Source organism: Novacetimonas cocois (genome assembly GCF_003311635.1).
In the GTDB taxonomy this organism is placed as follows: Bacteria; Pseudomonadota; Alphaproteobacteria; order Acetobacterales; family Acetobacteraceae; genus Novacetimonas; species Novacetimonas cocois.
This window is the reverse complement of record NZ_QEXL01000001.1, coordinates 282,909-340,450: the sequence shown is the minus strand read 5'-3', so window position 1 is coordinate 340,450 and position 57,542 is coordinate 282,909. Positions and strand designations below refer to the sequence as shown.

52 protein-coding genes and 5 tRNA genes (2 of these 57 cut by a window edge) are annotated in these 57,542 nt (G+C 62.5%); 12 read left to right on the top strand and 45 right to left on the bottom strand.

The window, feature by feature from the left end:
- The 5 genes from NJLHNGOC_RS01620 to NJLHNGOC_RS01605 all read left to right on the top strand — a co-directional run.
- Window positions 1-184, top strand: partial view of a PAS domain S-box protein gene (locus NJLHNGOC_RS01620; protein WP_113594767.1) — the end only. The gene continues 1,496 nt to the left of window position 1, outside the view; 184 of the gene's 1,680 nt are visible here — the last part of the coding sequence; its start codon lies off the left edge, out of view; its stop codon occupies window positions 182-184.
- Complete coding sequence (locus tag NJLHNGOC_RS01615; RefSeq protein WP_275399373.1) at window positions 181-921, top strand: EAL domain-containing protein; 741 nt, start codon at window positions 181-183, stop codon at window positions 919-921. Before NJLHNGOC_RS01620 ends, NJLHNGOC_RS01615 begins: the two co-directional genes overlap by 4 nt.
- Window positions 922-923: 2 nt before the next feature.
- Window positions 924-1,097: an EAL domain-containing protein gene (locus NJLHNGOC_RS16555; RefSeq protein ID WP_275399372.1), complete on the top strand. Its 174-nt coding sequence runs from the start codon at window positions 924-926 to the stop codon at window positions 1,095-1,097.
- A gap of 94 nt (window positions 1,098-1,191) precedes the next feature.
- Window positions 1,192-1,386, top strand: coding sequence for a hypothetical protein (locus NJLHNGOC_RS01610; RefSeq protein ID WP_113594766.1), 195 nt, complete (start codon window positions 1,192-1,194; stop codon window positions 1,384-1,386).
- A 141-nt stretch (window positions 1,387-1,527) separates the two neighbouring features.
- A complete protein-coding gene (locus NJLHNGOC_RS01605; protein ID WP_113594765.1) occupies window positions 1,528-1,779 on the top strand; it encodes a hypothetical protein in 252 nt (83 codons plus the stop codon).
- Between the two features lie 29 nt (window positions 1,780-1,808).
- Here NJLHNGOC_RS01605 and NJLHNGOC_RS01600 read toward each other — a convergent pair whose 3' ends face one another.
- The gene (locus NJLHNGOC_RS01600; RefSeq protein ID WP_113594764.1) at window positions 1,809-3,128 is read right to left on the bottom strand and encodes an FAD/NAD(P)-binding protein; all 1,320 of its coding nucleotides are present in this window, start codon (window positions 3,126-3,128) and stop codon (window positions 1,809-1,811) included.
- 856 nt (window positions 3,129-3,984) lie between these two features.
- Here NJLHNGOC_RS01600 and NJLHNGOC_RS01590 point away from each other — a divergent pair.
- Entirely contained in the window at window positions 3,985-4,998 is a 1,014-nt protein-coding gene (locus NJLHNGOC_RS01590; protein WP_165837815.1) for a sugar-transfer associated ATP-grasp domain-containing protein, read from the top strand.
- 795 nt (window positions 4,999-5,793) lie between these two features.
- Here NJLHNGOC_RS01590 and NJLHNGOC_RS01580 read toward each other — a convergent pair.
- The 5 genes from NJLHNGOC_RS01580 to NJLHNGOC_RS01560 form a co-directional block, all read right to left on the bottom strand.
- Window positions 5,794-5,870: transfer RNA gene (locus tag NJLHNGOC_RS01580), tRNA-Arg, on the bottom strand.
- Between the two features lie 27 nt (window positions 5,871-5,897).
- The gene (locus NJLHNGOC_RS01575) at window positions 5,898-6,203 is read right to left on the bottom strand and encodes an ETC complex I subunit (protein WP_113594761.1); all 306 of its coding nucleotides are present in this window, start codon (window positions 6,201-6,203) and stop codon (window positions 5,898-5,900) included.
- Window positions 6,204-6,224: 21 nt separating this feature from the next.
- Window positions 6,225-6,301, bottom strand: a tRNA-Pro gene (locus NJLHNGOC_RS01570).
- A gap of 167 nt (window positions 6,302-6,468) precedes the next feature.
- Window positions 6,469-6,954 (bottom strand): xanthine phosphoribosyltransferase, encoded by a 486-nt coding sequence (gene gpt / locus NJLHNGOC_RS01565; RefSeq protein WP_113594760.1) that lies wholly within the window; start codon window positions 6,952-6,954, stop codon window positions 6,469-6,471.
- Window positions 6,954-7,319: a tRNA-binding protein gene (locus tag NJLHNGOC_RS01560; RefSeq protein WP_110526612.1), complete on the bottom strand. Its 366-nt coding sequence runs from the start codon at window positions 7,317-7,319 to the stop codon at window positions 6,954-6,956. Before NJLHNGOC_RS01560 ends, gpt begins: the two co-directional genes overlap by 1 nt.
- A gap of 123 nt (window positions 7,320-7,442) precedes the next feature.
- On the opposite strand from NJLHNGOC_RS01560, the gene NJLHNGOC_RS01555 reads away from it, so the two are divergent.
- Window positions 7,443-8,723 (top strand): MFS transporter, encoded by a 1,281-nt coding sequence (locus NJLHNGOC_RS01555; RefSeq protein WP_113594759.1) that lies wholly within the window; start codon window positions 7,443-7,445, stop codon window positions 8,721-8,723.
- Between the two features lie 127 nt (window positions 8,724-8,850).
- Window positions 8,851-9,090: a CsbD family protein gene (locus tag NJLHNGOC_RS01550; protein WP_206059679.1), complete on the top strand. Its 240-nt coding sequence runs from the start codon at window positions 8,851-8,853 to the stop codon at window positions 9,088-9,090.
- A 57-nt stretch (window positions 9,091-9,147) separates the two neighbouring features.
- Here NJLHNGOC_RS01550 and NJLHNGOC_RS01545 read toward each other — a convergent pair whose 3' ends face one another.
- From NJLHNGOC_RS01545 to NJLHNGOC_RS01400, 30 genes are all read right to left on the bottom strand, one after another.
- On the bottom strand, window positions 9,148-9,936 hold the full coding sequence (locus tag NJLHNGOC_RS01545) for an MgtC/SapB family protein (protein ID WP_113594758.1): 789 nt from the start codon (window positions 9,934-9,936) through the stop codon (window positions 9,148-9,150).
- Window positions 9,937-10,201: 265 nt separating this feature from the next.
- Complete coding sequence (locus NJLHNGOC_RS01540; RefSeq protein ID WP_113594757.1) at window positions 10,202-10,576, bottom strand: hypothetical protein; 375 nt, start codon at window positions 10,574-10,576, stop codon at window positions 10,202-10,204.
- A 352-nt stretch (window positions 10,577-10,928) separates the two neighbouring features.
- A complete protein-coding gene (gene dnaE / locus NJLHNGOC_RS01535) occupies window positions 10,929-14,357 on the bottom strand; it encodes a DNA polymerase III subunit alpha (protein ID WP_113594756.1) in 3,429 nt (1,142 codons plus the stop codon).
- A 170-nt stretch (window positions 14,358-14,527) separates the two neighbouring features.
- Window positions 14,528-15,241: an ABC transporter ATP-binding protein gene (locus NJLHNGOC_RS01530; RefSeq protein ID WP_113594755.1), complete on the bottom strand. Its 714-nt coding sequence runs from the start codon at window positions 15,239-15,241 to the stop codon at window positions 14,528-14,530.
- Complete coding sequence (locus tag NJLHNGOC_RS01525; RefSeq protein WP_110560169.1) at window positions 15,234-16,481, bottom strand: lipoprotein-releasing ABC transporter permease subunit; 1,248 nt, start codon at window positions 16,479-16,481, stop codon at window positions 15,234-15,236. The genes NJLHNGOC_RS01530 and NJLHNGOC_RS01525 overlap by 8 nt, the downstream gene beginning before the upstream one ends.
- A gap of 5 nt (window positions 16,482-16,486) precedes the next feature.
- Entirely contained in the window at window positions 16,487-17,806 is a 1,320-nt protein-coding gene (proS, locus tag NJLHNGOC_RS01520) for a proline--tRNA ligase (RefSeq protein WP_113594754.1), read from the bottom strand.
- A 350-nt stretch (window positions 17,807-18,156) separates the two neighbouring features.
- Window positions 18,157-19,800, bottom strand: a complete 1,644-nt coding sequence (locus tag NJLHNGOC_RS01515) for a ribonuclease J (protein ID WP_113594753.1) — start codon at window positions 19,798-19,800, stop codon at window positions 18,157-18,159.
- Window positions 19,801-20,141: 341 nt separating this feature from the next.
- Window positions 20,142-20,915 carry a biotin--[acetyl-CoA-carboxylase] ligase gene (locus NJLHNGOC_RS01510; protein ID WP_113594752.1) on the bottom strand — a complete coding sequence of 258 codons (774 nt, stop codon included), beginning with the start codon at window positions 20,913-20,915 and terminating at the stop codon, window positions 20,142-20,144.
- Entirely contained in the window at window positions 20,915-22,339 is a 1,425-nt protein-coding gene (gene nuoN / locus NJLHNGOC_RS01505) for an NADH-quinone oxidoreductase subunit NuoN (RefSeq protein ID WP_113594751.1), read from the bottom strand. Before nuoN ends, NJLHNGOC_RS01510 begins: the two co-directional genes overlap by 1 nt.
- 24 nt (window positions 22,340-22,363) lie before the next feature.
- Window positions 22,364-24,304: an NADH-quinone oxidoreductase subunit L gene (gene nuoL / locus NJLHNGOC_RS01500; RefSeq protein WP_113594750.1), complete on the bottom strand. Its 1,941-nt coding sequence runs from the start codon at window positions 24,302-24,304 to the stop codon at window positions 22,364-22,366.
- Window positions 24,305-24,311: 7 nt separating this feature from the next.
- Window positions 24,312-24,635 (bottom strand): NADH-quinone oxidoreductase subunit NuoK, encoded by a 324-nt coding sequence (gene nuoK, locus NJLHNGOC_RS01495; RefSeq protein WP_110094251.1) that lies wholly within the window; start codon window positions 24,633-24,635, stop codon window positions 24,312-24,314.
- Window positions 24,628-25,401 (bottom strand): NADH-quinone oxidoreductase subunit J, encoded by a 774-nt coding sequence (locus NJLHNGOC_RS01490; protein WP_113594749.1) that lies wholly within the window; start codon window positions 25,399-25,401, stop codon window positions 24,628-24,630. The genes nuoK and NJLHNGOC_RS01490 overlap by 8 nt, the downstream gene beginning before the upstream one ends.
- Window positions 25,402-25,494: 93 nt before the next feature.
- Complete coding sequence (gene nuoI / locus NJLHNGOC_RS01485) at window positions 25,495-25,983, bottom strand: NADH-quinone oxidoreductase subunit NuoI (protein ID WP_110094249.1); 489 nt, start codon at window positions 25,981-25,983, stop codon at window positions 25,495-25,497.
- Window positions 25,983-27,005 carry an NADH-quinone oxidoreductase subunit NuoH gene (nuoH, locus tag NJLHNGOC_RS01480; protein ID WP_110526138.1) on the bottom strand — a complete coding sequence of 341 codons (1,023 nt, stop codon included), beginning with the start codon at window positions 27,003-27,005 and terminating at the stop codon, window positions 25,983-25,985. Before nuoH ends, nuoI begins: the two co-directional genes overlap by 1 nt.
- Window positions 27,006-27,011: 6 nt before the next feature.
- Window positions 27,012-29,078, bottom strand: coding sequence for an NADH-quinone oxidoreductase subunit NuoG (gene nuoG, locus NJLHNGOC_RS01475; RefSeq protein WP_113594817.1), 2,067 nt, complete (start codon window positions 29,076-29,078; stop codon window positions 27,012-27,014).
- Between the two features lie 5 nt (window positions 29,079-29,083).
- The gene (gene nuoF / locus NJLHNGOC_RS01470) at window positions 29,084-30,409 is read right to left on the bottom strand and encodes an NADH-quinone oxidoreductase subunit NuoF (RefSeq protein WP_110560174.1); all 1,326 of its coding nucleotides are present in this window, start codon (window positions 30,407-30,409) and stop codon (window positions 29,084-29,086) included.
- Window positions 30,410-30,421: 12 nt separating this feature from the next.
- A complete protein-coding gene (locus tag NJLHNGOC_RS01465) occupies window positions 30,422-31,081 on the bottom strand; it encodes a complex I 24 kDa subunit family protein (protein WP_113594748.1) in 660 nt (219 codons plus the stop codon).
- A 5-nt stretch (window positions 31,082-31,086) separates the two neighbouring features.
- Window positions 31,087-32,337: an NADH-quinone oxidoreductase subunit D gene (locus NJLHNGOC_RS01460; protein WP_113594747.1), complete on the bottom strand. Its 1,251-nt coding sequence runs from the start codon at window positions 32,335-32,337 to the stop codon at window positions 31,087-31,089.
- Window positions 32,338-32,349: 12 nt separating this feature from the next.
- Window positions 32,350-32,961, bottom strand: coding sequence for an NADH-quinone oxidoreductase subunit C (locus NJLHNGOC_RS01455; protein WP_408890405.1), 612 nt, complete (start codon window positions 32,959-32,961; stop codon window positions 32,350-32,352).
- Window positions 32,962-33,007: 46 nt separating this feature from the next.
- Window positions 33,008-33,586, bottom strand: coding sequence for a NuoB/complex I 20 kDa subunit family protein (locus NJLHNGOC_RS01450; RefSeq protein WP_110526124.1), 579 nt, complete (start codon window positions 33,584-33,586; stop codon window positions 33,008-33,010).
- A gap of 26 nt (window positions 33,587-33,612) precedes the next feature.
- The gene (locus NJLHNGOC_RS01445; protein WP_110094242.1) at window positions 33,613-33,978 is read right to left on the bottom strand and encodes an NADH-quinone oxidoreductase subunit A; all 366 of its coding nucleotides are present in this window, start codon (window positions 33,976-33,978) and stop codon (window positions 33,613-33,615) included.
- A 326-nt stretch (window positions 33,979-34,304) separates the two neighbouring features.
- Window positions 34,305-34,381: transfer RNA gene (locus NJLHNGOC_RS01440), tRNA-Asp, on the bottom strand.
- Between the two features lie 148 nt (window positions 34,382-34,529).
- Window positions 34,530-34,604 (bottom strand) — tRNA-Val (locus NJLHNGOC_RS01435).
- 70 nt (window positions 34,605-34,674) lie between these two features.
- Window positions 34,675-34,962 carry an HU family DNA-binding protein gene (locus NJLHNGOC_RS01430; protein WP_003620741.1) on the bottom strand — a complete coding sequence of 96 codons (288 nt, stop codon included), beginning with the start codon at window positions 34,960-34,962 and terminating at the stop codon, window positions 34,675-34,677.
- A gap of 181 nt (window positions 34,963-35,143) precedes the next feature.
- Window positions 35,144-37,639, bottom strand: a complete 2,496-nt coding sequence (lon, locus tag NJLHNGOC_RS01425) for an endopeptidase La (protein WP_110526118.1) — start codon at window positions 37,637-37,639, stop codon at window positions 35,144-35,146.
- A 192-nt stretch (window positions 37,640-37,831) separates the two neighbouring features.
- Window positions 37,832-39,091, bottom strand: a complete 1,260-nt coding sequence (clpX, locus tag NJLHNGOC_RS01420) for an ATP-dependent Clp protease ATP-binding subunit ClpX (protein ID WP_110526114.1) — start codon at window positions 39,089-39,091, stop codon at window positions 37,832-37,834.
- Window positions 39,092-39,355: 264 nt separating this feature from the next.
- Window positions 39,356-39,991 carry an ATP-dependent Clp protease proteolytic subunit gene (locus tag NJLHNGOC_RS01415; RefSeq protein ID WP_110526111.1) on the bottom strand — a complete coding sequence of 212 codons (636 nt, stop codon included), beginning with the start codon at window positions 39,989-39,991 and terminating at the stop codon, window positions 39,356-39,358.
- A gap of 275 nt (window positions 39,992-40,266) precedes the next feature.
- Window positions 40,267-41,604, bottom strand: coding sequence for a trigger factor (gene tig / locus NJLHNGOC_RS01410; protein WP_113594815.1), 1,338 nt, complete (start codon window positions 41,602-41,604; stop codon window positions 40,267-40,269).
- A gap of 96 nt (window positions 41,605-41,700) precedes the next feature.
- A tRNA-Leu gene (locus NJLHNGOC_RS01405) sits at window positions 41,701-41,785 on the bottom strand.
- A 78-nt stretch (window positions 41,786-41,863) separates the two neighbouring features.
- Window positions 41,864-43,336 carry an NAD(P)H-hydrate dehydratase gene (locus tag NJLHNGOC_RS01400; protein WP_113594746.1) on the bottom strand — a complete coding sequence of 491 codons (1,473 nt, stop codon included), beginning with the start codon at window positions 43,334-43,336 and terminating at the stop codon, window positions 41,864-41,866.
- Window positions 43,337-43,490: 154 nt separating this feature from the next.
- Here NJLHNGOC_RS01400 and NJLHNGOC_RS01395 point away from each other — a divergent pair, with 154 nt between their 5' ends.
- The 3 genes from NJLHNGOC_RS01395 to NJLHNGOC_RS01385 all read left to right on the top strand — a co-directional run bounded on the left by NJLHNGOC_RS01395 (window position 43,491) and on the right by NJLHNGOC_RS01385 (window position 47,042).
- Window positions 43,491-43,943 carry a CopD family protein gene (locus NJLHNGOC_RS01395; RefSeq protein WP_113594745.1) on the top strand — a complete coding sequence of 151 codons (453 nt, stop codon included), beginning with the start codon at window positions 43,491-43,493 and terminating at the stop codon, window positions 43,941-43,943.
- A gap of 211 nt (window positions 43,944-44,154) precedes the next feature.
- Window positions 44,155-45,735, top strand: a complete 1,581-nt coding sequence (locus NJLHNGOC_RS01390; RefSeq protein WP_113594744.1) for a DEAD/DEAH box helicase — start codon at window positions 44,155-44,157, stop codon at window positions 45,733-45,735.
- A 41-nt stretch (window positions 45,736-45,776) separates the two neighbouring features.
- Window positions 45,777-47,042, top strand: a complete 1,266-nt coding sequence (locus tag NJLHNGOC_RS01385) for a class I SAM-dependent RNA methyltransferase (protein ID WP_113594743.1) — start codon at window positions 45,777-45,779, stop codon at window positions 47,040-47,042.
- A 194-nt stretch (window positions 47,043-47,236) separates the two neighbouring features.
- Here the strand turns inward: NJLHNGOC_RS01385 and NJLHNGOC_RS01380 are convergent, their stop codons facing one another.
- The 9 genes from NJLHNGOC_RS01380 to NJLHNGOC_RS01340 all read right to left on the bottom strand — a co-directional run bounded on the left by NJLHNGOC_RS01380 (window position 47,237) and on the right by NJLHNGOC_RS01340 (window position 55,259).
- Window positions 47,237-47,638 carry a HesB/IscA family protein gene (locus NJLHNGOC_RS01380; protein ID WP_113594742.1) on the bottom strand — a complete coding sequence of 134 codons (402 nt, stop codon included), beginning with the start codon at window positions 47,636-47,638 and terminating at the stop codon, window positions 47,237-47,239.
- A 17-nt stretch (window positions 47,639-47,655) separates the two neighbouring features.
- Window positions 47,656-48,123: an SUF system Fe-S cluster assembly protein gene (locus NJLHNGOC_RS01375; RefSeq protein WP_113594741.1), complete on the bottom strand. Its 468-nt coding sequence runs from the start codon at window positions 48,121-48,123 to the stop codon at window positions 47,656-47,658.
- Window positions 48,124-48,129: 6 nt separating this feature from the next.
- A complete protein-coding gene (sufU, locus tag NJLHNGOC_RS01370) occupies window positions 48,130-48,558 on the bottom strand; it encodes a Fe-S cluster assembly sulfur transfer protein SufU (protein WP_113594740.1) in 429 nt (142 codons plus the stop codon).
- Between the two features lie 7 nt (window positions 48,559-48,565).
- Window positions 48,566-49,822: an aminotransferase class V-fold PLP-dependent enzyme gene (locus NJLHNGOC_RS01365; RefSeq protein WP_113594739.1), complete on the bottom strand. Its 1,257-nt coding sequence runs from the start codon at window positions 49,820-49,822 to the stop codon at window positions 48,566-48,568.
- Window positions 49,822-51,093: a Fe-S cluster assembly protein SufD gene (gene sufD / locus NJLHNGOC_RS01360; RefSeq protein WP_113594738.1), complete on the bottom strand. Its 1,272-nt coding sequence runs from the start codon at window positions 51,091-51,093 to the stop codon at window positions 49,822-49,824. The genes NJLHNGOC_RS01365 and sufD overlap by 1 nt, the downstream gene beginning before the upstream one ends.
- A complete protein-coding gene (gene sufC / locus NJLHNGOC_RS01355) occupies window positions 51,090-51,863 on the bottom strand; it encodes a Fe-S cluster assembly ATPase SufC (RefSeq protein WP_110094230.1) in 774 nt (257 codons plus the stop codon). The genes sufD and sufC overlap by 4 nt, the downstream gene beginning before the upstream one ends.
- A 15-nt stretch (window positions 51,864-51,878) precedes the next feature.
- Complete coding sequence (gene sufB, locus NJLHNGOC_RS01350; protein ID WP_113594737.1) at window positions 51,879-53,369, bottom strand: Fe-S cluster assembly protein SufB; 1,491 nt, start codon at window positions 53,367-53,369, stop codon at window positions 51,879-51,881.
- Window positions 53,370-53,385: 16 nt separating this feature from the next.
- Window positions 53,386-53,844: an SUF system Fe-S cluster assembly regulator gene (locus NJLHNGOC_RS01345; protein WP_113594736.1), complete on the bottom strand. Its 459-nt coding sequence runs from the start codon at window positions 53,842-53,844 to the stop codon at window positions 53,386-53,388.
- Between the two features lie 119 nt (window positions 53,845-53,963).
- Entirely contained in the window at window positions 53,964-55,259 is a 1,296-nt protein-coding gene (locus tag NJLHNGOC_RS01340; RefSeq protein ID WP_113594735.1) for a DUF445 domain-containing protein, read from the bottom strand.
- A 151-nt stretch (window positions 55,260-55,410) separates the two neighbouring features.
- Between NJLHNGOC_RS01340 and NJLHNGOC_RS01335 the strand changes: the two genes are divergently transcribed.
- Window positions 55,411-57,542: the 5' portion of a phosphoenolpyruvate carboxylase gene (locus NJLHNGOC_RS01335; RefSeq protein ID WP_113594814.1), read on the top strand. The gene runs 673 nt beyond the window's last position; 2,132 of the gene's 2,805 nt are visible here — the first part of the coding sequence; the start codon lies at window positions 55,411-55,413; its stop codon lies beyond the right edge, outside the window.

Genomic DNA, 57,542 nt, shown 5'->3' with positions numbered 1-57,542 from the left:
CCGGACGGATGGCGATGAATTCGTGATCGTGACGGAAGACACGCCGGAACAGGCCGCCATCCTGGCCGAACGCCTGCTGCGGCGGCTGGATGNAACCTGTCATGATCGAACAGGTGGAAATCCGGCCCAACGCCAGCATCGNGCATCGGCATCAATGACGCCTCCACCCCGGACGAGGATATGAAGGCGACCCTGAAGAACGCCTATTCCGCCCTGCTGCAGGCCAAGGATGCAGGGCGCAACTGCTATCGTTTCTTCAGTCCGGAAATGAACCGCGCGGCGGATGACCGCATCATGCTGGCGGCCGCGTTGCGTCGTGCCATTGCCGATGACCGGCTGAGCCTTGTCTATCAGCCGCAGATCACGGCCGACAGCGAAAGCCTGCATGGGGTGGAGGCACTGGCGCGATGGAATGATCCGGAACTGGGCTTCATCTCGCCGGGGCGCTTCATCCCGCTGGCCGAGGAAACCGGACAGATCGAGGCGCTGGGCGAATGGTCGCTCCGCACGGCATGCAGCCAGATGACGTCATGGATGGCGCAGGGCATCAACGTGCCGATCGTATCGGTCAACCTGTCCGCCATCCATTTCCGCGACCGCGCCCTGCCGGACACCATCGCGCGTATCCTCAAGAGCACCGGCATGCCCCCCGAGCGGCTGATGATCGAGCTGACCGAAAGCACGATGATCGAGAATTTCGAACAGACGGTCGAAATTGTCACCGCGATCCGCGCGCTGGGCTGCGGGGTGTCGATGGACGATTTCGGCACCGGATTTTCCAGCCTGTCGAATCTCGCCAGCCTTCCGGTCAGCGAGGTCAANGATCGACCAGAGCTTCATGAAAGGCTTCGAGGAAGCGTCGGGCAAGATCTATNNNNTATTCCGTCGTGCGCGCCATCGTGCGGATCGGGCAGAGCCTAGGCATGAACGTCGTGGCCGAAGGGGTGGAAACCCAGACGCAGTACAAACTGCTGAAGGACATGCAGTGCGATGTCATTCAGGGCTATCTGTTCTCGCGCCCCCTGCCGCCGGCGGAACTGGCGCAGTGGTGTCATCTTCGGAAAACTTCCAAATCCGAAGCGCCCGTGCATGCCTGATGGGATGGGGTGGCATGATTGACATGCCGTCCCCATTATCATGACAGGATGGTCGCCATCCTGTTCCCGTTTCCATTCAGGCAGATATCCAGACATGAAACAGCATAAGGTCATGATGGGGGAGTGTGTCCTGTATCAGGCCGCGCAGCTTTCCCACGCCCGCCGCTTTGCCGCAGCCCGACGCGCGGAAGGGGTGGACTGCCATGTTGTACCCGATACCACGACACGGAACCGGCGGGTCCGCATCAATGCGCTGACCGGCAAACCCTATGGCAGACGCACCCCGTAGCAATCGGCGGACACGACCCTCCCTTTCCCGACATAACTGAATAAGACAGAATTGGATATCGAATATAACCAGACCAATATGGTACGCGTTCTGATCCAACCTGCACTCAGGACATGAGCAGGAGCAAAAAAGAGCGCGATTATGTCAGACGAGTTCGCCAGACCAGTTACCTTCCCCATCATGCAATCCGGCATTCCGGAATGGGTTCACACGACACTGAGCCGCCAGTATGCCGGCATAATCGACGAACCCATCCCGATGACGCTGATCAACCTGTTATTATCGGACACGGAACAGGCTTTTCCTGACAGGGCAACAGTGGACATGCCACCATCCCTGTACCCGGACCTGCAGGCCGTGATGGAAGGCGTCACGCTGACGCCATCATCATGACCGTCCATTCACAGGCGGACATCACAGGATCAGGATGGAAACAGAAAGGCGGCCAGCGCGTGCGCCTGCTGGCGGATTTCAGGAATGGCCGTCGTTTCAAACAGGTTTCCCGCACGCAGTGGCCCAATTGCATATAGTCGGGTTGACGGTTTCCCATCCGCTCCAACAAGCGCGCCATTCGCATCCGTTGCAAAAGTGACATCAAGGTCGCCGGGAACGGCCATGCCCGTGTCAAACAGGCAATGGAGCAGCGGACTGCCCACACGGCGGAAATTCGTGTCCGGCGCCGTACAGTTCATGACCATATCGGCCGCCAGTTTCTCCTCCCCGTCTCGTGTCCTTACATGGACCGTCAGGTCATGGGCATTTCCCGAAAGGGCCGCCACGTGTCCCCGTCGCACGACAAGACGGCCCATGGCGATTTCTTCGGTGATACGCCGCGCGACGGGGGGCGCCATGCGGTGACGCGCCGTATGCCAGCGGTGGAAGAGATGTCGCCGGAACCGCCGTCGTTCCGCATCCGGCAGACGTGCCCACAGGGCATTGCTGCATGGTCGCAATGAATCCACCGCCGCACGCCAGGACACGCCGTTTTTCAGGGCCATGCGCACATGACGCAGATACTGCCGCGCCGTGGGTGGCGTGTCCGCGGGAATGACGGGCGATGGCACGGGTTCGACCGGTCCGTGCGCGCGGGGCAGCAGACCATGACGCGATATCATCGTAATGACGCCGCCATATCCCCCGCTTCGCAGACGCAGCAGGACATCAATGGCCGTCAGGCCGGAACCGACAAGGACAACCGGAGTATCTCTCCTGGGCCAGCGCGACCATGTGCCCCATACGGAACGAACGTAGCGTCCTGAATCCCGCGCGATGCTGTCAACGCCCGGAATATCCACCGGCAGCGCATGTCCCGTGGCCAGAACCGCTATCTCGGCCTCTACGGTGCTGCCATCATCCAGATGGAGGATGGTCGTCCCGCCATGCGCCTCCAGCTGCGTCACGTGCCGCCCATGGAGGACCGGAATACCGGTCGCGGCAAAACGTTCGGCCAGATAGTCGCCCCATACCATGCGTGGCATGAAGCGCGTGCCATCAGCGGCGTCCGGCCCGCGCTGCGCAAGCCACGAAACAAAATCCCCCGGCCCGTCGGCCAGGGCGCCCATGTTGCTGGCCCTGACATTCAGCAGATGGACGGGCTCAGACGTTGAATAGGCAACGCCGCGCGCGATACGCACGCGAGGTTCGATCACCATTATCCCTTTGGGATCGGTTCTTTGCGCCAGATGAATGGCGGCCAGAACACCACCAGCCCCGCCCCCGACAATCGCGATCCGGGTTTTCATGTGATCCCTTTCCGAAAGAGTCGTTCCTTATGACGAACGATCCATCATTCGACATGCCTTCATCCACCGCAGTCAATCTGTTGGAAAGAAACGAAGTTTTTCAGTGATATCAGCCGGGTTGATGCTGGCGACGGCCCTGTGCCGGCCGATGATGACATGCCTGCCTCCAGATGGTTTCGAGATCGAAAATATTCCGGCCATTCGCCATCATGCGCCGCCTTCATGTCGTGCGATCGGCAAAGGACGCGGCCATCGTGACCCGACCCCGTGCCCCGATCGGAAGGGTGTGGTTGCAGGTCATCAGGATAATTACAAAATATTACTCATGTAACAAAAACCTTCTCCCGGACATCTCGTTACGAGGCAGATTCATCTGAAATGGATTTGCGGCATGAAAAGCATAATCGACAATCCTGTCCCGGTTTCAGAAATTCCAGTCATCCCCGGATCTTTTCTGAACATACGCAGGCAGATTGCCGCACGGTGCAGGGTCGTTGATGCACTGCTGCTTGATTTTCTAAAAAAACATGGGGAAGCCACCCTGTACCGGACATCCGGCCTGGGGATCATGTCCGGATTTTTAATAAATGGCATCAGGAAGACTCTGTTCCGGTCCATGGCGGAAGATTGGAAAAATCCTCGATCATCGCTCGATATTATCCGGCGCGCCTATGTCCGGCATTACTGGCGGCCGGAGGAACGAAGTGAGTGGCTGGATATCGCTGTTGCCTTCATGCTCTGGATACCAGGCATTATCGTGCTTTCGATAATATCCACGCATCGCAACGCATCATATGCACGCAGGAATTTCGGAAAAACGATACCGCATCAGTTCCTGGACCAGATAATCATTGGGATGACGACGGGAATACTTCCACCATGGTATTACATATTTGATCTTTATAAAAAAGATCACAGAAGCTCCTACCTGTCCTATATCGGACGTGGCGAGACCAAGGCCGGCGCATATGTGGTGCTGAGCGATGTTTCAAGAAAATATTGCATACTGGGGAACAAGGATATCTTCGCCGCGCACTGCCGCAAGTTCAACCTTCGTGCTGTTGAGCCGGTTGCCATCGTGGATGATGGACACATCATGTTTTCGGATACATCCCTGACACGCCTGCCCGCGTGCGACCTGTTTATCAAACCCGCGCGGGGCAGCGGCGGACGTGGCGCGGAACGCTGGCGCTGGCAGGGAAAAGATACACAGGGGCAGGACATATATACTGACGCCACCGGACATCTTGCCGAAGAGGAACTTCGCCAGCGGCTTGTGCTCCGTTCGAATGGCCGCAGGACAATCATACAGCGCTGCCTCAGCAATCACCCGGATATCGAGCAGCTGGCGGGCCAAGCCGTTGCAACCGTCCGCATGGTAACCTGCCTGAACGAGGAAGGAATGCCGGAAATTACGGACGCCATTTTCCGCATGGCGACCCGCCTTGACTGCGTCGTGGACAATATTCATGCAGGCGGGATCGGGGCCCCGATCGACATTTCATGCGGCCAACTGGGGTGCGCAAGCAATCTGGGCATGGATGCAAGCTATGGCCGCCTGCGTCACCATCCCGACACCAATCGCGTCATAGAGGGCGTCAGGCTCCCCTTCTGGGGCGAGGTCTGTGCATTGGCATGCGCGGCCCATGCCACACTGACATCCTACGTCATTGTGGGGTGGGACATCGCCCTGACCGGGACCGGTCCCGTTCTGGTCGAGGGGAATAGCGGCCCCTGCCTGGACATCATGCAACGCATGGCGGACCGCCCGCTGGGCGATGGTCGTCTTGCCCACCTTCTGGCCCATCACCTGCAACAGGGACGACAGTCGATGCCGGACGTTCGGCAGGACAGCGCCATGTCCGCATGATGACAGGCTGAAACCTGGCCGGTCCTGCGGCCCTGCGGCGCGTTATGCACGTCATCCTTGCCGGCTGCCGTTGCGCGCGTGGAAGAGGAACCGCCCTGCCCATGTATTCGTTGATCTCAGGCCGACGCAATGCATGACGGATGGTGCAAGGCGTCCCCGTGCATCAGGAGGCTTTCATGGCTAACCACGGAAACATAAGGCTGGCGTGCATGGCCATGCTGGTCTGTGGCGTTCCCCTGACGGCACATGCGCAGTTTGCGGCACCGCGCTCTTCACCGGGAAAGCCGGTGGCCCCGACGCCCCCCATACACGATAAGACCGATCCGGACTCGATGCCCGGACCATCAGCCCATCGACACCGCAAACCCCATGGACAGGCCGACCATGAACAGGCCGGGCAGTCTCCGTCAGGTCAGCCATCAGCAGGACAGGAACCGGCCATGCCCCCGCAGTAACGACGGGCACTGCATCCGTCAGGACCTTCTCCGCAACCCGGCCTGCCAGCAATATGACAGACCACTCCTGATCGCAGCCCGCGACCTTCCCTCCGGCCATGCCCGCACGGGAACTGTTTCGGCAAGAAAAGCCACCAACAGCACCACGACCCTCATCAACAGAGACCGTGCGTCAGGCGCTTACCGACATGCAGATATAAAAAACAGCACCGGGACCGAGAGATCTGCAGGTCCCCCCCGATCACAGCCATGCCATGGGCGCCGTGGATGGGCCAATTTTGCAATGAGCCATGCCGCACGGCAAACCGTGTGCATTTTTGACGGCTAAATCATTGAAAAATGGCGCGCCCTGTTGGATTCGAACCAACGACCCACAGCTTAGAAGGCTGTTGCTCTATCCAACTGAGCTAAGGGCGCGGAACACCGCGTTGTGCCAGATGGAAGCTAGTGCGTCCAGTTCTGGATACGGTCACAGCGAAAATTATCGGCATAGGCCTTTGGCTTGCGGATGCGCGGAACAGGCAGTTCCAGATCATATCCGATGCCATTATGCGTGGCATAGGCAACGGCGGCTTCCTGGGAGGGGAACAGCAGGCGCACCTGCGACAGCGTGTCGCGGCTTCCGGTCCAGCCCATCAGCGTGTCGACATGCCGGGGCTGTGTCTGGCCATATTCCAGAACCCACGTATGCGTGTTCACCTGGCCTGACTGGGTTGCTGTTTTTGATTCCTGATAAACGCGGGCACGCATGAAAACGATCTCCCATTATGGTGGTCGGGGCGCCCGGACTCGAACCGGGGGCCTCGTGTACCCAAAACACGCGCGCTACCAGGCTGCGCCACGCCCCGTCACCATGGAGGGGGAAGCTATGTGTCATTGGCCGCTCTGGCAAGCACCTTGTTGAAAAAAAATATCGCCCCCGCACACCACCTGACAAGTCGGCCTGCCATCAAAAGCCGCTGGCATGACAACGCATTCACGTGAACATCGCCGCCATGCCGACAGTACGGCGACTTCAGGAACGTGACGTATCGTCCCTGCGCGCCAGCGGCGGAATGAACAGCGGCGCGGTGTCCCACGGGAACAGCACCCAGGTTTCCTGCGGTACCTCCACCACGAACATGTCCGTCAGGGGACGGCCCGTCGGCTTTGCATACAGGCATGCGAACAGCGCCTTGGGCAGCATCCTGCGCACCAGTTCCGCCGTGACGCCCGAATCCACCAGATCGTCGATGATCAGGAACCCTTCGCCATCGCCCGCGGCTTCCGGCCGCTTGATGACCGTGGCCTCGCCCTGCTTTTCCTCGTCATAGGTCACGACGGAAACCGTCTCGATCAGGCGGCAGTCCAGTTCCCGCGCGATGATGGCGGCGGGGATCAGGCCGCCACGTGTGATCGCCACGATTCCCTTAAAGGGGCCACGCGGCATGAGCTCCGCCGCCAGCTGACGGGCATCGCGATGAAGCTGGTCCCACGTCACGGTCGCATAACTGGTTGCCATCAGAACAGTTTTCCTCCGTCGGGGACGCGGCTGTCCGGACGGATCAGCACGGCCTCCCCCTTGTTGTCGCGCATGCTCAGGGTCAGGACCTCGCTGCGGAAGGGCCCGATCTGGCGTGGCGGCACATTCACGATTGCACAGACCTGCCGCCCCGCCAGCCGCGACGGGGTATAGCGGTGATTGACCCGCACGGCGGACGTGCGCGTTCCAAGATGGGAACCGAAATCGATTCGCAGTCGATAGGTATCGCGGTACGTATCCGGAAGCGGGCTGGCCTCCAGGATCGTGCCGACCCGGATATCCAGATACCCGGTGCCGCCATCGCTGGCTGGCATGTCCGATACAGGCGGCGCAAGGTCTGTCATGGAAATGTTTCTGCCCATGTTCGCGTCATATTGTAAACCTGCGATCAATCCTTTTCGACATGGAATTTTCACCGGGGATTTCATGCCGGATTCAATCGCGCGCCTGCTATAGCTTGGAACATCATGACACGACCGAAGAATTTTTCCCCCACGGCGGAGGAAACATCCAGACCGGATCCGCAGGCCGGCGGCCTTCTGCGTCATCCCGGCCTCATGGCGTTCCTGATGGCGCGGACCTCCTCCTCCTTCTCCTCATGCGTGCAGGCGGTGGCCGTGGGGTGGCAGATCTATGCCCTGACCCACAGTACCCGTTCCCTCGCGCTGGTGGGGCTGGCGCAGTTCTTTCCCATGATCTGCCTGACGATGCTGGCGGGACACGCAGCCGATCACATGAACCGTCGCCGGATCGCCATGACCTGCCAGGGGATCGAGGCCGGCTCGGCACTGCTCATGGCGATGGCGGCGTTCGGGGGATGGACCACGCCGGGCATGATCTATGCCATGGTCATGGTCTTCGGCACGGCGCGGGCCTTTGAAATGCCGTGCCAGCAGACCTTCCTTCCCTCCATCGTGCCGCCCCACATGTTCCCCCGCGCCGCGGCCGTCTCCTCCTCGCTGTTCCAGGCGGCGGCGGTGACGGGGCCATCGGTGGGCGGCCTGCTGTACGGCGCGGGCGCGGGCCTGTGCTACATGATCTGCGCGCTTGGCTTCGCGCTTGCCATGCTGGGCACCTTCCTGCTGCCGCTGCGCAATATCGCGCGCCCGCGCCAGCCGATGTCGCTGTCGCTGTCGATGTTCATGGATGTCTGGCACTTCATGCGGAAACGGCCGGATATGCTCGGGGCGATTTCGCTGGACCTGTTCGCCGTGCTGCTGGGGGGTGCTACGGCCATGCTGCCGGTCTATGCCAGCGACATCCTGCATGCCGGTCCCATGGGGCTGGGCCTGCTGCGGGCCGCGCCAGCCATGGGGGCGGTCGCCTGCGCGGTGTTTTTCGTGTGGAAGCCCCTCAACCATCGCGCCGGGCCGTCCATGTTCGCCGCCGTCGCGACATTTGGCGTGGCGACGATCGTCTTTGCCCTTTCCACATCCATGCCGTTATCCATCGTCGCCCTGGCGGTGCTCGGGGCTGCCGATGTCGTCAGCGTGGTGGTGCGCGGGGCGCTGGTGCAGCTGCGCACGCCGGATTCGATGCGGGGACGGGTGTCTGCCGTCAACATGCTGTTCATCGGATCGTCCAACCAGCTGGGGGAATTCGAAAGCGGCATGCTCGCCAGCGCGATTGGCCCGGTGGAGGCCGTGGCTCTGGGCGGGGTCGGAACGATTGCGGTCACGCTGCTGTGGATGGCCATGTTCCCCAGCCTGCGGCGCCTCGACCGGCTGGATGACATCCGCGCGGAATAGGTGTGCGGGGCGTCATCGAAAGTTCATTCGGAACCGATGTGCGTTTTTTATTGCATATCAGGCATGCAATATGTTCCCCTTGTCATGGGCGCCCGTTAAGTGCGGCCACCATCAAGGAGAAAGTGACATGTATCAGTTCACGGACATGCTCTTCGCCAAGACAAACATTCTGCTGGGGCAGCTTAAACACGAAATTGGACGTGCTGCCGGCAGCAGAAACCTCCAGGCACGGGGCATCGCGCAGAAACGTCGCGGACGCCGTCATTCCGAACGGGTGGACCGCATCCATCAGGCCATCCTTGAACAGGGTGGCGCCTATGACCTGGGCCGCGACCGGCGGCACAGCCACCAGATCCATTTCCAGTAACCCGATATCGGGCGGTCCCGGCGGCACATGCGGCCGGGACCAGCCGTGCCGGGCGGTTCAGTCCAGATGCCGCTCGTCAGTCGTGCCCACCTCCATGATGCCCGGCATGTCGGACAATGTGGCGATCAGCCGCGCAATGGGCGTGGGGCCATTCACCTGCATCGATAAACGCACCTGACGCCTTGCCGCCCCCGACATCGGGGGAATCCGCATCTCCGTCCCCTCGTAATCCGCCTGATCCTCCAGGGCTTCGCGCGCCGTTTCATACAGGCCCTCGCGCTCGATACGCACATGGTCCACCCTGAAACGCAGGCGGGTGCATTCCACCAATATGTGTCTCAGCACGCCTTTGCCGTCGGCATAGGTGATGCCGATATTCGTGACGGCCTGCCGTTCATGCGGGATATGACGCAACAGGCGTGGAAAGATGAACATGATGACGAAGTGGCCAAGCGTCGTGGCGATCGCCAGCGCCAGCAGCCCCGCCCCGCATGCCATTCCCAGCGCCGCCGTCAACCACACCGACGCCGCCGTCGTCAGGCCGCGCACCACGTTGCGGCGCATGAAAATCACGCCGCCACCGATAAAACCGATCCCCGATACGATCTGGGCCGCGACCCGCGACGGGTCGAGGATGACCCGTTCCTTTTCCAGAACGTCGTTGAATCCGTATTTGGACACCAGCATGAACAGTGCCGCCGCCACACCGACCAGTGTATAGGTACGCAGTCCCGCGCTTTTCTGGCGGATCTCCCGCTCCAGCCCCACCAGCCCCGAAAGCAGGAACGCCAGGCCGAGTTCACCCAGCTGGACCCAGCCTTCGCCGGGCGCATGCGTCATGACCATGCGTCAGATATTACCTTGTCCCAGCCATTGTCATTCATGTTCCGATGCCGGGATTTGTCGTCCCCTGCGGTACCTGCCGTCACCGACAGGTACCGATCATGGAAATCCCCTGCCCTGTTTCAGGACTTTACACCCCACCGGAACAGGCATGACCCATACATGGGAACATGCTGTATATGTAAGGAGTTTTCACGTTTCCGGCTTCCGTCACATCCCACCACCACAGGCAGCACGACATTACGGAAATACCCGACCTGCAAAAAGCTCAGGTCGCCTCATCAGGAACGCGCAACTGCCTTCTTTTCCGGTCCCGCGCGCAGAGCGGCACGATAACCTTGAGTATTTCCATCGCGGCAGGCGCCGACAGCCCCGTTTCGTCGGAAAATCTCCTGATTTCCGCATCGGAAAACAGTGTGCGGATCATGCTTTCCGTGGTGGCAGGGGGCTTGTCCTGCTGCTGCCATTGCGACACGGTATCAAACACCTCCGGCGTTTTTGACCGTGCCTCCAGCCGGGTGGGCTGGTCCTTTCGGGTAATCGGCCCCAGTATTTCGTTCAATACTGTAATCAGCCCGGAATGATCGCCTGTCGCGCCTGTCAGGAAATCACCGGCACGGGTAAAGAAATTCGATTCAGTCATTGAGTGTCTCCCCTTTCTGGGAATTACTTCGGATGACCTCAGCCCAACGCAGGCGCTTTTGCCTGAGTTCCCCTCCCTGCCTTCACACTCCCGCGTGGGCGATCTCCGCTCGGCATATCTGAAACCGGCCTGAAGACAGTTTGAAAACAACCTGCTGATAAAAAACAATAAACGTTTTTGGGTATCGGCTTTTTTCAAACGGGCGACGTTATCTGAAGCTTTTTGAAAAAAGCTTCACCAAAAACTTTCGGATGATCCACCGGTGCCGCATGAACGGCATTGCGCTCCCCTGATCCGGGGGGCGCAATGATCGGTCCAAGCAACTGTCAATCCGGATTGCCGTAGGCGGAGCCTAGAACTGTTCCACGCGCCCGACGCCATCAATCGACTTGATCATCTGCGCGATGCGCGGGGTCACGCGGTAACGTTCGCTCAGCGTCACTTCCACATCACGGGTTTCCGCGACGGAGGGATGGAGGATGATGCGACCACGTCCCCCGCCATGCCCATCGAGGATCTCGCGGATGGGCGCGATGGCATCGGCACGATCGAACCAGATCCGTAGTTCCGCCGCCGCATCGGCCGCCGCCTGCTCAAGCTCCATGACGTCAGACGCGGTAATGCGCAGTGCCTCGCCATCAAGGCGCAGGTCCGCCGTCACGACCACCGCATTCCCGGCGGTCAGGATCTCGCGCGAACGCAGCAGGACTTCGGAGAAAAACGTCACCTCGCATCCACCGCTGGCATCCGACAGCCTGACCCACGCCATCTTGCTGCCGGTGCGGGTCGGGCGTTCCTTGCGGTCGACCACGCATCCGGCAATTTTCACGCGGGTGATCCCCGCCTGTGCCGCCGCTTCCAGTCCCGTGGATTTCACCACGCCCAGACGCCGCATCAACGGGCCATAGGAATCCAGCGGGTGCGCCGTCAGGTGGAACCCGATGGCGTCGGCCTCCATGCTCAGCCGGTCGAATTCGGGCCAGTCCGGCACCGATGGCAGACGCAGCGTCTCGCGCGCCGGGCCTGCCCCGCCGCCGCCAAACAGGCCGATCTGCCCGCTCGCCGCTTCCTGCGCGTGCGACTGCGCCCGGCGCAGGATCATTTCAGCCGACGCGCAGGCCTGGGCGCGGTTGGGAAGAAGGGTATCGAACGCACCGGCGCGCGCCAGATTTTCCAGCTGCATCTTGTTGATATTGCGCGGGTCGATACGCGCGGCGATATCCGCCATGTCGGCAAAGGGACGATCGCCGCGCGACGCGACCAGTGACTGCATCGCAGCCAGCCCCACCTTCTTGACCGCCGCAAGGGCATAGCGGATCCCGTACTGCCCGTCCGGCAGCTTTTCCACCGTGAAATCCGCGTCGGAGGCATTGATGTCCGGCGGCAGGACACTGATGCCCAGCCGTTCGGCCTCCTGCCGCAGGGCCGCCAGCTTTTCGGTCTTTTCACGCGCCAGCGACATGCACGCCGCAAGAAACGCCACCGGATGGTTGGCCTTCATCCATGCCGTCTGGTACGACACAAGGGCATAGGCCGCGGCATGGGATTTGTTGAAGCCGTAATCAGCGAACTTCGCCATCAGGTCGAAGACCTCGACCGCCTTTTCATGGTCGATGCCCCGCTTGACCGCGCCTTCGGTAAAGATCACGCGCTGCTTATCCATTTCCGCGCGGATCTTCTTGCCCATCGCGCGGCGCAGCAGGTCCGCCCCGCCAAGGCTGTAGCCCGCCATCTTCTGCGCGATCTGCATCACCTGTTCCTGATAGACCATGATGCCATAGGTCTCTGACAGGATATCGCGGATTTCCTCGTGCGGGGGTTCCCACGGCTCCCCGTGCTTGCGACGGCAGTAATCGGGAATGTTGGCCATCGGACCCGGTCGGTACAACGCAACCGCCGCAATCAGGTCCTCCAGCCGGGTCGGGCGCATCTGCTTAAGGACATCGCGCATCCCCGCGCCTTCAAACTGGAACACGCCCCCCGTATCCCCCCGGGCGAGCATGTCATAGGTCAGCTTGTCATCCAGCGGCAGCGCGGCAAGGTCCACCTGCACTCCGAGCCTGTCAAGGAACTGCACCGCACGCTGGAGGATCGTAAGCGTGGTCAGGCCGAGGAAGTCGAACTTCACCAGTCCGGCCTGCTCCACGAATTTCATGTTATACTGCGTGACCAGCATGTCGCTTTTGGGATCGCGATACAGCGGCACCAGTTCCACCAGTTCGCGATCGCCGATCACCACGCCCGCAGCATGCGTGCTGGCATGCCGGAACAGCCCCTCCAGCTGGAGGGCGATTTCCATCAGCCTGCGCAGCGCCTCGTCATTGTCGCGCATTTCCTGAAGGCGCGGTTCCCCGTCGATCGCCTGTTTCAGGGTGACGGGCTTGGCCGGGTTGTTGGGGATCAGTTCGGCAACCCTGTTGACCATGCCGAACGACAGGCCCAGCACGCGCCCCACGTCGCGCACCGCCGCGCGGGCCTGCAACTTTCCGAACGTGATGATCTGCGCCACGCGGTCGGGGCCATATTCCTGCCGGACGTAACGGATGACCTCATCACGCCGGTCCTGGCAGAAATCGATGTCGAAGTCGGGCATCGACACGCGTTCGGGATTGAGGAAACGTTCGAACAGCAGATTGAACGGAATGGGGTCGATGTCCGTGATCGTCAGCGCCCATGCCGCCAGCGACCCCGCGCCCGACCCACGCCCCGGCCCCACGGGGATGTCATGCGCCTTTGCCCACTGGATGAAGTCGGCAACGATCATGAAATAGCCGGGAAAGCCCATGCGCGCGATGATGTCGAGTTCGAAGGCCAGCCGCTCCTCATAGGTCCGGCGGGTCTGTTCATCGACATTCATGCGCGAAAGGCGACGTTCCAGCCCGTCACGCGCCATGCCGCGCAGGGTTTCCTCCTCCGTCGCGCCGGGCGCCACCTTGGGACAGACCGGCAGCAGCGGCTTGCGCGTCTCCACCTTGATGGCGCACAGGCGCGCGATCTCCAGCGTGTTGTCGCACGCCTCCGGCAGGTCCTTGAACAGTTCGCGCATCATGTGCGGCGGCTTGAACCAGTGTTCGGGCGTCACCCGCCAGCGATCCTGTTCGGCCATGGTGCGTCCCTGCGCGATGCACAGCAGCGCGTCGTGCGCCTCGTACATGTCCGGGCGGGGAAAGAAACATTCGTTTGTCGCCACCAGCGGGATTCCCGCCCCGTCGGCCAGGGCGATCAGGCCCGGCTCCACCGCCTGTTCCGCAGGCAGGCCATGACGATGCAGTTCCACCGCCATATTGCGGCCAAAGGCCTCATGCAGGCGCGACAGCAGGCGTCGCGCATCGGCCTCCAGACCTTCGGCAAGCATGCGGAACAGCGGCCCGCGCGTGCCGCCCGTCATCAGGAACAGTCCTTCGGCACGTTCGCACAGCAGGTCGAGGGAGACTGTCGGTTCATCCGTCTCATGCTGCAGGAACCCGGCAGAGGACAGGTACTGCAGGTTCATCAGGCCGGTTTCATCACGCGCCAGCAGGGCCATCGGCTCCGCCGGGCTGCCGGGCTTGTCGCATCGCGCGGGCAGCGCGACCTGGCAGCCAATGATCGGCTGGATGCCCTTTTTCGAACAGTACTGGGAAAATTCCAGTGCCCCGAACATGTTGCCGGTGTCGGTTATGGCAACGCCGGGCATGCGCATTTCATGCGCCAGGCTGACAATCTCGGGCACGCGGATCGCGCCCTGGCTGAGGGAATAGGCGGAGTGGACACGCAGGTGAATGAAATCGGCATGTGACATGGCCTGATCCTACCGCACCATGCCGATTCTGCGCCAATGCTCTGTCAGAATCTGTCTAACCTGAAATTGTAAAAGTTTTTGGTGAAGCTTTTTTCAAAAAGCCTTGAAAGACGTCACCTTTTAAAAAAAGGCGACACCCGGAAACTTTTGTTTTTTATCACAGGCTGTTTTCAAATAGTCTCTGCACGCGGGGGCGCGACCTCATGCAGCTTCCCGTCACGCAGCGTCACGATGCGGTCCATGCGCACCGCAAGGTCCATGTTGTGCGTGGCGATCAGGGCGGCGACCCCATGGTCGCGCACCATCGCGATCAGGGCGTCGAACACCGTATCCGATGTCTGCACATCCAGATTGCCCGTCGGCTCGTCCGCCAGCAGGATGCGCGGACGGTTTGCCAGCGCGCGCGCGATGGCCACGCGCTGTTTTTCCCCGCCCGACAGCTTGCCCGGCAGGTGATCCAGACGGTGTTCCAGCCCGAATGCACACAGCAGTTCATCCGCGCGTGTCTTTGCCTTGCGACGCGACACCCCCGCGATCATCTGGGGCAGGATGACATTTTCCCGCGCCGTGAATTCCGCCAAAAGGTGATGGAACTGATAGACGAAGCCGATGCGGTCGCGCCTGATTTCGGTGCGCTGCGTATCATTCAGCCGCCCGGCATCCACGCCATCGATCACCACCCGCCCGCCATCGGGATATTCCAGCAGCCCCGCCAGATGCAGCAACGTGGACTTGCCCGTGCCCGACGGTGCGACAAGGGCCACGATTTCGCCCGGACGCAGCACAAGGTCCGCCCCTTTGAGGACGTGAAGCGTTTCCTCGCCACTGCGATAGGAACGGCAGACGCCCTCCAGATGCAGCGGGAGGGAATGATGCTCATTCATGGCGCAGGGCCTCCACCGGGTCGGTCCGCGCCGCCCGCCATGACGGATACAGCGTCGCCAGCAGCGACAGGACCAGCGCCATGATGATCACCTCCAGCACCTGCGACCAGACCAGTTTCGCGGGCAGGTGTTCAAGGTAATACACCTCAGCATTGAACAGGTCCGTGCCGGTGATTTTCTGCAGGCCCTGGCGGATACGCTCGATATTGAGGCAGAAGACGATGCCCAGCAGCGTTCCCGCGATGGTTCCCGTCACCCCGACGGATGCCCCGCACATCAGGAAGATGCGCATGATCGCCCCACGCGTCGCCCCGATGGTGCGCAGGACCGCGATATCGGCGGTCTTGTCCTTGACCATCATGATCAGCGACGAAATCACGTTGAAGGCCGCGACAAGGATAATCAGCGTCAGGATCAGGAACATGACGTTCTGTTCCACCTGCACCGCGCCGAAAAAGGCGTTGTTGCTCTGCGTCCAGTCCATGACACGCACCTGCGTCTCGCCCAGCGCCTGTTCGATGCGGTTCCTGACCGGGCCGACATTTTCCGCGTCATGGGTCATGACCTGGATCTGCGTCACCTGCCCCGGCATCTGGAAATAGATCTGCGCGGCATGAAGCGGCAGGAACACATAGCTTGCGTTGTAATCGTTCACGCCCGCGTCGAAAATCGCCACCACATGATAGGCCCGCACCCGTGGCATGGTGCCAAAGGCCGTCGCCGCCCCGTTTGGCGAGACAAGCGTCAGGCGCGCGCCCACCGTCAGGCCCGCGCGTTCCGCCAGCGTCGTGCCGACCACGATGCTGTCGTCCGATCCGAAATCATCCAGCGATCCGGCCACCAGCGACCCGCTGATTTCCTTCAGCCCCAGCAGGTCGTCACGCGTCATCCCGCGCACCAGCCCCCCGGCATTGTATCCCCCGGAATTGAGCAGGACCTGCGCCTCGATCAGGGGGCTGGCGCTGTCCACGCCCGGCACCCGGCGCACCCGTCCCGCCAGCGCGTCGTAATCGGAAATGGTGCGCGAAATGCCATAGACGCTGAGATCGCCATTCAGCCCGAGGATACGCCCCAGCAGATCGGCCTTGAACCCGTTCATGACCGACATGACGATAATCAGCGTCGCGACACCCAGCGCGATCCCGACGAGGGAGAAGATCGCGATGACGGACACGAACCGCTCCCCCCGCCGGGCATGCAGGTAACGCCCGGCGACGGCACGTTCAAACGGACCGAACATTCCGCTCAGGCACCCGCGCCGATACGCGCCAGCGCGACGTCAATATCCAGTTCGCTGCGTTCGCCGGTGTGGCGGTTCTTCAGTTCGACAATCCCCGCCTTCGCGCCACGGGGGCCGACGATGACCTGCCACGGATGGCCCATCAGGTCCGCATCGGCGAACTTGACGCCCGCGCGTTCCGGACGGTCGTCATACAGCAGGCGATCCGGGGCCGCCGCATACAGCCGTTCGCAGATTTCATCACACTGCGCGTCGCCATTTTTCAGGTTGATGATGACCGCGGCAAACGGCGCGACCGTTTCGGGCCAGATGATGCCCTGATCGTCATGGCTCGCCTCGATGATCGCGGCGACAAGGCGCGAGACCCCGATCCCATAGGACCCCATTTCGGGGAACAGCGGCGCCCCGTCCGGCCCGCTGACGGAAATATCCATCGATTCCGTATATTTACGGCCAAAATGGAAGATGTGCCCGACCTCGATCCCGCGCCCTTCCCTGCGACGTTCGACCGGCACCTTCGCCCATTGCGCCTCGTCATGCTTCTCATCCGTCGCGGCATAGAACGAGGTCATGCGCCGGAAGAATTTCTCAAGCGACGTCCGGTCCGAAATATCCACCGGTTCCGACAGCCAGTCCTGTTCCTCAAGCGCGCCATCAAAGAACACGCCGCTTTCGCCCGTGGGGGCAAGGACAAGGAATTCGTGGCTGAGTTCGCCGCCGATCGGCCCCGTATCGGCCACCATGGGGATCGCCTTGACCCCAAGGCGCTGGAACGTGCGCAGATAGGCCAGCATCATGCGGCGATAGCTGTCGACCGCCGCGTCGTAATCGGCATCGAAGCTGTAGGCGTCCTTCATATAGAACTCGCGCCCACGCATCACGCCAAAGCGAGGACGTACCTCGTCGCGGAATTTCCACTGCACGTGATACAGAACCTGCGGCAGCTCGCGATAGGACTTGACCACCTGTCCGAACAGGTCCGTCACCATTTCCTCGTTGGTCGGTCCATACAGCAGGTCGCGTTCGTGGCGGTCACGGATACGCAGCATTTCGGGACCATAGGCGTCATAGCGGCCCGAACGCTTCCACAGTTCGGACGACTGCAGCGTGGGCATCAGCATTTCCTGCGCGCCGATGGCGTTCTGTTCCGCGCGCACGATGTCGGCAATGTTGCGCAGGACCCGCAGGCCCGCCGGCAGCCATGCATAAATCCCCGCCGATGTCTGGCGGATCAGGCCAGCCCGCAGCATGAGACGGTGCGAGGTGATCTGCGCCTCGGCGGGATTTTCCTTGAGGGTGGGAAGAAAGCTGCGGGACAGACGCATGTGCGTATCAACCTTATATTCAGAACCGATCCAGACGGCGCGAACCGTAACCCAATAATATCACCCGTGGAATGGGGCATATGCACGCCCGGCGACGACAGGTTCCCCCACCACACCCAAGCGTGATCGAAAACCCGGCCGCCAGCCGTTCAACATCCCCGTGAGGCAGGTGACACGCCCGGTCGGTCATGTCTAGATTACCCCCACGATCCGAGTGTCGAAAACGCCGCCGGGTTTAGGGAAAAAACGTCCTGTAATAAAAAACGTCCTGTAATAAAAGAATGGCAGGAGACGGAACACCGTCTCCTGCCATAATCATTTCCATCTTCCGCCAGCGGACGGAACGGATCTCACACTCGCAGCAGGTGGACATCCACCAGCGGACGCTTCTGCAGCTTGCGCCCCAGCGCGCGGCGCAGCGCCGTCTTGGCCGCGTCGCGGAAGGTCACGTCATTTTCGCGCAGCTCATCAGGAATTTCATCCAGCGCATTGCCGAATTCCTCGGTCACGCGGGCGGTTTCGGGATCTTCGGCATCCAGCAGTCCGGGCGCGCTGACCTTGGGGTCGCCGATCAGGTAGCCTTCCTCATCCACCGCAAAACTGCCAAGCACGATGCCGTTGAACAGCATGCGCCGACGCGCCGAAAGCACGCCGCCATTCATCTGCAGCAGGCGCCCGCCATCCAGCACGAGACGGCCGGTCGGCGCGGTATCGACGACCTCGAACGCTGATTCCTTCATGCTCAGGATATCGCCATCCTCCAGCAGGACCGGCGCGATATCGAGTTCCTGCGCGATGGCGGCATTGGCGGTCAGGTGGCGCCATTCGCCATGAACCGGAACGAGGTATTTCGGACGCACCATTTCATACAGGCGCCGCACGTCCCCACCCGTCGCATGTCCCGACACATGGACCAGATGATCGCGGTCGGTAATCACGTTGATGCCGCGCCGCGTCAGGTTGTCCTGCACCTGGATGACCGCCTGTTCGTTACCGGGGATCATGCGGCTGCTATAGATGACGTTATCCCCCTCGCCCAGCGAGATGTTGGGATGGGTATCCACCGCAATGCGCGACAGGGCCGAACGGGGTTCCCCCTGGCTGCCGGTCACGATCAGCAGAAGCTGGTTGTCCGGAACGGAATTGGCCTCCTGTTCCGAAAGGAAGGGCGGAATATCGGCCAGATAGCCACATTCGCGCGCCGCGACCTCCAGATTGCGCAGGGAACGGCCCACGACGGCCACGACGCGGTTGGCGGCCCGCGCCGCCTTGGCGATCGTTTCCACGCGCGCGACGTTACTGGCGAAACAGGTCACCGCGACCCGTCCCTCCAGCGTCGCGATCAGCTTCGTGATCTCGCGACGGACATCGGCTTCGGATGCGGAGGGACCCTCGGTGCGGACGTTGGTGCTGTCGCATACCATCGCCAGCACGCCCTCGCGGCCCAGCGCCTCGAACGCCGCGATGTCGGTCGGCGGGCCGACCTGCGGTTCGGGGTCGAACTTCCAGTCACCGGTATGGACCACGATCCCCTGCGGGGTACGCAGGACCAGCGCCTGCGCCTCCGGCACGGAATGGGTGACGGGGATGAAGCTCAGGTCGAAATCGCCAACGCGGAACGCGCCGCCGGGGGGAATGGTGTGGATCGGCACCTGCTGGAGCAGCTGCGCCTCCCCCAGCTTGCGGCGCAGCACGGCGGCAGCGAACGGCGTGGCATAGACCGGGCAGCCAAGCTGCGGCCACAGATGGGCGACAGCGCCCAGATGATCCTCATGCGCGTGGGTGATGACCAGCCCAACCAGCGCCTTGCGGCGTTCGGCAATGAATACCGGATCGGGCAGCAGGATTTCGGCCTCCGGCGTGTCGTTGCCGCTGAAGCCGATGCCGCAATCCACCGCCAGCCAGCTTTCGCCCTGCCGGTAGAGATTGAGGTTCATCCCGATTTCACCTGTCCCCCCCAGCGGGAGGAATTCCAGATCTGTCATGTCATTCATATGATACCCTGCTGTTCACTGTTCACACCTTTCGATTCAGACAGGCGGGAGAGCGTCCCCCGCCAGAATTCCTGTCATTCCGTGCCTCGGTTCGAGGCAAAACCCGTATCCCGCGCCCTTTGAAGCGCCTGTGGACCCCACATCCCCACGAAGCCGCGCCCGTCCCGCACATGACCGCCAGTGGCGGCATCCCGCGGGATCCGGGGGCTCGACGCAGGTCATAGACCCACTTCTACCCTTAATATGGGTGACAAGGGATTAACATGTAATCCCCCATGCTCAAACGCATTATGAATTCCACGTACGGAACGGGCGGGCAATCGCCCTCCTCCGTCCCCCATTCATGCGCCCAGAAGGACTTCACCCGTCGAAACCCGGCGCACGCCATCCGGGGTGCGCAGATGCAGCAGCCCGTCCTCCCCGATCCCGTCGAACGTCCCCTGAACCATCCCCCCGCGTGCCATGACACGGATGGGCGTTCCCACGGGATGCCCGCGATCCAGCCATGCCGCCCGCACCGGCGCAAACCCGTCGCTGGCATGGCGTGCGATCCAGACGTCGAGCATCGTCAGAACCGCGCGCGCCACCTTCCCGACGTCGGGCACGGGACCGCCCTGCGCCATGCAGGCAAGATCACGGCCCTCGATCACCGGAGCGACACGCAGGTTCGCCCCCATGCCGATCGACAGCCACCGTCCCGCATCGCCATCCCCCCCCTCGATCAGGATGCCGGCCACCTTGCGCCCGTCCAGCAGAAGGTCATTGGGCCATTTCAGGGTCAGGCGGTGCCCCTCCTCCAGCCACGGCGCCAGCGCGTCGTGAAAGGCCAGCCCGGCAATGAACGGCCACAGCCCGATCGGGGTTGCATCCATGCCCGGCCGCAGCAGCACCGACATCGACAGGTTTCCGCCCGGATCGACCCAGCCACGCCCCCTGCTGCCGCGTCCCTGCGTCTGTTTCAGGGCAAGGATCGCCAGCCCTTCCGCCGCACCTTCCCCTGCCCGGCGCAGGCACAGGTCAGAGGTGGAGCCAAGCGTGTCATAAATTTCAAGATGCCACGGACCCCCAAGGATCCGTGGCACCTCCATGACCGTAACGGGAATGGAAGGATCCATTACCTCAGCAACGCCTGCGCCGCCGCCTGCGCCGCCGTGGACACCGGGCCAAACGCCACGATGAACAGGCACGTCACCAGCCCCATGCCAACGGAGATGAAGGACAGGGAAACAGGAGGACGGTCAAACGCGGCCTCCGCCGTATCGAAGAACATGACCTTCACGATCCGCACGTAATAATAGGCACCGATAATGCTGCTCAGCACGCCAATGACCGCCAGAACATACAGGTGCGCGTTGATGGCGGCATAGAAAACCATCAATTTGCCGAAAAATCCAGCCAGCGGCGGTGCGCCCGCCATGCTGAACATGAAAATGGCCATGGCGGCGGCCATTCCCGGCGCCGTCTTGCCCAGGCCGGCAAGGTCGGAAATCCGCGTCATGGCGAACCCCTTGCGCCGCATGGCGACAATCCCGGCAAACGCGCCGACATTCATGAACAGGTAGGTGACGAGATAGATCAGCGTCCCGCGCGTTCCCTCCGGCGTGGCAGCGGCCATGCCCATCATCGCGTATCCCATGTGCCCGATGGAGGAATAGGCCATCAGCCGCTTGATATCCGTCTGGGCGATCGCGGCGATGGAGCCGAACAGCATGGAAGCAATGGAAACCAGTTCGATCAGCAGCCGCCACTGGTCCGTCATATGACCGAACGGACCGATCATCACGCGCAGCAGCACGGCAAAGGCCGCGATCTTGGGCGCGCCCGCCATATAGGCCGTGACCGAGGACGGGGAGCCCTGGTACACATCAGGCGTCCACATGTGAAACGGCACCGCCGACAGCTTGAACGACAGCCCGACCAGCATGAATACGATGCCGATCATAAGGCCGGTCGGCAACGCCGCCGTGCCTGCCACCGCCGTCTGGAGCCCGCCATATTCCAGCGTTCCGGCAAAGCCGTACACCAGGGCGATCCCATACAGCAGCAGCCCCGAGGCCAGCGATCCCAGCACGAAATATTTCAGCCCCGCTTCCGCCGCGCGGACCTGATCGCGGGCAAAGGCGCACAGGATATAGATCGCAAGCGACGACAGTTCGAGCCCGACAAACAGCGTCATCAGGTTGCCCGATGACGCCATCATCATCGTGCCCAGCGTGGAAAACAGGATCAGGACGGGGAATTCGAACTTCGCGACCTCCATTTCCCGGGCATAGCCCACGGTCATCATGGTCGCGAGGAACGCCCCGCACAGGGAAAGGATTTTCATGAAGCGGGCAAAGTCGTCATTCACGAAAATCCGGTTGTATCCCACCCCGTCAGGCGTAAACAGCACCAGTACGCCGGTTACGAAGAACGCCGCCATCGCCAGCATGGAGCACGAAAAAAACGGATTTTCCTTTTTCTGCACCACCCCGAACACCAGGATGGCGAGGCCCGAGATCGCGAGCACGATTTCAGGCAGAGCAAGTGTCCAGTTCATAGGTTCACCCTCGTCATCATGGCGTCAGTGCGCGAACAGCATGGTGGACAGCAGCACCACCAGGCCGATCAGCATCGTAAAGGCATAGACCGCGATCGATCCTGTCTGGATCCGCACCGCCTGTCCGGCGGACGCCACGGTCATGCGGGCCAGCCCTTCGGGAATGCCCTCGACCACGCCTTCGTCCACGTCCTTCCACAGCACGCGCGCAAGCGCCTTGTACGGACGGATCAGTATCAGGTCATACAGTTCGTCGAAATACCACTTGTTCAGCAGGAACAGGTAAAGCGGCCGCAGCGCACGGGCCATCGCCCCCGGGATCGCGGGCTGCAGGATATAGCAGACATAGGCGATCAGGATGCCGCCAACGGCCGCGATGCTCGGCACGAGGGAAATGAAGCCCGGCGCATGTTCCATCATTTCGATGATGTTGTTGCCCGGCGCGTTCGCGATCGCCCCGTTCCAGAACGCCACCTGGTCTTTGCCGATGTAATGTGGCGCCAGCAGGATACCGCCCAGCACCGCGCCAAAGCCCAGCACGATGACCGGACCGGTCATGGAAATCGGGCTTTCATGCGCGCCTTCATGCAGGTGGGCATCACGCGGCTTACCATGGAAGACCAGGAAGATCAGCCGCCAGCTGTACAGCGCGGTCAGGAACGCGGTCACGCAGCCCATGGTCCAGCCATACCGTCCCAGCGTCGCGGGCGACATCCATGCGGCATCAAGGATCGCATCCTTCGACCAGTACCCGGCGAAGGGGAAAATCCCCGCCAGCGCAAGGCTGCCGATCCACATGCAGACATAGGTCAGCGGGATCTTGCGCCACAGCCCGCCCATGCGGAACATGTCCTGTTCATCATGCACGGCATGGATCACGCAGCCCGCACCAAGGAACAGCAGCGCCTTGAAGAACGCATGCGTCGTCAGGTGGAACATCGCCGCCTGATAGGCCCCGACCCCGACCGCAACGAACATGTAGCCCAGCTGCGAACAGGTGGAATATGCGATCGTGCGCTTGATGTCCGGCTGCACCAGTCCGACCGTCGCCGCGAAGAAGCAGGTGGTGCCGCCGATCAGGATGATGAAGTCACGCGTCATCGGCGCAAATTCGACCAGCGGCGACATCCGCGCCATCAGGAACACGCCCGCCGTGACCATCGTGGCCGCATGGATCAGGGCGGATACGGGGGTCGGTCCCTCCATCGCGTCAGGCAGCCATGTATGCAGGAACAGCTGCGCCGATTTGCCCATCGCCCCGATGAACAGCAGCATGCAGATCACCTCCATGGCGCGATGGGCGCCAAACAGGTGATACACATCATTCATGTGGGCAGGCACCATCGCGAAGATGTCGTCATACGTCACGGTGCCGAATTCGACATACAGCAGCGCGATCCCGACCAGGAAAAACAGGTCCGCCACGCGGTTGACGACAAACGCCTTGATCGCGGCGGCGGCGGCGGATGGCCGCGTGTACCAGTACCCGATCAGCAGATAACTGGCGAGGCCGACGCCTTCCCAGCCAAAGAACAGCTGAAGCAGGTCATTCGACGTCACCAGCATCAGCATCGCGAACGTAAACAGCGACAGGTAGGAAAAGAAGCGGAAGCGCGGCATGGTCTCATGCGCCATGTATCCCGTGCTGTAGATATGCACGAGGGTCGAGACCACGCAGACCATCGCCACGATCGACACCGACAGTGCGTCCATGCGCAATCCCCACGCGACATGGAAATTACCGGCCTGGATCCAGTCGGCCACGGGCACAAGCGCGGTCACCATTCCGACCTGCCCCTCGATCATGAGGGTGCCGATCGCGGCCATGCTGGCAATGAGCATCAGGATGATCGTCAGCGCCTGCGACAGGGCGTCGCCAATGATGCGGCCCCCCATCCCCGCGGTCAGGAAACCGATCAGGGGCGCGAAAACCGCGATTTCAAAAAGGCAGGATGCCGTTTGCATGATCCGATCACCCTTTCATCATCGTAATGCGGTCGACCTCGATCGAGCCGCGATTACGGAAATAGACAGTGACGATGGCAAGGCCGATCGCGGATTCCGCCGCCGCGATCGTCAGCACGAACAGGGTGAAGACCTGTCCCGACAGATCGCCCAGCGCCGCCGAAAACGCCACGAAATTGATATTGGCCGACAGCAGGATCAGTTCGATCGACATCAGGATGATGATGACGTTCTTGCGGTTCAGGAAAATACCGAACACGCCCAGGACCAGCAGGATCGCACTGATGACAAGGTACGGCGTGACGCCAATTGTGGCGATTGCACTATTCATTGTCCCGACTTTCGTTTTTCGTGACGTCCTCGACCACGACCAGCGCGGTGGACTCCTCCAGCCGCTGTTCCTCCTCGCGATAGGCCTGGGTGCCATAGGTCCCCGGCACGGCCGCGACGTCATAGGACTGGTGCGGGCGCAGGAACCCGCCCAGCGCATCGACACTCTGGCCCAGGGGAAGCGACAGCAGTTCCATGGAATCCGCCGCCTGGCGTTCATGCTGGCGTTCGATGTCCTGGCGTCGTCCCGTCGGCCGGTCACGCAGCGTCAGCACGATCGCGCCGATCATCGCCACCAGCAGCACCAGCGCGCAGGCCTGGAACAGGAAGATGTAGTGCGTATAAAGCACATCCCCCAGCGCGGCCGTGTTCGAACGCGTGGGCGAGGACGGGACAAGGTGCCCCACATCGCCAATGTTGGACGCAAAGCGCCAGTGCATGAACGCCAGCACCAGTTCCGCCAGAAGCACACCGCCCAGCGCCGCGCCGATCGGGGCATAGCGTTGCAGCCCCTCGCGCGCCTGGGCGATGCGGATGTCAAGCATCATGACGACAAACAGGAACAGCACCGCGACGGCGCCGACATAGACGATGACAAGGATCATCGCCAGGAATTCGGCCCCCGCGATCAGGAACAGTCCCGCCGCGTTGAAAAACGCCAGTATCAGGAACAGGACCGAATGCACGGGATTGCGGGCGCTGACCACCATCGAGGCAGAAAGAACCAGGACCGCCGCAAATATGTAAAAGACGATTTGGGTCATCATGGGTGACCTTCCTGCCGCATGGATATTTCCTCCTGCTGCCCGCATGTCCACCTGCCATCGCGCGGATGGAAGGGGGACATGCGATCCGCCACGTCAACGATACGGCGCATCCAGCTCCAGCCGGCGCGCAAGAACGCTTTCCCAGCGATCGCCATTGGCGAGCAGCTTGTCCTTGTTGTACATAAGTTCTTCGCGCGTCTCGGTCGCGAATTCATAGTTGGGGCCTTCAACGATCGCATCCACGGGGCATGCTTCCTCGCACAGTCCACAATAGATGCACTTGGTCATGTCGATGTCGTACCGGGTGGTACGACGCGAACCGTCGTCGCGGGGCTCGGCCTCGATCGTGATGGCCTCCGCCGGGCATGTCGCCTCGCACAGCTTGCACGCGATGCAGCGCTCTTCTCCGTTGGGATAGCGGCGCAGCGCATGCTCGCCCCTGAAACGCGGCGACAGCGGCCCCTTTTCATAGGGATAGTTGATCGTCGCCTTGGGCTTGAAAAACGCCTTCAGCGTCACGCTCATGCCCGAGACCAGTTCGCTCAGCAGGAACGACCGGGCGGTACGGCTCAGATATCCCATCAGCTTGCTCCTCCGGGCAGCAGGCCCGTCACCATCAGAAAACCGGCCGTCAGAACCATCCACGCCAGGGAGAACGGCAGGAACACCTTCCACCCCAGCCGCATCAGCTGGTCATAGCGATAGCGGGGGAAGGTCGCGCGCACCCAGATGAAGACGAACAGGCAGAACAGGATCTTGGCAATCAGCCACAGCGGCCCCGGAATCCATGTCAGCGGCGCGACATCCAGCGGCGGCAGCCAGCCACCAAGGAACAGGATGCTGACCATGCCCGACATCAGGAACATGTTGGCATATTCACCAAGGAAGAAGAGCCCGAACGCCAGCGCCGAATATTCGACGAAAAAGCCCGCCACCAGTTCGCTCTCCCCTTCGGGAAGGTCAAAGGGCGCGCGGTTGGTTTCCGCCAGCGCGGAGATGAAGAAGACGATGAACATCGGGAACATCGGCAGGCAGAACCAGACATGGCGCTGCGCCAGCACGATGTCGTTGAGGTTCAGACTGCCGACCGCCAGCAGGACGGAGACGATCACAAGGCCGATCGAGACCTCGTAGGACACCATCTGCGCCGCCGAACGCAGGCCGCCAAGGAAGGCATATTTCGAATTGGACGCCCAGCCCGCGATCAGGATGCCGTAAACCCCGAGCGAGGAAATCGCCAGCAGGTAAAGCACCCCGACATTGATGTCGGCGATCGCAAGGCCGTTGCCCGTCGGGATGACCGCCCATGCCACCATCGCCAGTGAAAAGGTCAGGAAAGGCGCGAACAGGAACAGCATGCGGTTCGCGCCCGCCGGGATGACCGTTTCCTTGGTCAGCATCTTGATCGCGTCGGCAAAGGCCTGCAGCACGCCGAACGGACCGTTGACGTTCGGCCCCTTGCGCAGCTGCATCGCGGCCATCACCTTGCGTTCGGCCAGGGTCAGGTACGCAACCCCCAGCAGAAGCGGCACAAGCACGGCCAGCGTTTCCAGAACGATCAGCAGAACCTGGCCCACGACCGTATGTAAAAAGAAATGCGTCACCTCACCTTACTCCGCTGCCTGGGCCGGGGGATGGACATAGGTCCGCGAACAGGTCTCCATCGTCGGGCTGGCGCGGCAGATGGGACTGGTCTGGTAATAATCCGCGATCACCGGAACAAAGGGGGTGGAGGCAATCGCCACCTTTCCCCCATCGGGACTGATGCCCTGCGGTGGCGCGAACCGGGGATGACCCTGCCGCGCGAAAACCGGATTGACCTGCGCCAGACGCGCGCGCAGCGCCTCGAGCGTGTCATAGGGCAGCGTATGCCCCACCACTTCGGAAAACGCGCGCACGATACGCCAGTCCTCGCGCGCGTCACCCGGCGGCATGACCGCGCGGAACGACTGCTGCACGCGGCCTTCGGTATTGACGTAGGTGCCGGGCTTTTCCGCATACAGCGCGCCGGGCAGGATCACGTCCGCCCGCGCGGCGCCCGCATCGCCATGGTGTCCCTGATAGATGACGAAGGTATCGTTGCCGATGCGATCGACCGGGAATTCATCCGCGCCCAGCAGCCACAGGACTTCCACCCCGTCATTGAGCATGCCCGCGACATCGCGGCCGCCCTTTTGCGGGACAAAGCCCATATCCAGACCGGCGACGCGACTGGCGGCCGTGTGCAGGACGTTGAAGCCATGCCACTGCGCATCCAGCGCACCCACCTGTCCCGCAAGGTCCCATGCCGCCTTGAGGATCGCGCGTGCGTCAGGCCGCGTCAGCGCCCCGTGCCCGACGATGATCATCGGCCGCTCGGCCTTTTTCAGGACATCGAGGAACGGCGAACGCCCTGCCGCAAGGTCCGCCAGCGCATCCGGCCCGTCGCCCAGCACTTCGACGGCATAGGTGGGATCGGCCTGCGGCGCGCCGATCATCGCGATCGGGAACTTGCCCCGGCCGGCGGTGACGAAACGCTTGCGAATGCGCGCGTTCAGGACGGGGGCCTCCTGCCGGGGAATGGCCCCGACAATCAGCAGTGCGTCCGCGTCCTCGATGCCGGTGATGCCGGTATTGAACGTATAGAAATCGCGGTGCGACAGGTCGTAATCCGCCCCGTCCTGACGGCAGTCGATGTTCGGCGATCCCAGCGCGCCCATCAGGTCCTTCAGCGCCAGCATGCTTTCGGCATCGCACAGGTCACCGGCAATCGCGCCGATCCGTTCCCCCGGAACGCCCTTGAGCCGCTTTGCCAGCGCGACGAAGACATCCTGCCATGACGCGGGCTGCAGCTTGCCATGCACCCGCACCCAGGGCCGGTCGAGGCGACGGTGACGGAAGCCGTCCACGACGAAACGCCCCTTGTCCGCCAGCCATTCCTCGTTCACCTCGTCATTGGTGCGCGGCACGATACGCAGCACGCTGGCGCCACGGGCCTGCATCACGATGTTGGTGCCGACCGCGTCGCACACGTCGATCGAGTCCGTGCGCTTGAGCTCCCAAGGACGCGCGGTAAAGGCATACGGCTTGGACGTCAGCGCGCCCACCGGGCAGATGTCGATCAGGTTGCCCGACAGTTCGGAAGTCAGCGCCTTTTCGACGTAGTTGGTTACTTCCATGTTTTCGCCGCGCGAGACGGCGCCAAGTTCCGGCACGCCCGCGACCTCGGTCGCGAAACGGATGCAGCGCGTGCACTGGATGCAGCGCGTCATGACCGTCTTGACCAGCGGGCCAAGATACTTGTCCGTCACCGCGCGCTTGTTTTCGAGATAGCGCGAATGGTCCGCGCCATACCCGAACGCCTGGTCCTGAAGGTCGCATTCGCCGCCCTGATCGCAGATCGGGCAGTCAAGCGGATGGTTGATGAGCAGGAATTCCATGACCGCCCGCCGCGCCTTGCGCACGACCTCGGTATCGGTCAGGATCTGCATCCCCTCGCCCACCGGAAAGCCGCACGACGCCACCGGCTTGGGCGCGCGGACCACCTGCACAAGGCACATGCGGCAGTTGCCCGCCACCGACAGCCGTTCGTGGAAGCAGAAACGCGGGATTTCCTTGCCCGCGGCCTCGCAGGCCTGAAGGGCGCTGGACCCGGCCGGGACTTCGACGGGAATGCCGTCAACGGTTACTTTTACCATGCCACTCACTCCGCCGCGCTCGGAAGGTCGGCGGGAACCTGCACCAGACGCCCACCGCCATGGGCGGCCTTGTAGGCGCGGATGCGTTCCTCCATCACCGGGCGGAACCGCCGGATCAGCCCCTGGATGGGCCATGCCGCCGCATCGCCCAGGGCGCAGATCGTATGACCTTCAACCTGGCGCGTTACCTGTTCGAGCATGTCAATCTCCTCGATCTCCGCGCGGCCTTCGACCATGCGTTGCATGACACGCATCATCCATCCCGTGCCCTCGCGGCAGGGGGTGCACTGACCACAGCTCTCATGCTTGAAAAACTGGGAAAAACGGGCGATGGCGCGGATGATGTCGGTGGATTTGTCCATCACGATCATGCAGGCCGTGCCAAGGCCTGAACCTTCGGCGCGCAGGCTGTCGTAATCCATCAGGACCGTGTCACATACCTCACGCGGCAGCATCGGCACGGAACAGCCGCCCGGAATGACCGCCAGCAGGTTGTCCCAGCCGCCACGCACGCCGCCGCCATGTTTTTCGATGATGTCCTTGAGCGGCACGCCAAGTTCTTCCTCGAACACGCAGGGCGTGTTGACGTGGCCGGAAATGGCCATCAGCTTCGTGCCCGCGTTGTTCGGACGGCCCAACCCGGAAAACCACGACGCCCCGCGCCGCATGATCGTCGAGGTCACGGCAATGCTTTCGACATTGTTGACCGTGGTCGGACAGCCATACAGCCCCATCGCCGCGGGGAATGGCGGCTTCATGCGGGGCTGCCCCTTCTTGCCCTCGAGACTTTCGAGCAGGGCCGTCTCCTCGCCGCAGATATAGGCACCCGCCCCGCGATGGATATAGAAATCGAAATCCCATCCCGACCCGGCGGCGTTTGGACCGATCAGTCCAGCCTCGTATGCCTCGTCGATCGCATGCTGCAGATGCCGCGCCTCGTTAAAGAATTCGCCGCGGATGTAGATATAGGATTTGTGCGCCCCCATCGCGAAGGAAGCGATCAGCGCGCTTTCGATCAGCTTGTGCGGATCGTGGCGCAGGATCTCGCGGTCCTTGCAGGTGCCGGGTTCGGATTCATCACCGTTGATGACCAGATAATGCGGCCGCCCGTCCGATGTCTTGGGCATGAATGACCATTTGACCCCGGTGGGGAAACCCGCGCCGCCACGGCCGCGCAGGCCGGATGCCTTCATCTCCGCGATGATTGCATCACGCCCGCGCGCCAGGATGGCGGCGGTATCGTTCCAGTCGCCACGCTGTCGCGCACCCGCCAGCCGCCAGTCGTTCTGACCGTACAGATTGGTAAAAATCCGGTCCTTGTCCTCAAGCATGTCCCGTCTTTCCTACCCGTTATCCTGCGTGCCGCCGGCCTGCTGCCCCGCAGTGTCCAGCAGCGTCTTGCGCCCCCCGACCGGGGCGGAATCCATGCGATCGATGGTGGGGCCGGGCTTCGGACGCTCACCCCGGCGCAGGGCCGCGATCAGTTCCGTCGTGCGCGGACCGTCCATGTCCTCGTAATAATCATCGTCAACCTGAAGGATCGGCGCATTGGCGCAGGCGCCAAGGCATTCGACCTCGGTCATGGTGAACAGGCCATCCGCGCTGGTTTCGCCAAAGGAATGGATGCCTGTCGCGGCCTTGCATGCCGCCGTCACGTCGTCCGATCCCCGCAGCCAGCACGACGTCGTCGTGCAGACCTGAAGATGGTATTTGCCGATCGGCTTCGTATTGAACATCAGGTAGAAGGTGGCGACCTCGTAAACCCGGATGGGCGCCATCTCCAGCCGGTGCGCCACCGCGTCCATCGCGACACGGGGAACCCATGCGCTGCCGGTCTGGCGTCCCATCTGCTTCTGCACCACGTAAAGCAGCGGGATGACGCCGCTGGCCTTACGTTCGGGGGGATACTTCGCGAGTATCTGCGCGATCTGCTGCTCACTTTCGGAATCGAACGTGAATTCAGCAGGTTCCGCGTTATGAGGTGTGTTGGAATCCGCGGACATGTCGTTCACCTGTCTATTTCGCCGAACACCAGATCAAGCGAACCGATGATCGCAACCGCGTCGGCCAGCATGTGCCGCCGCGCCATCACGTCCATGGCCTGCAGATGGGCAAATCCGGTGGGGCGAATCTTGCATCGATAGGGCCGGTTGCTGCCATCGGCGACCAGATAGACGCCGAATTCCCCTTTCGGGCTTTCAACGGCGGTATAGGTCGCGCCCGGCGGCACGTGGTACCCTTCGGTAAACAGCTTGAAATGATGGATCAGGGCTTCCATCGACCGTTTCATTTCCCGCCGCGGGGGCGGGGCGATCTTGCGATCCTGGACCTTGATCGGTCCCGGCTTCATCTGCGCCAGGCACTGCTCGATGATCCTGACGCTTTCGCGCATTTCCGCGACGCGCACCAGATACCGGTCGTAACAGTCGCCCTGACGCGCCACCGGCACGTTGAATTCGACCTTGTCGTAATTGTCATAGGGCTGCGACCGGCGCAGGTCCCACGGCACGCCGGACGCCCGCAGGCACGGCCCGCTGAATCCCCATGCCAGCGCCTGTTCCGTGGTAAAGACGCCAATACCGACCGTGCGCTGTTTCCAGATACGGTTGTTGGTCAGCAGGGATTCGAGGTCATCGATCCAGCGCGGGAATTCCGTCGTCCATTCCGCGATACGGTCCTCAAGCCCGGCCGGAAGGTCACGCGCGACGCCGCCGGGACGGAAATAGTTGGCGTGGAAGCGCGCGCCGGACGCGGCCTCATAAAACTCCAGCAGCTTTTCACGTTCCTCATACCCCCACAGGGCAGGTGTCAGCGCGCCGCAGTCCAGCCCGAACGAGGTCAGGTTGAGGATATGGTTCAGGATCCGCGTGATTTCCGCGAACATGACGCGGATCCATTTCGCGCGGTCCGGGATTTCGAGGTTCAGCAGCTTTTCCGTCGCCAGGGCGAACGCCTGCTCCTCACACATGGGGGAGACGTAATCGAGACGGTCGAAATACGGCAGGGCCTTGGGATAGGTCTTGTATTCAATCAGCTTTTCTGTGCCGCGATGCAAAAGCCCGACATGCGGAATGGCACGGGTAACGACCTCGCCCTCCATTTCCAGCACCAGACGCAGCACGCCATGGGCCGAAGGATGCTGGGGACCGAAATTCAGCGCATGCGAATCGATTTCGACGACATGCTTCCTGACATCGCCGTCGCTGTCTTCGGGAAGCAGCGCTTCAGGAATATCCTCCTGCAGGGTCACGTCACTCATCGTTCTATTTCCCTATTCCTGACGCTTGATGTTCTGGCGGAACGCATGCGCCTTCTCGTCCCCCGGCAGGGTCAGGATACCCTCCCACGGGGATTCAAAATCGAAATTGCGGAAGTCCTGCGTCAGCTGCACCGGCTCATAGACGACCTGCCGCCGCTCCTCGTCGTAACGGGTCTCGACATAGCCGGTCAGGGGGAAGTCCTTGCGCAGGGGATGCCCTTCGAACCCGTAATCGGTCAGGATGCGCCGCAGGTCCGGCTGGTCCGCGAACAGGATGCCGAACAGGTCATAACATTCGCGTTCCCACCAGGTGGCGGACGGCCACAGGCGATGCACCGACGGCACGGGCTGTGTCTCGTCCGTGGTGACGATCACGCGGATGCGGTGATTATGGGTTACCGACAGCAGGTTATAGACAATGTCGAAACGTTCCGCGCGATCGGGATAGTCCACGCCGCACAGGTCCATCATCTGTTCGCACGCGTAACGCGGATCGTCGCGCAGCATCGCCATGATCGCCAGCAGGTAGGGCCGCGTCGTGCGGACCACCAGTTCCCCGCCCTCGATCCCGGCGGAAATGATGCCCGGCACCGACGTGGCGAGCGTGAATGTCAGCGAACCCAGCGACGCCTGCGCCTGCGACTGCACCGCCGGAAGGGTGTTTGATGCCTCAGCCACGGAGAATCGTCCCTGTCCTGCGAATTTTCTTCTGGAGCTGGAGGATGCCGTAAATCAGCGCCTCCGCCGTCGGGGGACAGCCCGGGACATACACGTCAACCGGTACGATCCGGTCGCAGCCACGCACCACCGAATAGGAATAATGGTAATACCCGCCGCCGTTGGCGCATGACCCCATGGAAATGACCCAGCGCGGCTCGGCCATCTGGTCGTACACGCGGCGCAGGGCCGGGGCCATCTTGTTCGTCAGCGTCCCGGCGACGATCATCACGTCCGACTGACGTGGCGAGCCGCGCGGGATGATGCCCATGCGGTCAAGGTCGTAACGCGGCATGTAGGCGTGGATCATTTCCACCGCGCAGCACGCCAGACCGAATGACATCGGCCACAGGCTGCCGGTGCGCCCCCAGTTCACGATCTTGTCCAGGCTGGCGACGACAAAGCCCTTTTCCGTGATCTCGCCCGTGACACCACGAATTACGGCGTCTTGTTCCGGTCCCGGCGGCAGCATTTCGCGATTCCATGCGATGCTGTCGGACGGACGCCCCTGCCCTGATGAACTGCTGCTCATGCTTCCTGTCTCCCTTCCCTGCTGCCTCAATCCCACTCCAGCGCGCCCTTGCACCATTCGTAGATGAAGCCGACCGTCAGGACCGTCAGGAAACCCATCATCGACAGGAAACCGAACCATCCGATCCGCGACAGGCTCACCGCCCACGGGAACAGGAAAGCCACCTCGAGGTCGAAAATAATGAAGAGGATGGCCACAAGATAAAACCGGACGTCGAATCGCCGCCGCGTGTCATCAAAGGGCTCAAACCCGCATTCGTACGCGGATGTTTTTTCCGAATATGGCTTCTGCCACCCGAAAAGCAGCGAACTTCCCAACATGGCGCCCGCGATTACAACCGCGATCGCGCCGAATATCAGTACAGGGAAATAATCCGCGATGACGGAATGCATGGTCCATGTCCCCAACCTGTTGATTGAACCATCCGTGTCTTGAACGACTTCTGTATGGCTGGAGGCAAAGTTAGACCCAAACCGCCGCATACGAACAGACGGTTAGCCTATACCCGGGCGGGAACATTACCGTGATGTTAGGAAATGCCGCAGAAATACAGTCGTTGCGCCCGAATTACTTATCGGGAACTTTTTGTTGTCTTCATATTTCTGTGTAGTGGGAAAAACGCCATGGTTTCCGGCAATCCGGAACGCAGGACACATCCGGCCTGCTGCATGCCACAGCGGGACGAAGGATGGATTTTCCTGGAAATGATATCGGGAAGTGGCGCGAGTGACGGGGCTCGAACCCGCGACCTCCGGCGTGACAGGCCGGCGCTCTAACCAACTGAGCTACACCCGCGCAGGTGTTGTCCGGGGCATCTCTACCGATCCATCCGGACTGCGTCAACAGACGATGACGCCTGAAATTCCGATCCCTAAAAGCCATATAATTGGCCGGGTCGGGTAATCACATGACCTGAATACCCATAGTTAAGGGGCATCATCCATGGTGGGCGATGACGGGATCGAACCGCCGACCCTCTCGGTGTAAACGAGACGCTCTACCGCTGAGCTAATCGCCCGTATGTCCGCATCAAAGCCGAGGGGTCGACAATCCATGCGGATCCGGACCCCTCACCTGATGCAAGCTGCTTATTTGCTTACAGCTTCTTTCAGATTTTTGCCAGGCTTGAAACGCACGGAGGTCGAGGCCGGGATATCGATCTCTTCGCCTGTGCGGGGGTTGCGGCCCTTGGCAGCCTTACGGGTGGCGGTCACGAACGTACCGAAACCGACCAGACGCACTTCCTGTCCGTTGGACAGGGCCTTTTCGATCGCGCCGAACACAGCATCGACCACTTCGCCCGCCTTTGCCTTTGCCAGATCGGCGTTCTCGGCGACAGCAGCAACGAGTTCCTGCTTGTTAAGTGGCTTCTCCATTTTACGCCTTTCTCTGTAACTGACTGCGACCGCTTCTCACGCGTGTTTTGGCGTCGCATTTTCTGCCTGCACTATGCCGCTGTTTTCTCTCACGTCAACCGACCGAAGGGCGGGAATGACCCACAAAATCGGTCATTCCCGCCTGTCATGACAATTTTGCTACGCTTGACAGGCTCTTCAATCAGTGCGGTAGCGACGTCAGGGCCGGTTCGGACACCGGATTGGCGGGCACGCCTTCCTGCGGCTCGACCCATTCGATGGGCTCCGGCGGGGTGGCAAGCGCCTTGGAAATCACCTCGTCCACGTGGGCGACCGGGATGATTGTCAGTTCCCCCGTCACCGACTTGGGGATATCCACCAGATCCTTCTCGTTATCCTTGGGGATGAAGACCGTGCGGATACCCGCGCGATGCGCCGCCAGCAGCTTTTCCTTCAGGCCGCCAATCGGCAGGACACGCCCGCGCAGCGTGATTTCCCCCGTCATGCCGACATCACGACGAACCGGGATGCCCGTCATCACGCTGACCAGCGATGTCGCCATCGCGATACCCGCCGACGGACCATCCTTGGGAGTCGCGCCCTCGGGCACATGGACGTGCAGGTCGCGCTTCTCAAACAGGGTCGGCTTGATGCCAAACGTCGCGGCCCGGCTGCGGACATAGGACAGAGCAGCCGCCACGCTTTCCTTCATCACGTCGCCCAGCTTGCCCGTCAGCTTGATATTGCCCTTGCCAGGCACCATCACGCTTTCGATCGTCAGGATTTCGCCACCAACCTCGGTCCATGCCAGCCCGGTGACGACCCCGACCATATCCTCGGCCTCGGTCTCGCCGTGGCGGAAACGCTTCACGCCGGCATATTTTTCAAGGTTGTCCTTCGTGATGGCGACGGTCTTGGCCTTGCCCGTCACGATTTCCGTCACGGCCTTGCGCGCCAGGGTGGCGATTTCGCGTTCCAGGTTACGCACCCCGGCCTCGCGGGTGTAGCTGCGGACCAGTTCAAGCAGGGCATCGTCACTGACCGACCATTCGCCGGGCTTGAGGTTGTTGGCCTCCGCCTGCTTGGTCAGCAGGTGACGCTTCGCGATTTCGACCTTCTCATCCTCGGTATAGCCAGACAGGCGGATGATCTCCATGCGGTCCAGCAGGGGCTGGGGCATGTTCAGGCTGTTGGCCGTGGTGATGAACATCACGTCCGACAGGTCGTAATCCACCTCCAGGTAATGATCGCCAAAGGTCGCGTTCTGCTCGGGGTCGAGAACCTCCAGCAGGGCGGACGACGGGTCCCCGCGCCAGTCAGCGCCGAGCTTGTCGATTTCATCCAGCAGGAACAGCGGATTCGACGTCTTCGCCTTCTTCATGCCCTGGATGATCTTGCCAGGCATCGAACCGATATAGGTCCGGCGATGACCACGGATTTCCGCCTCGTCCCGCATGCCGCCCAGCGACATGCGCACATACTGGCGGCCGGTCGCCTTGGCGATCGAACGCGCCAGCGAGGTCTTGCCCACGCCCGGCGGCCCGACAAGGCACAGGATCGGCCCCTTCAGCTTCTGGGCGCGGCTCTGCACCGCCAGATATTCAAGGATGCGTTCCTTGACCTTTTCCAGGCCGTAATGATCCGTATCGAGGATCTTTTCGGCTTCCGGCAGGTTGTGACGGACCTTGGAACGCTTCTTCCACGGAATGCCCAGCAGCCAGTCGAGGTAGTTGCGCACCACCGTCGATTCGGCGGACATCGGGCTCATGGTGCGCAGCTTCTTCAGCTCGGCCACCGCCTTGTCGCGCGCTTCCTTGCTCAGCTTGGTCTTGGCGATCTTTTCCTCAAGCTCGGCGGTCTCGTCCTTGCCGTCCTCGCCTTCGCCCAGTTCCTTCTGGATCGCCTTGAGCTGCTCGTTCAGGTAGTACTCGCGCTGCGTCTTTTCCATCTGCCGCTTGACGCGGTTGCGAATGCGCTTTTCGACCTGCAGGACCCCGATCTCGGCTTCCATGTGGGCGAAAACGCGTTCCAGACGCGCATTGACGTCCTGAATTTCAAGGATTTCCTGCTTTTCGGAAATCTTGAGGTTCAGGTGGCTGGCAATCGTATCCGCCAGCTTCGACAGGTTGTCGATCTGGTTGAGGGAGACGAGGACTTCCGGCGCGATCTTCTTGTTCAGCTTGATGTACTGCTCGAACTGGGAAATCGTCGTGCGGCCCAGCGCTTCCGCTTCCTTGCCGTCGGTTTCCTCTTCGGACACTTCCTCGATCTCGGCCTCGAAATGACCGTCGATCTCATGCAGCGTCGAAATGCGCGCCCGACGGCCGCCTTCCACCAGCACCTTGACCGTGCCATCAGGCAGCTTCAGCAGCTGCAGGATCGTGGAAACCGTGCCGTAACGATAGATGTCATCGACCGAGGGATCATCCTGGGACGCGTTCTTCTGCGCCACCAGCAGGATCTGCTTGTCGTTCTTCGTAACCGCTTCAAGCGCGCGGACGGATTTTTCCCGCCCGACAAACAGCGGCACGATCATGTGGGGAAACACCACGATGTCACGCAACGGCAGAACCGCCATCGTATCCTTTTCACGGGGCGTGAGATCCTGATCTTCCTGAGACGCCACGGATACCGGAACGGCTTTTTCCGTATTTTCGGTAGTGCCCGGCACCTGGTCCAGTCTTTCGGATTCAGACATGTAACTTGACCTCCTGATGGACGATCCCGGGTCCACACCCGCCCGGCGGCCTGCGGACCCGTAACACCGCACATGCGATGACCTGATGAGTCATGTTGTCATTTGCCCCCGCCGACACAAGGCAGGCATGGGGCAAATGGCCGACATCATCAAAAACGAAAAAGCTTTTCCAAAAGCAAATCCAGCGCAAAATCAGGCGGACTGCTCTTCGGGCTCGGCCTTGCCATAGACATAGACCGGGGGCGCCTTGTTCTCCGCGGCATCCTTGTTGACGACGATCTCTTCCACGTTTTTCAGGCCCGGAAGCTCGAACATCGTCGACAGCAGGATACTTTCAAGGATGGCACGCAGGCCACGCGCGCCGGTCCGGCGGGCAATCGCCCGCTGCGCGATCGCGCTCAGCGCATCCTCGGAGAAGGTCAGCTTCACGTCTTCCATCTGGAACAGGCGCGCATACTGCTTGACCAGTGCGTTCTTGGGCTTGGTCAGGATTTCGATCAGCGCGGCCTCGTCCAGGTCCTCCAGCGTCGCCAGCACCGGCAGGCGACCGATGAATTCGGGAATCAGGCCGAACTTCAGCAGATCTTCCGGCTCGATATCGCGCAGGATCGCGCCCGTGCGCCGGTCGTCGGGGGACTGCACATCCGCACCGAACCCGATTCCCGACCCCTTGCCGCGCGCGCTGATGATCTTGTCGAGCCCCGCGAACGCGCCACCGCAGATGAACAGCATGTTGGTGGTGTCCACCTGCAGGAATTCCTGCTGCGGATGCTTGCGCCCCCCCTGCGGCGGGACGGAAGCCACCGTGCCTTCCATGATCTTGAGCAACGCCTGCTGCACGCCCTCGCCGCTGACATCACGGGTGATGGACGGATTGTCGGACTTGCGCGAAATCTTGTCGATTTCATCGATATAGACGATGCCGCGCTGCGCCTTTTCCACGTTGTAATCGGCGGCCTGCAGCAGCTTGAGGATGATGTTCTCGACATCCTCGCCCACATAGCCCGCTTCGGTCAGGGTGGTGGCATCGGCCATGGTGAAGGGCACGTCAAGGATGCGCGCCAGCGTCTGCGCCAGAAGCGTCTTGCCCGACCCGGTCGGGCCGATCAGCATGATGTTCGACTTCGCGATCTCGACATCATTGTTCTTCTGGCTGTGGGCCAGGCGCTTGTAATGGTTGTGGACCGCGACCGACAGCACCTTTTTCGCATGCATCTGGCCGATGACGTAATCGTCCAGGATCTTGCAGATCTCACGCGGGGTCGGCACGCCGTCGCGCGACTTCACAAGGTGCGTCTTGTGCTCCTCGCGGATGATGTCCATGCACAGTTCGACGCATTCATCGCAAATGAACACGGTGGGACCGGCGATGAGCTTCCGGACCTCGTGCTGGGACTTGCCACAGAACGAGCAATAAAGGGTATTTTTGGAATCGCCGGATTTGTTGTTCATAACCGCTCCTATTCCCCCGCAAGGGGGAACCTGTCCATTCCCGGCGACCGGAACTTCCCACCGGTTCCGGCGCGCCGCAGCTTATTCAGTCGCCTCAGGATAGGAGAAACGCCGCACGGCGCAATCCCCTGCCCTCCCGCATCATCACGGGGCGCCGCTCCCTCGTCGGGATCTCTCATCCCCGACGCCGCGCGATGCCCCGATCCTTTCCATGGGCTTTCGGGCCGGGCGCCATGTCACGCCGCGGCCGTCAGTCCCCGGATGTCAGTCGGCGGCCTTTTCCGCCGCATGGTTGCGCACGACCTCGTCCACGATGCCAAAGGCGCAGGCTTCTTCCGCCGACATGTAGCTGTCACGCTCCAGCTTGCGCTCGATCTCTTCAAGCGTGCGGCCGGTATGCACTTCGTAGATTTCGTTCAGACGCTTGCGGATGGTCAGGATTTCCGTCGCCTGGATCTCGATGTCACTTGCCTGTCCCTGCGCGCCGCCGGAGGGCTGGTGCACCATCACCCGCGAATTCGGCAGGGCAAAGCGACGTCCCTTTTCCCCACCCGCCAGCAGCAGCGAACCCATCGACGCCGCCTGACCGATACACACGGTGCTGACGGGGCTGCGGATGTACTGCATCGTGTCGTAAATCGCGAGACCAGCCGACACCACCCCGCCCGGGCTGTTGATGTAGAACGAGATTTCCTTGGTCGGGTTCACGCTTTCCAGATACAGAAGCTGCGCGGACACGACCGCCGAAACCTGATCATAGACCGGCCCGGTCAGAAAGATGATGCGCTCCTGCAGCAGGCGGGAATAAATATCGAATGCCCGCTCCCCGCGAGAGGTCTGTTCGACCACCATCGGCACAAGAGCATTATTGAAGATCTCTACGGGATTGCGATCCCTCATAGCCATATTCCCGATCCTGAAAAGCAAAAGCCCGACCCGCCCTGATTTTCCGGCACGCACAGGCGCGCCATCAAAACGGAGCAGCCGGACTTTCCCCGGTTACTTATGACAAAATAGAGACAAACACGCCAGATACCACCCCATTGCCGTCATTTTAGACAATATGATGCGAACATGGCCTGTCTGGCCCGGTCACGACGAACGGGGAAGGCACGGAAACCCGCAGAAGTTCCCATGCCCCACCCGGTTGTGCGTCAAGGCCTGGAATCGTGCCCTCAGACGGTGGCTTCCGGCATTTCCGCCAGTTCCTCGGGCGTGACTTCCTTGTCTTCGACCTTCGCAAGCTCGACGATATAGTCGATGACCTTGTTTTCAAAGATCGGGCCACGCAGGCTGTCGGCGGCCTGCGGGTTCTTCCCGAAAAATTCAAACACGGCCTGTTCCTGACCGGGATAGCGCATGGCTTCGGCGCGGATGGCCTGCAGCATCTCGTCCTGGGTGACGGTGATGTTGTTGACGCGTCCGATTTCAGCCAGCAGCAGCCCCAGCTTCACGCGGCGTTCGGCGATCTTGCGATAATCCGCGCGCAGCGTTTCCTCGTCCTTGTCCTTGTCCTCGTCATCAAGGCGACCGGCCTTGCGGTCTTCCTCGATGCGGTTCCAGATCTGGGCGAACTCCGCGTCCACCATGCCCGGGGGCGCCTCGAACGCGGTCTTCTCGGCCAGCTGGTCCAGAAGGTCGCGCTTCAGGCGCAGGCGCGACAGCTGCTCGTATTCCTGCTCGACCTGCTTGGTGATCAGTTCGCGCACCTGATCCAGCCCCTCGAAGCCGAGCTTCTTGGCCAGTTCGTCATCGATCTTGACTTCGACCGGACGCTTCAGCGCCTTGCCCTTGATGTCGAAGGTGGCTTCCTTGCCCGCAAGGTTCTCCGCCTGGTAATCGGCGGGGAACGTGACGGTGATCACCTTTTCGTCACCGGCCTTCATGCCCTCGAGCTGCTCGGCAAAGCCGGGGATGAAGCCGGCGCCGCCGATTTCCACGTTCACATCGTCGGCGGAACCGCCGTCAAAGGCGACGCCATCGATCTTGCCCACGAAATCCACCGTCAGGACATCGCCCTTTGCGGCGGGGCGGTCTTCGGTGATGGTCTCGAACTCACGCTGGCGGCCGGCGATTTCCTTCAGCGCCTTGTCCACCGTCTCGGCGTTGACCGCGGACTTCAGCCGCGTCAGCGACAGGCTCGACAGGTCAGGCACCGGAATTTCCGGCAGCACCTCGAACTCGACCTTGAATTCAAGGTCGGACTTGCTGTCGGGTTCCCCGCCGGAGACGATGTCAACCTTCGGCTGCATCGCCGGGCGCAGCCCGCGCTCGTCCAGAAGCTTGCGCGTCGCGTCGCCGACGACCTGCTCCAGGATCTCTCCCTGGACTTCGGTCCCGAAACGCTGCTTGACGATGCTCAGCGGCACCTTGCCGGGACGGAACCCCGGCAGCTTCATGGACTGTCCAACTTCTTTCAGGCGCGCGCTGCGCTTGCTTTCAATTTCCTGCGCCGGAACCGTGACGGTAAACCCGCGCTTCAGGCCATCGGAAAGCGTTTCAGTAACCTGCATCTGCCAGGCCATCCTCTCGGTCAGAACGTGTCAAAGAACGCAAGAGGCCGGTTGGGCCACCACGTCTGCTCGCATAACGCGAATTGCCGGGTTTTATGGTACGGGCGAAGGGACTTGAACCCCCACGACTTGCGTCACCAGAACCTAAATCTGGCGTGTCTACCAATTCCACCACGCCCGCACATTGCCCAAGCTACAAGCGCGCGGCTTTAGCGCAGAGTAGCCATCGGGGCAAGACGTGAACCGCAACGCCGCCCTGTCATCCCTGCATTTTCCCGCCTGGCATTTTCTTCCCCGGCGTTTCCTTGCCCAGTGCCTCGGCTTTCGCGCGTGCCGCGCCCAGATGCAGGTCGAACTGTTCCGCGATGGGCCACGGGCCGGCGCGCATCGCGGCCTCCCCATGCAGCCACACGGCAGCACAGGCCCCTTCCCACGCGGGCATCCCGGCCGCCAGCATGGCGCCGACAATGCCGGTCAGCGTATCGCCCGACCCCGCCGTGCCCAGCGCAGGCGTGGCATGATCGTTGATGGCGACGCGCCCGTCGGGCGAGGCGATGATGGTGTCAGGCCCCTTCATCACCACGACCGCGCCGGTCCGGACCGCCGCTTGGCGCGCGGCAGCCGGGCGGTCCGCGCCGGGATGGCCGAACACGCGGGCGAACTCCCCCGCGTGGGGCGTGATCACCGTCGCCCCGCGCAGGCGGTCGGGCTGTCCCGCCGCCATGGAAAATGCCCCGGCATCGGCCACGACCTGCCGACCCGCCGCCACAAGAGTGGAAAATGTGGCGGCAACCTCGTCCACCGTCAGGCCGGGCCCGCAGATCCAGACCTTGCGGCGCGCGTCATGCAGCAGATCCTCCAGCGGCGCGGAATCGACAATCAGTCCCGCCGGGGCCTGCATGCGGTACAGGTCCGCCGCAGGTCCCGCCGCCAGCCGCACCAGCCCTGCGCCGCTGCCCCGCGCGCCCGCGGCCGACAGGCGGGCCGCACCGGGCATCTGCCCGCCGCCACAGATGCTGACGACCCCGCGGCTGTATTTATAGCTTTCCACCCCGCAATGCGGCACCTGCCACAGGCCGGGCGCGTTGCGCCATGTCCGCACCTGCGCCGGCGCGATCACGCTTTCGGGAATCCCGATATCCGCCAGTTCGCTACGGCCGCACAGCTCCCGTCCCGGCAGCAGCAGGTGCCCCGGCTTGAGACGGCAGAACGTCACCGTCAGTTCCGCCGGCACCGCATATCCCCACACGGACCCGGTGGCGCCATCCACCCCTGTTGGCATGTCGATGGCGACGATCCGGCGGCCCGCACGCAGGACGGCGGCCACGTCCTCCCCGACCGGGCGCGACAGCCCCGCGCCGAAGACCGCGTCGATCACAAGGTCATAACGCGCGACCTCTTCCGCCGTGAACGGCACGCGCGGCCCCGTCCACAGGGCCGCGACGTCAGCCGCGTCCCCGCCCGGATGCGGCGGGGCAAGGGCCGCGACGCTGACGGCCCATCCCGCTTCCGCCAGCCTGCGGGCGGCGACATAGCCATCGCCGCCGTTATTGCCCGGACCGCACAGGACCACGACGCGACAGGGCCGCATGTGACGACGCACCGCGCGCGCCACCGCCCGGCCCGCATTTTCCATCAGCGTGCGAATCGGGACCTGCCGCGCGGCAAGGGCATCGATCTGCCCCATCTGGTGCGGATCGGGCAGAAGCAGCTGACATTCGGCATCGTTCATAATCGGATCTCCTTTGCCAAAACACGGCCAGTGGCATGCAATATCTTGCATTATGGATGGAGAATCGGGAAACAACCCACCATCCTTTTACTGGCGGGCGCCATGCTGACGGCGCATTCGCCCATCCCATCGTTTTCCAAGAACCGGAGGCGTCATGTCCCACTCCCCGCTCTGGAGCCTTGTGCTCGCCGTTCACCTGATTGGCATGGCCGCATGGGTGGGCGGCATGATGTATGCCGTTTTTGTCCTCAAACCGAGTCTCAGCCTGCTTGACCCGACGCAGCGCGCGTCCGTCCACCTGCAGACGCTCAGCCGTTTCTTCCGGATCGTGTGGCACAGCATGCCGATGGTGCTGGTGACCGGCTGGCTGATGATCTTCCACGAAGGGGGCTTTGCCACCGTCGGATGGCAGATCAACCTGATGCAGCTTCTCGGCCTTGTGATGGCGCTGATTTTCGCGCGGATCTATTTCGGCCCCTATCAGAAGGCCCGGCGGGCGCTGCGTCCCCAGCCCTCCATCTTCGATTCGATCCGCGCGCAGATCCTGGTGAATATCGGGCTGGGTGTTGTGACAATCGTGGCGGCGTCGCTTGCCCATCCTTTCTGAACGCATGAAAATGCCTGTGATTGATGCACCCCCTCACAGGCATCCTTGATTTTCATACGGGATACAGATAGGCAGGAGGCGTGTGGAATCGAGGGATTCGCCTTTGGTCCACAGGCCCCTGCGTTGCTGCAGGCGATCAGGCGCGGTAACCTGATAGGCGGTATGGTAGCAATCCGGACGGGACCTCACCACTGACACGTTCGAGAGAATTTTGAGCGCCAAAAAGAACACAGCATCCGCCCGGGCCGGTTCCGCCAAGGCGGGACAGCGCGCTGCCGCAACGGCAGGCGAAATCATGCCGATCTCCGATATTGAAATCGTTACCCCGCCGGAAACGGAAGACGCGCCACAGCCCCTCTTTTCCGAACTGGGCCTTTCCGCGCCGATCCAGAAGGCGATCGACGAGATGGGATACCGTCACCCGACGCCCATCCAGGCGCAGGCGATCCCCTATGTGCTGATGGGACGCGACGTCCTTGGCGTGGCGCAGACCGGCACGGGCAAGACCGCGTCGTTCACCCTGCCGATGCTGGAGATCCTGTCGGGATCACGCGCCCGCGCACGCATGCCGCGTTCGCTCATCCTTGAGCCGACGCGGGAACTCGCCCTGCAGGTCGCGGAAAATTTCGTCAATTATGGCAAATACCTCAAGCTGAACCATGCGCTGCTGATCGGCGGCGAAAGCATGGCCGAGCAGAAAGAGGTGCTCAACCGTGGCGTTGACGTGCTGATCGCGACGCCGGGGCGCCTGATCGACCTGTTCGAACGCGGCGGCCTGCTGCTGACGCAGACGAAGCTGCTGGTCATCGACGAGGCGGACCGCATGCTCGACATGGGATTCATCCCCGATATCGAGAAGATCGTGGGCATGCTGTCGCCGCTGCGCCAGACGCTCTTTTTCTCCGCCACGATGGCGCCGGAGATCCGGCGCCTGGCGGATATGTTCCTGCAAAATCCCAAGGAAATCACCGTCAGCCGCCCCTCCTCCGTCGCTTCGACCATCGAGACGGGGCTGGTGATCGTGGAGGAAGACGACAAGCGGCGCGCCCTGCGCAAGCTGCTGCGCGACAGCGACATGCAGAACGCCATCATTTTCTGCAATCGCAAGCGCGACGTCGATATCCTGTGCAAATCACTGGTCAAGCACGGCTTTTCCGTAGGCGCGCTGCATGGCGACCTGCCGCAGTCGGTCCGCTTTTCCACGCTGGAAGCCTTCAAGTCGGGCGAGCTGAAGCTGCTGGTCTGCTCCGACATCGCGGCGCGCGGCATTGATATCGGCGGCCTGTCGCATGTCTTCAATTTCGACCTGCCATTCCATGCGGAGGATTATGTCCATCGCATCGGCCGGACAGGGCGCGCGGGACGTACCGGTCATGCCTACAGCCTAGCCACCCCTTATGAGCAGGCTCTGGCCGAAGCGATCGAGAAGCTGACCGGCAAGCCGATAGAACGGCTGGAGGTCAAGGGAATCGATCAGGCCGAATGGTCTGACGAACCCCGCCCACGCGGTCGCAAGCGCACGGGCAAGTCGACCGAACGCACTGCCGCGCCAGCCCCGCGCAAGGCATCCGCCGAATCGCGGCCCGCAGAATCGCGTCCTACGGAATCGCGCCCTGCCGAATCGCGCAAGGCCACCCCGCCGCGCAAGGCCGCGATCACCCCGCGCGAAGAGCATCCCGCCACGGAAGGCCCGCAGACGGGCTTTGGCGGGGATGTCCCGGCCTTCATGCTGCTGCCGCGTCGGCTGGCCCCCGTCATTCCCTCGGCCGAGGATGAAAACCGGTCGGACTGATCCACAGGCCGACCCGAAAGACTTTGCCCGTGTCTGAAATCATGCAGGTTCATATCGACGCCCTTGGCGCGGAAGGGCATGGCCTTGCGCGCCTGCCCGATGGCGGGACGCTTTTCGTTCCCGGCGCGCTGCCGGGCGAGGCTGTCCGGGTCCTTCCCACCGGGGGCGGCCAGGCACTGCTGGAGGAAATCATTACTCCCTCGCCCGATCGGGTCGATCCCGTCTGCGCCCTGTTCGGGCGGTGCGGGGGGTGTTCGGTGCAGTACATGTCCCTGCCGCTGTCGCTGCGGTGGAAGGTGGATATCGTTACCCGCGCCCTGCAGGCCGCAGGCTACGCCGATGTTCCGGTCATGACACCGTGGCAGGCCCTTCCCCGGACGCGGCGGCGCGTTGACCTTGCCTTCCGTCGCGTGGATCAGGGCATCGCGCTGGGACTGCACCGCAGACGTGGCGATGTCGTGGACATGACGGAATGTCACGTGCTGGAACCCGCGCTGTTCGCGCTGCTCGCCCCCCTGCGGCAGATGCTGCATTCCCTGCCGGCGGTACGACGCGGGGGCGACCTTCAGATCAACATGCTCGACAGCGGGCCAGACCTGCTGCTGGCGACGGACGGGCCACCCGGTAACGATGATCGTCGCATCCTTGCCCACTTTGCTGGCGAACAGCGTATCCCGCGCATTTCCTACCGTCCGCCCGCTTCCCACGACGTGCCGGAAACCGTGGCGCAGACCGCAACCGTATGGCACGAATTTTCTGGCGTGCGCACGGCCCCGCCCCCCGGCGCGTTCCTGCAGCCCAGCCGGAGTGGAGAGGACGCCATCAGGCAGGCCGTCCTGCATTCCCTGCCCGCAAAGCGGATCAAGGGCGACATCATCGAACTTTATGCCGGTTGCGGCACGCTTTCCTTCGCGCTTGCAACGCGGGGACGGGTCATGGCCCATGAGGGGGACGAGGCGGCGTTCAACTGTCTCCGCCAGGCCTGCGGCGGCACACGCGTGCAGGCGTTCCACCGGGACCTGAACCGGCAGCCCGTAATGGCGAACGTGCTGGCAAAAGCAGGGGCCGTGGTGCTGGATCCGCCCCATGCGGGGGCGGGCGCGCAGCTTGCGCAGATCACCGACGGCAAACCGCTTCACGTCATCTATGTCAGCTGTAATCCCACGGCGCTGCGCCGTGACGCCGCCGCCCTGCGGCAGGCGGGATACCGGCTGGAGCGCCTGACGGTCATCGACCAGTTCCTGTGGTCAACCGAGGTTGAAAGCGTCTGCCTGTTCACGCGGCCGCCCCCGCCGCGACGGCGCTGAAGTTTCCCTAGGGACTGTCTGAAACACCCAGTTGGTAAAAAACAACATAAGTTTTCGGGGCCGCCTTTTTTCAAAAAGGCGACGTCTTACGAAGCTTCCTGGGAAAAGCTTCGCCGAAAACTTTTATGATTTCAGGGTATTATCGAGACCGCCTTTTCAACCGGTCTCTTGCCGGAATTACCTTCCGGCGAAGATCAGACGTGAAAGCTTTCGCCACAGCCGCAGCGGCCCTTTTCATTGGGATTTGAAAAGGTAAAGCCGGATTCGAGCTGCCTGACCTCATAATCCATGACGGAACCGATCAGGAACAGCGTCGCCTTGCGGTCCACCAGCAGGGTAAGGCCATGATCCCTGATGACTTCATCGCCCGGCCCCGCCTCGTTCACGAAGGTCATGTCATAGGCGTGGCCTGAACAGCCCTTGGTCGAAATGGCGATCCGCAGCAGCTGTCCCGCATGGGCGCTAGCGTAAAGTTCTGCCAGACGTTTCGCCGCGCGGTCCGTCAGCGTCATCAGGGGCGGCAGTTCCCGCCGGGCAGGCGCCGCACCCGAAGCGGGGCTGGTGACGGAAGATGGGGCATCGGTATTGGTTGTCATCACTATATCCCTGCGGGTCAGAACATGTTCAGGGTCAGGCGGGCATCCTCGCTCATGCGCGACATGTCCCACGGCGGTTCCCACACGATTTCGACGGTGGCGGAGGTCACCGTGTCGATCTTTTCCACGGCTTCCTTCACCTGCGCGGGAAGTTCCTGCGCACTGGGACAGTTGGGGGCGGTCAGCGTCATTTCAATCTTGACGCTGCCGTCATCGTGCAGGTCGATCGCGTAAATCAGCCCGAGTTCATAGATGTTAACGGGGATTTCCGGATCATAGACAGTCGCGATGGCCTCGATCACCGCGTCTTCGGACACGATGCCGTCACCTGCGGGCGCCGTGGGCTGCGCGCCATCAGGGGTCCAGACCGAAAGGGCCTCGCCCTCCGGGGCGGCGGCATGTCCGTCCTCAAGGGAAAAGGATGCCTTTTCCCCGGCTTCCTCCCGCCCGGATGCGGATCGCGTATCGTCGGATTTTACTTCCATGACGCTTTACCTGTCTTTCAAATCATTCAGCATCGCAGTCAGCGCGGTCCACGGCAGCGTTGCGCAACGGATGCGCGAACGATGCTGGTGCAGGGGCGCGAAAACCGCCAGTTCGCCTGTCCCGGCTTCGGGTTCCCCGGTCTTCAGCATTCTTTCGAACACCTCGGACAGGGCCGCCACCTGTTGCGCGTCATATCCGGCGACATGTTCCGCCATCAGATCCGCCGACGCCGCGCAGATCGCGCATCCACGGGTTTCATGGCGGATGCTGTCGATATGACCCGCGGGCGTCATGGACGCCGTCAGCCGCACCCGGTCGCCACACAGGGGATTTGTCCCCTCGCCCTGCGCCTGTGCATCCGCGACCTGTCCCGCGAACAGGGGATCACGTGCACGCTCCACCACAAGACGACGATAAAGATCCCCCTGCTCCATCACGTTCTTACACAAAGAACTTACGAATCTGTTCAAGGGTCTGCGCAAGAAAATCTATTTCCTCACGCGTGGTGTAGATCCCGAAACTCGCCCGTGCCGTCGCACTCAGCCCCAGACGGCGCATCAGCGGCTCGGCACAGTGATGTCCCGCCCGCACCGCGATGCCGTTACGGTCCAGCAGGGTCGCGATATCATGGGGATGGACATCATCCATCGTAAAGGAAATCACCCCGCCCCGGTCACGCGCGGTCCCCACGAGGTTCAGGCCAGGCACCTGCGTCAGCCGCGCCAGCGCATGTTCCGTCAGCGCCGCCTCATGCGCGCCGATCGCGTCAAAGCCGATGGATTCGATATAGGCCAGCGCCGCGCCAAGGCCGATGACCTCCACGATCGCGGGGGTCCCGGCCTCGAACTTGTGCGGGACAGGCGCCCATGTGGAACGTTCGAAGGAGACGGAGGAAATCATGTCCCCCCCGCCCATGAACGGCGGCATCTGTTCCAGGATCTCACGCCGTGCCCACAGGAAACCCACCCCCGTCGGACCATACAGCTTGTGCCCGGTCACGACATAGAAATCCGCCTCCAGCGCCTGCACGTCCACCCGGCGATGCACCGCAAGCTGGCTGCCGTCGAACAGCACCCGCGCGCCGGCCGCATGCGCCATGTCCGCAATGGCGCGGGCATCGGTAATGGTGCCCAGGACATTGGACATGTGGGTGATCGCCACCAGCGCGACATTCCCGTCCGCCAGCAGGGCGGCAAGCGAGTCCATGTCCAGTTCGCCACTGTCGGTCACGGCGGCGACGCGCAGTTCGATCCCGGCGCGGTCACGCAGCATCTGCCACGGCACGAGGTTGGCGTGATGTTCCATTTCGGAAATCACGACAGCCTGTCCCGGTTTCAGCAGCGAACCATAGGACTGCGCGACGAGGTTGATGGCCTCCGTGCTGTTGCGGGTGAAGACGATTTCCTCGCGCCCGGCAGCATTGATGAAGGCCGCGACCTGATCGCGCACGGCCTCGTACGCCTCGGTCGTGCGTTCGCTCATCCAGTACAGGCCGCGATGGATGTTGGCGTACTGGGTGCGCATCGTGTCGGCCATCGTGTCGATGACCTGTCGCGGCTTCTGCGCCGACGCCGCGCTGTCGAGGAAGACGAGCGGCTTGCCATGCACCTGCTGCGACAGGATCGGGAAATCGGCGCGGAGATGCCGCAGGGCCTCGGCCGCATCCACCGTCCGTTTCTGCACGAGGGTCTTGTCCATTACGCGTTCCTCTGGTTCCACCATGCCTCGACGGCAAGGTCGAGGCTGTCACGCAGTCGCGTATCCTCCAGCAGATGCACCACATCATGCAGAAAGGCACGGATCAGCATCGAACGTGCATCCGCCAGCGCGATGCCGCGACTGCGCAGATAGAAAAGCTGATCAGGGTCGATCGCCCCAACCGTGGCGCCATGGCTGCACTTGACGTCATCGGCATAGATTTCAAGTTCGGGCTTGGCATCGATTTCCGCCGTATCCGACAGCAGAAGCGCCTGATTCATCTGGTAGCCATCGGTCTGCTGCGCAATGCGCTCGACATGGATCTTGCCCTGGAATACCCCGCGCGCATGGCCCGCCAGCACGTTCTTGACCGTCTGGCGCGACACGCAGCCCGGTGCCGCGTGTGTGATGATGCTGCTCAGGTCGCCATGCTGGCGGCCGTCGAGCAGCTGCGCCCCGTTGACATGCACGCAGGCACGCTCGCCCGTCAGGGCGGCATGGACTTCATGGCGGCTCAGCACCGCGCCAAGCGTCAGATTGAAACTGTCATACAGGCCGGCCGAAGCCACCCGCGCATGGGTCACCGCGATCTGCGACGCCTTTTCCCCTTCCGCCTGCAGGCGGGCATGGGTCAGGTGCGCGCTGTCGGCCACATCGACCTCGAACACGGGATTATGCAGGTAATTGCCGGTGCCGACCGTGGCCTCCAGCACCGCAAGGCGCGCGCCACGGGCCAGCGTCATGCGATGGCGCGGATGGAACGAGATGGGCGCGTCGTCATGGCTTACGCCGATGCTGACCAGCAGCATCGTCCCCGCATCCACGTCCGTGTCCACATGCAGGCTGACGCCATCCTCGGCCATCAGGGTATTGAGCGCGGTGCCGACATCGCCACGCGGATCGATCCAGTCGGCAAAGACGGGGTCCGCCGCAAAGGTTCCGACCCGCACGCCATCGGGCAGGCGCGACAGCGCCGCGTCGAAACGCCCGTTGACAAGGACGACGCGTCCCGCCCCATCCCCCAGTCCGGAGACGGTTTCCACCATCGCCAGCAGGCGCGCGACCTCCGCCCCGTCCACCTGCGCGGGCGGCGTGGCGTAAGGCACGTCCGCCAGCGCGCGCAGGGAGGTATATTTCCATGCCTCCACCCCCGCGCGGGGCAGGCCCGCCTGCGTCAGGACGTCCGCCGCCGCGCGGCGTTCGGGCGTATCGTGCTTCCCCCGGCCAAGGAAGGCTGCCGCACTGATCCCGACCGGTGCGATGGCGTTCACGCCGCCTCCGCCAGGAACTTGGCGTAACCCTGGGCCTCCAGTTCGCGGGCCAGTTCGGGTCCGCCGCTGTGGATGATGCGTCCCTTTGCCATCACATGGATGCGGTCCGGCACGATATAGTCCAGCAGGCGCTGGTGATGGGTGATGACCAGCGCGGAAAAATCGGGCGAACGCAGGGAATTGACCCCCTCCGCCACGATGCGCAGGGCATCGATGTCCAGGCCGCTGTCGGTTTCGTCAAGGATGGCGAACGACGGCTGGAGCATGCGCATCTGCAGCACCTCGTTGCGCTTCTTCTCGCCGCCCGAAAAGCCGACATTCACGTTGCGCTTGAGCATGTCGTCGGACATGGACAGGTGCTTCGTCTCCTTGCGCACGGCCTTGAGGAAGCCGACCGCGTCAAGCTCCTCCTGCCCGCGGGCGCGGCGCACGGCGTTGACGGCGGTGCGCAGGAAGTTGGCGTTGTTCACGCCCGGCAGCTCGACCGGCGACTGGAAGGCGAGGAACAGGCCAAGGGCCGCGCGCTCCTCCGGCTCCAGCGCCAGCAGGTCCTGCCCCTTGAAGGACGCGCTGCCACCCGTGACCTCGTAATCCTCACGCCCGGCAAGCACGTAGGACAGCGTCGACTTGCCCGATCCGTTGGGGCCCATGATGGCATGGACTTCACCTGCGGGGATTTCCAGATCGACACCGCGCAGGATTTCCTTGGGCGTCCCGGCGTCCGAAATGCGGGCACACAGGCCGTCGATCCTTACAAATTCGTTACTCACGTCTCTAATCCCTGTTCAACCGACGCTGCCTTCAAGGCTGATCTGCAGAAGCTTCTGCGCTTCCACCGCGAATTCCATCGGCAGTTCCTTGAGCACATCCTTGCAGAATCCGTTGACGATCAGGCCAACGGCGTCTTCTTCCGACAGGCCGCGCTGCCGGCAGTAGAACAGCTGATCCTCGGAAATCTTGGATGTGGTCGCTTCATGTTCGATGCTGGCGGACATGTTGCGGCTTTCGATATAGGGCACGGTATGTGCCCCGCACCGGTCGCCGATCAGCAGGCTGTCGCACTGCGTGAAGTTACGCCCGCCCGATGCCTTGGGCATCATGCGCACCAGCCCGCGATAGGTGCTGTCGGACTGTCCCGCGCTGATGGTCTTGGCGATGATCGTCGAACGCGTGTTGCGCCCGATATGGATCATCTTCGTGCCCGTATCCGCCTGCTGGTGGTTGTTCGTCACCGCCACGGAATAGAACTCCCCCACCGAGCCTTCGCCCTGCAGGATGCATGAGGGGTATTTCCATGTGATGGCGGAACCGGTTTCCACCTGCGTCCACGAAATCTTGGACCGCGCGCCACGGCACGCCCCGCGCTTGGTCACGAAGTTGTAGATGCCACCGCGCCCGTTTTCATCCCCCGGATACCAGTTCTGGACCGTGGAATACTTGATCGACGCATCCTCCATCGCCACCAGTTCGACCACGGCGGCATGAAGCTGGTTCTCGTCACGCATCGGCGCGGTGCAGCCCTCCAGATAGGAAACGGACGCGCCGTCCTCCACCACGATCAGGGTGCGCTCGAACTGCCCGGTGTTGCGGGCGTTGATGCGGAAATAGGTCGAAAGCTCCATCGGGCAGCGCACGCCCTTCGGCACGTACACGAACGACCCGTCGGTAAAGACGGCGGCGTTCAGCGCGGCATAGAAATTGTCGGTCACCGGCACGACGGAGCCGAGGTACTTCCGCACCAGTTCGGGATGTTCCTGCACGGCCTCCGAAATGGGGCAGAAGATCACGCCGGCCTCGGACAGGGTCTTGCGGAAGGTCGTCGCGACCGACACGCTGTCGAACACGGCGTCAACTGCCACCGGCGGGCGGGCTTCCTCCCCTTCCGGGATCTCCACGCCAGCCAGCAGGGCCTGTTCATGCAGCGGAATGCCCAGCTTTTCGTATGTGCGCAGGAGTTCGGGGTCGACCTCCTCCAGCGATTTCGGGCCCGGCTTCTTCTTCGGCGCGGCGTAGTAATGCACGTCCTGGTAATCGATGGGCGGATGATGGACCTTCGCCCATGTCGGCTCGCGCATTTCCAGCCATGAATGATAGGCCTTCAGCCGCCATTCCAGCATCCATTCCGGCTCGTTCTTGCGGGTGGAAATCAGCCGGATGATATCTTCATTCAGACCCTTGGGGGCGATATCCATCTCGATATCGGTCTCGAACCCCCATTTGTAGGTGTTCTGGCCCAGCGTCTCGACGGTCTTGCGGGTCTCGGCAACTGCTGGCATGTCTTCAACTCCTCCTTCAGGCCGTGGCCAGGGGGCCGAGGGCCGCGGACGGGGAACCGGGGTCCCGCCGGGGTGTCACGGTATGATTCTGCATGTCGGACAGGGAAATGGCCGACAGGGCGCCCAGGATGGCGCTGTTGACCGCGTCCCACTGCCCCACCAGTCCGCATGTCGAACGCGCATCGCATTCGCCGCCATCCACGCATGTCGTAAGCGAGATCGGACCGTCGATCGCCTGTATGACGGCCGCGACCGATATCTTTTCCAGTGGCCGGGCAAGGCGGTATCCCCCCCGCGCGCCGCGCTGCGAAATGACGATCCCCTGCGCGGCCAGCACCTTCAGGACCTTAGCGATGGTCGGTTCGGGAATGCCGGTGGAACGCGACAGCACGGGCGAGGTCGTGACTTCCTCTTTCTGTCCAAGACGGACCAGCGCCACGACGGCATAATCGGTCAGCTTTGAAAGTTTCAGCATTCTGCTCCCCCGTACCGGCACGGTCCATAAATGGACCAGACTGGTACTGATTTACTCAGTTCCAGATGAGGCACCCATCGCGGTTCGTCAAGTTCATTTGCCACGCCATGATGCGTTTCCTATCCGATGCCGGTGCCGAATATCAGTTGTAGTAACACGGACAGGCCGCATCCGGCCAGAAACCCGACCAGCGTTCCGTTAAAGCGTACATACTGCAGATCGCGCCCCACGCGCAGTTCCAGCCGGTCGCTGAGCGCGTTGGCATCCCACCCCGCCACGACCGAAGCAATAAAACGTGACATGCTGTCACGCAGGAACGGCAGGCTGCCGTTGACCATGCGCTGGGCCGTGCCGGTCACGCGCTGGCGCATCTGGGGATCATGATACATCTGTTCCGCCAGGCGATGCAGCGCGTCGCGCACGATGGAGGCGGTCCAGCCTTCCTCTCCGCGCGCGACATCGGTCTCTATGACCCGGCGCAGGCGATGCCAGACGTCGCCGCTCCATCCCCGGATGCTGTCATGCGACAGGACACCCATGATCGTGCCCGTCAGTTCCCGCCGGCGTTGCGGGTCCTGTTCGATCCGGTCGATCTCCGAACGGACCCAGGTGGTGAAACCTTCGCGCAGGTCGGAGTTCTGCGGGTCGATGCGATCGAGCTCCTCGCTCGCCGCGGTCAGGACCTTCGTCGCGATGGAACCGCCGATCGCCCATCCCAGCAGGCGGCCGCCCTGTTCGCGCACCCGCTCCTCGATCATCTGGCGCAGCGACTGCTCCTTGGATTTCAGCCCGTCCTTGAGGCGCAGCAGCAGGAAGGACAGGACCTCCTGATGGCGGTCCCCATCGACCAGCGCGCGCATGCTGCGAATCACGATCGGGGCGATTTCCTCCCCCCCCAGCAGGCTGGGGATCAGGCGCGAGATCGCGTTGCTGGCCCGCCCGTCCTCCAGCCGGTCGAGGACATGGGGCACCGCGCCGATGACCGCGCGGTTTACGGTGGCCACCGTTTCGGGGTCCTGCAGGATGTCCCCGATCACGCTGGGCAGGTCGATGCGCTGCATCGCCGCCGCCACGTCCTTTTCGGTAAAGACATTGGTGGAGACGAACCGCCCCAGCGCCTGGGCCAGGCGTTCCTGCTGCGCCGGCAGGATGGCGGTATGCGGGATGGGCAGGCCCATGGGACGGCGGAACAGGGCGGTGACCGCGAACCAGTCCGCAAGTCCGCCGACCACCCCGGCCTTTGCCCCCGACCGCAGGACGTCGAGCCACGCGTGATCGGCCATCACCCCCGACGCCGGAAGGGCATAGCCCGCCACCGTCAGGCCGGCCATGCCGATCAACAGCCCTGTCGCCGACCATTTGTAACGTTGCAGGACGCGCCACGCATCCCTGTCGGCCTGTGGAATGTTGTTCATGAACCTTTTGATACCATTGTGTGTCTCCATCCCCAAGGTGTCGGGCAAGGGATCGTCCAAATAGACGTGAACACAACCGCGTGGCGATTGCGAAGCCGTGTCGAACATGGGACGCTAATACATTATGCAATTTTCACGACAGGACCTCATGATGTCTCAGGCCTCTGCCCCTCATGCGACAGACATGCTGCAGCAGCAGGCCAGGGAGCTGGTGGCGATCCCGGCCCTTTCGGACAACCCCGTCATGATGCTGGCACGCAGCATCGGACAGCAGATCGACAGGGGCGTGCTGTCGATCGACGCGCTGGAGGAATGGGTGCGTCAGCTGCGCGATCGCGCCTTTGGCCATCGCGCCTGCCACATCGCCGCCTATGTCGGGGGCGTGGATGACGCGGTGATCGAGGAGCGGATGCGCGACGTGGCGCGGCGAATCGTGCAGCCGGATCCCAATGACAGCCCCGTTCCCATCGCCCGGTTCCGCGCCGCGACCGAACGCAGCCGCTTTGCCGCCGTGTTTACCGCCCATCCGACCTTCGCGCTGGCGAACCCGGTCTATGAATGCCTTGCCGACATGGCGACGCACAATCCGCAGCAGCCCCCCGCCGACATCCCCGCCTTCCTGACGCACCGCCGCGCCGCGCCGCCCACGCTGAACGAGGAATTTACCCTTGCGACGCAGGCCATCCTGCGCGGGCGCAACGCGCTGGACCGCCTGACGCGCATCCTCCTGACCGAGGCACGGACCCACTGGCCGCAGCTGTGGGTGACGCTGATCCCGCGCCCGGTCATCATGACAAGCTGGGTCGGATACGACACGGACGGCCGCACGGATATCGGATGGTGGGACACGCTGCGGCTGCGGCTGCGCATGAAGCACATGCAGCTGACGCGCCTGCGCGGGCAGATAGCATCCGTCACCTCGCCCCCCGTGAACGATCTGCTGGAACGCGTGATGCGCGCGGCCGACGCGGTGGAGGCACAGATCGCCGCCTGTCCGGACAGCCCCGACCCGCAGGCGGTCGCGGATTTCGCCGGCGTGCTGATCGACCGGCGGGATGAGGCCCTGATCAGCAGCAACGAACTGCTTCCCGCCTTTGGGGAAGCCATCGACGCGGCCCTTCCCGATGACAAGATGACGCTGTCCATCGCGCGCGCGGGGTTCATGGCGCATGGCCTGTCGGCCGCGCATACGCATGTCCGCCTCAATTCGACGCAGCTGCATAACGTCGCGCGCCAGCGGCTTGGCATCACCGACAATCCCGACATCCACGTGCAGCGCCGCGCCCTGATCGCCCAGATTGACGAGGCACTGGGCACGACACAGCCCATCGACATCGATTTCGGCTCCCTGCTGGTGGAACAGTCGACGGCGGGGCGGCTGATGATGACGGTGCGCCAGATCCTGCATCATATCGACCGCACCACCCCCATCCGCTTCCTGATCGCGGAGACGGAAACCGGATACACCCTGCTGACCGCGCTGTGGCTGGCGCGCCTGCTGGGGGTGGAGGACATGATCGAGATCTCCCCCCTGTTCGAAACGCAGGAGGCGCTTGAAAAAGGCGAACATGTCATCGAGGAGGCCCTGCGCTCCCCGCACTGGCGGGCCTACCTGCAGCGCACGCGCAAGCTGAGCCTGCAGTTCGGCTTTTCCGATTCGGGGCGTTACGTGGGGCAGCTGGCCGCGACCTACCTGATCGAACGCCTGCGGCTGAAGATCTGCGACCTGCTGCGGCAGTGGGACCTCGCCTTTGTTGAGGTGATCCTGTTCGACACGCATGGGGAAAGCATCGGACGCGGCGCGCATCCCTACAGCCTTGCCGAACGTTTCGACTACCTCTCCCCGCCGCACGCGCGCATGCGCTTCCTTCAGGCGGGCATCCGCCTGCGGGAGGAAACGGCGTTCCAGGGGGGCGATGGCTACCTGCTGTTCGGGACCCAGCCTCTGGCCGATGCGACGGTCAGCGTGATCGCAGAGCACGCCTTCGCCCCGACCTCCATCGACGAGGACCCGGTTTATGACGAGCCGGACTTTTCAGCCGATTTCTTTTCCACCATCGCGCGGGGCATGACGGGACTGGTGGAAGATCCGGGCTATGCCGCGCTGCTTGGCGCGTTCGGGCCGTCGCTGATCGACAAGACGGGATCGCGTCCCTCCGCCCGGCAGAGCGATGCCGCGGCCATCACCACGCGCATCCGCCATCCCAGCCAGCTGCGCGCCATTCCCAACAATGCCATCCTCCAGCAGCTGGCATGGTGCGCCAATACGCTTCAGGGGCTGGG

Bases quoted from the DNA above. Each gene is read 5' to 3' on its own strand.
- NJLHNGOC_RS16555 (WP_275399372.1), top strand. From the start codon at position 924: ATGAACGTCGTGGCCGAAGGGGTGGAAACCCAGACGCAGTACAAACTG.
- NJLHNGOC_RS01610 (WP_113594766.1), top strand. From the start codon at position 1,192: ATGAAACAGCATAAGGTCATGATGGGGGAGTGTGTCCTGTATCAGGCC.
- NJLHNGOC_RS01605 (WP_113594765.1), top strand. From the start codon at position 1,528: ATGTCAGACGAGTTCGCCAGACCAGTTACCTTCCCCATCATGCAATCC.
- NJLHNGOC_RS01600 (WP_113594764.1), bottom strand. From the start codon at position 3,128: ATGAAAACCCGGATCGCGATTGTCGGGGGCGGGGCTGGTGGTGTTCTG.
- NJLHNGOC_RS01590 (WP_165837815.1), top strand. From the start codon at position 3,985: ATGACGACGGGAATACTTCCACCATGGTATTACATATTTGATCTTTAT.
- NJLHNGOC_RS01575 (WP_113594761.1), bottom strand. From the start codon at position 6,203: ATGCGTGCCCGCGTTTATCAGGAATCAAAAACAGCAACCCAGTCAGGC.
- gpt (WP_113594760.1), bottom strand. From the start codon at position 6,954: ATGGCAACCAGTTATGCGACCGTGACGTGGGACCAGCTTCATCGCGAT.
- NJLHNGOC_RS01560 (WP_110526612.1), bottom strand. From the start codon at position 7,319: ATGACAGACCTTGCGCCGCCTGTATCGGACATGCCAGCCAGCGATGGC.
- NJLHNGOC_RS01555 (WP_113594759.1), top strand. From the start codon at position 7,443: ATGACACGACCGAAGAATTTTTCCCCCACGGCGGAGGAAACATCCAGA.
- NJLHNGOC_RS01550 (WP_206059679.1), top strand. From the start codon at position 8,851: ATGTATCAGTTCACGGACATGCTCTTCGCCAAGACAAACATTCTGCTG.
- NJLHNGOC_RS01545 (WP_113594758.1), bottom strand. From the start codon at position 9,936: ATGGTCATGACGCATGCGCCCGGCGAAGGCTGGGTCCAGCTGGGTGAA.
- NJLHNGOC_RS01540 (WP_113594757.1), bottom strand. From the start codon at position 10,576: ATGACTGAATCGAATTTCTTTACCCGTGCCGGTGATTTCCTGACAGGC.
- dnaE (WP_113594756.1), bottom strand. From the start codon at position 14,357: ATGTCACATGCCGATTTCATTCACCTGCGTGTCCACTCCGCCTATTCC.
- NJLHNGOC_RS01530 (WP_113594755.1), bottom strand. From the start codon at position 15,241: ATGAATGAGCATCATTCCCTCCCGCTGCATCTGGAGGGCGTCTGCCGT.
- NJLHNGOC_RS01525 (WP_110560169.1), bottom strand. From the start codon at position 16,481: ATGTTCGGTCCGTTTGAACGTGCCGTCGCCGGGCGTTACCTGCATGCC.
- proS (WP_113594754.1), bottom strand. From the start codon at position 17,806: ATGCGTCTGTCCCGCAGCTTTCTTCCCACCCTCAAGGAAAATCCCGCC.
- NJLHNGOC_RS01515 (WP_113594753.1), bottom strand. From the start codon at position 19,800: ATGAATGACATGACAGATCTGGAATTCCTCCCGCTGGGGGGGACAGGT.
- NJLHNGOC_RS01510 (WP_113594752.1), bottom strand. From the start codon at position 20,915: ATGGATCCTTCCATTCCCGTTACGGTCATGGAGGTGCCACGGATCCTT.
- nuoN (WP_113594751.1), bottom strand. From the start codon at position 22,339: ATGAACTGGACACTTGCTCTGCCTGAAATCGTGCTCGCGATCTCGGGC.
- nuoL (WP_113594750.1), bottom strand. From the start codon at position 24,304: ATGCAAACGGCATCCTGCCTTTTTGAAATCGCGGTTTTCGCGCCCCTG.
- nuoK (WP_110094251.1), bottom strand. From the start codon at position 24,635: ATGAATAGTGCAATCGCCACAATTGGCGTCACGCCGTACCTTGTCATC.
- NJLHNGOC_RS01490 (WP_113594749.1), bottom strand. From the start codon at position 25,401: ATGATGACCCAAATCGTCTTTTACATATTTGCGGCGGTCCTGGTTCTT.
- nuoI (WP_110094249.1), bottom strand. From the start codon at position 25,983: ATGGGATATCTGAGCCGTACCGCCCGGTCGTTCCTGCTGAGCGAACTG.
- nuoG (WP_113594817.1), bottom strand. From the start codon at position 29,078: ATGGTAAAAGTAACCGTTGACGGCATTCCCGTCGAAGTCCCGGCCGGG.
- nuoF (WP_110560174.1), bottom strand. From the start codon at position 30,409: ATGCTTGAGGACAAGGACCGGATTTTTACCAATCTGTACGGTCAGAAC.
- NJLHNGOC_RS01465 (WP_113594748.1), bottom strand. From the start codon at position 31,081: ATGTCCGCGGATTCCAACACACCTCATAACGCGGAACCTGCTGAATTC.
- NJLHNGOC_RS01460 (WP_113594747.1), bottom strand. From the start codon at position 32,337: ATGAGTGACGTGACCCTGCAGGAGGATATTCCTGAAGCGCTGCTTCCC.
- NJLHNGOC_RS01450 (WP_110526124.1), bottom strand. From the start codon at position 33,586: ATGAGCAGCAGTTCATCAGGGCAGGGGCGTCCGTCCGACAGCATCGCA.
- NJLHNGOC_RS01445 (WP_110094242.1), bottom strand. From the start codon at position 33,978: ATGCATTCCGTCATCGCGGATTATTTCCCTGTACTGATATTCGGCGCG.
- NJLHNGOC_RS01430 (WP_003620741.1), bottom strand. From the start codon at position 34,962: ATGGAGAAGCCACTTAACAAGCAGGAACTCGTTGCTGCTGTCGCCGAG.
- lon (WP_110526118.1), bottom strand. From the start codon at position 37,639: ATGTCTGAATCCGAAAGACTGGACCAGGTGCCGGGCACTACCGAAAAT.
- clpX (WP_110526114.1), bottom strand. From the start codon at position 39,091: ATGAACAACAAATCCGGCGATTCCAAAAATACCCTTTATTGCTCGTTC.
- NJLHNGOC_RS01415 (WP_110526111.1), bottom strand. From the start codon at position 39,991: ATGAGGGATCGCAATCCCGTAGAGATCTTCAATAATGCTCTTGTGCCG.
- tig (WP_113594815.1), bottom strand. From the start codon at position 41,604: ATGCAGGTTACTGAAACGCTTTCCGATGGCCTGAAGCGCGGGTTTACC.
- NJLHNGOC_RS01400 (WP_113594746.1), bottom strand. From the start codon at position 43,336: ATGAACGATGCCGAATGTCAGCTGCTTCTGCCCGATCCGCACCAGATG.
- NJLHNGOC_RS01395 (WP_113594745.1), top strand. From the start codon at position 43,491: ATGTCCCACTCCCCGCTCTGGAGCCTTGTGCTCGCCGTTCACCTGATT.
- NJLHNGOC_RS01385 (WP_113594743.1), top strand. From the start codon at position 45,777: ATGCAGGTTCATATCGACGCCCTTGGCGCGGAAGGGCATGGCCTTGCG.
- NJLHNGOC_RS01380 (WP_113594742.1), bottom strand. From the start codon at position 47,638: ATGACAACCAATACCGATGCCCCATCTTCCGTCACCAGCCCCGCTTCG.
- NJLHNGOC_RS01375 (WP_113594741.1), bottom strand. From the start codon at position 48,123: ATGGAAGTAAAATCCGACGATACGCGATCCGCATCCGGGCGGGAGGAA.
- sufU (WP_113594740.1), bottom strand. From the start codon at position 48,558: ATGGAGCAGGGGGATCTTTATCGTCGTCTTGTGGTGGAGCGTGCACGT.
- NJLHNGOC_RS01365 (WP_113594739.1), bottom strand. From the start codon at position 49,822: ATGGACAAGACCCTCGTGCAGAAACGGACGGTGGATGCGGCCGAGGCC.
- sufB (WP_113594737.1), bottom strand. From the start codon at position 53,369: ATGCCAGCAGTTGCCGAGACCCGCAAGACCGTCGAGACGCTGGGCCAG.
- NJLHNGOC_RS01345 (WP_113594736.1), bottom strand. From the start codon at position 53,844: ATGCTGAAACTTTCAAAGCTGACCGATTATGCCGTCGTGGCGCTGGTC.
- NJLHNGOC_RS01340 (WP_113594735.1), bottom strand. From the start codon at position 55,259: ATGAACAACATTCCACAGGCCGACAGGGATGCGTGGCGCGTCCTGCAA.